At 42.8% G+C, this 57,671-nt stretch carries 45 protein-coding genes and 1 tRNA gene (2 of these 46 cut by a window edge); 21 read left to right on the top strand and 25 right to left on the bottom strand.

What is annotated here, in order from left to right:
- From thiI to MmiHf6_RS02100, 5 genes are all read right to left on the bottom strand, one after another.
- Positions 1–43, bottom strand: the 5' end (the start) of a protein-coding gene (thiI, locus tag MmiHf6_RS02080; RefSeq protein ID WP_316558058.1) for a tRNA uracil 4-sulfurtransferase ThiI. It extends 1,172 nt beyond the left edge of the window; the window shows 43 of its 1,215 coding nt (coding positions 1–43); the start codon lies at positions 41–43; its stop codon lies off the left edge, out of view.
- A 128-nt stretch (positions 44–171) separates the two neighbouring features.
- Positions 172–244 (bottom strand) — tRNA-Gln (locus MmiHf6_RS02085).
- Between the two features lie 204 nt (positions 245–448).
- Entirely contained in the window at positions 449–853 is a 405-nt protein-coding gene (locus MmiHf6_RS02090) for a helix-turn-helix domain-containing protein (protein WP_316558059.1), read from the bottom strand.
- A 361-nt stretch (positions 854–1,214) separates the two neighbouring features.
- Positions 1,215–1,526: a DUF2551 domain-containing protein gene (locus MmiHf6_RS02095; protein WP_316558060.1), complete on the bottom strand. Its 312-nt coding sequence runs from the start codon at positions 1,524–1,526 to the stop codon at positions 1,215–1,217.
- A gap of 336 nt (positions 1,527–1,862) precedes the next feature.
- On the bottom strand, positions 1,863–15,911 hold the full coding sequence (locus tag MmiHf6_RS02100) for an InlB B-repeat-containing protein (RefSeq protein WP_316558061.1): 14,049 nt from the start codon (positions 15,909–15,911) through the stop codon (positions 1,863–1,865).
- 455 nt (positions 15,912–16,366) lie between these two features.
- On the opposite strand from MmiHf6_RS02100, the gene ileS reads away from it, so the two are divergent.
- The 3 genes from ileS to MmiHf6_RS02115 all read left to right on the top strand — a co-directional run bounded on the left by ileS (position 16,367) and on the right by MmiHf6_RS02115 (position 20,683).
- Positions 16,367–19,549 (top strand): isoleucine--tRNA ligase, encoded by a 3,183-nt coding sequence (gene ileS, locus MmiHf6_RS02105; RefSeq protein ID WP_316558062.1) that lies wholly within the window; start codon positions 16,367–16,369, stop codon positions 19,547–19,549.
- Between the two features lie 337 nt (positions 19,550–19,886).
- Entirely contained in the window at positions 19,887–20,171 is a 285-nt protein-coding gene (locus tag MmiHf6_RS02110) for a hypothetical protein (protein ID WP_316558063.1), read from the top strand.
- 374 nt (positions 20,172–20,545) lie between these two features.
- Positions 20,546–20,683 carry a hypothetical protein gene (locus MmiHf6_RS02115; RefSeq protein WP_316558064.1) on the top strand — a complete coding sequence of 46 codons (138 nt, stop codon included), beginning with the start codon at positions 20,546–20,548 and terminating at the stop codon, positions 20,681–20,683.
- A gap of 21 nt (positions 20,684–20,704) precedes the next feature.
- On the opposite strand, the gene MmiHf6_RS02120 is transcribed toward MmiHf6_RS02115, so the two are convergent.
- Complete coding sequence (locus MmiHf6_RS02120; protein WP_316558065.1) at positions 20,705–21,178, bottom strand: hypothetical protein; 474 nt, start codon at positions 21,176–21,178, stop codon at positions 20,705–20,707.
- Positions 21,179–21,425: 247 nt separating this feature from the next.
- Between MmiHf6_RS02120 and MmiHf6_RS02125 the strand changes: the two genes are divergently transcribed.
- Positions 21,426–21,644, top strand: a complete 219-nt coding sequence (locus tag MmiHf6_RS02125) for a hypothetical protein (protein WP_316558066.1) — start codon at positions 21,426–21,428, stop codon at positions 21,642–21,644.
- Between the two features lie 133 nt (positions 21,645–21,777).
- Here MmiHf6_RS02125 and MmiHf6_RS02130 read toward each other — a convergent pair whose 3' ends face one another.
- The 3 genes from MmiHf6_RS02130 to MmiHf6_RS02140 all read right to left on the bottom strand — a co-directional run bounded on the left by MmiHf6_RS02130 (position 21,778) and on the right by MmiHf6_RS02140 (position 24,212).
- Entirely contained in the window at positions 21,778–22,137 is a 360-nt protein-coding gene (locus MmiHf6_RS02130; RefSeq protein ID WP_316558067.1) for a DUF2073 domain-containing protein, read from the bottom strand.
- A 6-nt stretch (positions 22,138–22,143) separates the two neighbouring features.
- On the bottom strand, positions 22,144–22,776 hold the full coding sequence (locus MmiHf6_RS02135; protein WP_316558068.1) for an Era-like GTP-binding protein: 633 nt from the start codon (positions 22,774–22,776) through the stop codon (positions 22,144–22,146).
- Positions 22,777–23,195: 419 nt separating this feature from the next.
- Positions 23,196–24,212 (bottom strand): phosphate uptake regulator PhoU, encoded by a 1,017-nt coding sequence (locus MmiHf6_RS02140; RefSeq protein WP_316558069.1) that lies wholly within the window; start codon positions 24,210–24,212, stop codon positions 23,196–23,198.
- A gap of 465 nt (positions 24,213–24,677) precedes the next feature.
- Here MmiHf6_RS02140 and MmiHf6_RS02145 point away from each other — a divergent pair, with 465 nt between their 5' ends.
- On the top strand, positions 24,678–25,700 hold the full coding sequence (locus MmiHf6_RS02145) for a shikimate kinase (RefSeq protein ID WP_316558070.1): 1,023 nt from the start codon (positions 24,678–24,680) through the stop codon (positions 25,698–25,700).
- Positions 25,701–25,757: 57 nt separating this feature from the next.
- Here the strand turns inward: MmiHf6_RS02145 and MmiHf6_RS02150 are convergent, their stop codons facing one another.
- The 6 genes from MmiHf6_RS02150 to MmiHf6_RS02175 all read right to left on the bottom strand — a co-directional run bounded on the left by MmiHf6_RS02150 (position 25,758) and on the right by MmiHf6_RS02175 (position 30,398).
- Positions 25,758–25,949 carry a hypothetical protein gene (locus MmiHf6_RS02150; protein ID WP_316558071.1) on the bottom strand — a complete coding sequence of 64 codons (192 nt, stop codon included), beginning with the start codon at positions 25,947–25,949 and terminating at the stop codon, positions 25,758–25,760.
- Positions 25,891–26,025, bottom strand: a complete 135-nt coding sequence (locus MmiHf6_RS02155; RefSeq protein WP_316558072.1) for a hypothetical protein — start codon at positions 26,023–26,025, stop codon at positions 25,891–25,893. Before MmiHf6_RS02155 ends, MmiHf6_RS02150 begins: the two co-directional genes overlap by 59 nt.
- Positions 26,026–26,499: 474 nt before the next feature.
- The gene (locus MmiHf6_RS02160) at positions 26,500–27,492 is read right to left on the bottom strand and encodes a M48 family metallopeptidase (protein WP_316558073.1); all 993 of its coding nucleotides are present in this window, start codon (positions 27,490–27,492) and stop codon (positions 26,500–26,502) included.
- A gap of 23 nt (positions 27,493–27,515) precedes the next feature.
- Positions 27,516–27,818 (bottom strand): phosphoribosyl-ATP diphosphatase, encoded by a 303-nt coding sequence (locus MmiHf6_RS02165; protein WP_420891310.1) that lies wholly within the window; start codon positions 27,816–27,818, stop codon positions 27,516–27,518.
- Between the two features lie 95 nt (positions 27,819–27,913).
- Positions 27,914–29,176 (bottom strand): 3-isopropylmalate dehydratase large subunit, encoded by a 1,263-nt coding sequence (locus MmiHf6_RS02170; protein ID WP_316558637.1) that lies wholly within the window; start codon positions 29,174–29,176, stop codon positions 27,914–27,916.
- Positions 29,177–29,513: 337 nt separating this feature from the next.
- Complete coding sequence (locus MmiHf6_RS02175) at positions 29,514–30,398, bottom strand: YkgJ family cysteine cluster protein (protein WP_316558074.1); 885 nt, start codon at positions 30,396–30,398, stop codon at positions 29,514–29,516.
- 299 nt (positions 30,399–30,697) lie between these two features.
- Between MmiHf6_RS02175 and MmiHf6_RS02180 the strand changes: the two genes are divergently transcribed.
- The 3 genes from MmiHf6_RS02180 to MmiHf6_RS02190 all read left to right on the top strand — a co-directional run bounded on the left by MmiHf6_RS02180 (position 30,698) and on the right by MmiHf6_RS02190 (position 32,945).
- Positions 30,698–31,201, top strand: coding sequence for a TrpY family transcription regulator (locus tag MmiHf6_RS02180; protein WP_316558075.1), 504 nt, complete (start codon positions 30,698–30,700; stop codon positions 31,199–31,201).
- A gap of 370 nt (positions 31,202–31,571) precedes the next feature.
- Entirely contained in the window at positions 31,572–31,964 is a 393-nt protein-coding gene (locus MmiHf6_RS02185) for a 5-(carboxyamino)imidazole ribonucleotide mutase (RefSeq protein WP_316558076.1), read from the top strand.
- A gap of 54 nt (positions 31,965–32,018) precedes the next feature.
- On the top strand, positions 32,019–32,945 hold the full coding sequence (locus tag MmiHf6_RS02190) for a 4Fe-4S dicluster domain-containing protein (RefSeq protein ID WP_316558077.1): 927 nt from the start codon (positions 32,019–32,021) through the stop codon (positions 32,943–32,945).
- Between the two features lie 38 nt (positions 32,946–32,983).
- On the opposite strand, the gene MmiHf6_RS02195 is transcribed toward MmiHf6_RS02190, so the two are convergent.
- Entirely contained in the window at positions 32,984–33,274 is a 291-nt protein-coding gene (locus MmiHf6_RS02195; protein ID WP_316558078.1) for a chorismate mutase, read from the bottom strand.
- Positions 33,275–33,871: 597 nt separating this feature from the next.
- On the opposite strand from MmiHf6_RS02195, the gene MmiHf6_RS02200 reads away from it, so the two are divergent.
- From MmiHf6_RS02200 to MmiHf6_RS02230, 7 genes are all read left to right on the top strand, one after another.
- Entirely contained in the window at positions 33,872–34,012 is a 141-nt protein-coding gene (locus MmiHf6_RS02200) for a hypothetical protein (RefSeq protein WP_316558079.1), read from the top strand.
- A gap of 325 nt (positions 34,013–34,337) precedes the next feature.
- Positions 34,338–35,825 (top strand): cobyric acid synthase, encoded by a 1,488-nt coding sequence (locus MmiHf6_RS02205; protein WP_316558080.1) that lies wholly within the window; start codon positions 34,338–34,340, stop codon positions 35,823–35,825.
- A gap of 433 nt (positions 35,826–36,258) precedes the next feature.
- Positions 36,259–37,062, top strand: coding sequence for a helix-turn-helix transcriptional regulator (locus MmiHf6_RS02210; protein ID WP_316558081.1), 804 nt, complete (start codon positions 36,259–36,261; stop codon positions 37,060–37,062).
- A gap of 414 nt (positions 37,063–37,476) precedes the next feature.
- A complete protein-coding gene (locus MmiHf6_RS02215) occupies positions 37,477–37,704 on the top strand; it encodes a hypothetical protein (protein WP_316558082.1) in 228 nt (75 codons plus the stop codon).
- 391 nt (positions 37,705–38,095) lie between these two features.
- Positions 38,096–40,354 carry a cation:proton antiporter domain-containing protein gene (locus MmiHf6_RS02220; RefSeq protein WP_316558083.1) on the top strand — a complete coding sequence of 753 codons (2,259 nt, stop codon included), beginning with the start codon at positions 38,096–38,098 and terminating at the stop codon, positions 40,352–40,354.
- A 447-nt stretch (positions 40,355–40,801) separates the two neighbouring features.
- The gene (locus MmiHf6_RS02225) at positions 40,802–40,927 is read left to right on the top strand and encodes a hypothetical protein (RefSeq protein WP_316558084.1); all 126 of its coding nucleotides are present in this window, start codon (positions 40,802–40,804) and stop codon (positions 40,925–40,927) included.
- 69 nt (positions 40,928–40,996) lie between these two features.
- Positions 40,997–41,167, top strand: a complete 171-nt coding sequence (locus MmiHf6_RS02230; protein ID WP_316558085.1) for a hypothetical protein — start codon at positions 40,997–40,999, stop codon at positions 41,165–41,167.
- A 274-nt stretch (positions 41,168–41,441) separates the two neighbouring features.
- Here the strand turns inward: MmiHf6_RS02230 and MmiHf6_RS02235 are convergent, their stop codons facing one another.
- Both MmiHf6_RS02235 and MmiHf6_RS02240 read right to left on the bottom strand, forming a co-directional pair.
- Positions 41,442–43,439, bottom strand: a complete 1,998-nt coding sequence (locus tag MmiHf6_RS02235) for an ABC transporter ATP-binding protein (RefSeq protein ID WP_316558086.1) — start codon at positions 43,437–43,439, stop codon at positions 41,442–41,444.
- Entirely contained in the window at positions 43,436–45,496 is a 2,061-nt protein-coding gene (locus tag MmiHf6_RS02240; protein ID WP_316558087.1) for an ABC transporter ATP-binding protein, read from the bottom strand. The genes MmiHf6_RS02235 and MmiHf6_RS02240 overlap by 4 nt, the downstream gene beginning before the upstream one ends.
- Positions 45,497–45,840: 344 nt before the next feature.
- On the opposite strand from MmiHf6_RS02240, the gene MmiHf6_RS02245 reads away from it, so the two are divergent.
- The gene (locus MmiHf6_RS02245) at positions 45,841–46,572 is read left to right on the top strand and encodes a 6-hydroxymethylpterin diphosphokinase MptE-like protein (protein WP_316558088.1); all 732 of its coding nucleotides are present in this window, start codon (positions 45,841–45,843) and stop codon (positions 46,570–46,572) included.
- A 127-nt stretch (positions 46,573–46,699) separates the two neighbouring features.
- On the opposite strand, the gene MmiHf6_RS02250 is transcribed toward MmiHf6_RS02245, so the two are convergent.
- Entirely contained in the window at positions 46,700–46,975 is a 276-nt protein-coding gene (locus MmiHf6_RS02250) for a hypothetical protein (protein ID WP_316558089.1), read from the bottom strand.
- 255 nt (positions 46,976–47,230) lie between these two features.
- Between MmiHf6_RS02250 and MmiHf6_RS02255 the strand changes: the two genes are divergently transcribed.
- Positions 47,231–48,445 (top strand): DUF373 family protein, encoded by a 1,215-nt coding sequence (locus tag MmiHf6_RS02255; protein WP_316558090.1) that lies wholly within the window; start codon positions 47,231–47,233, stop codon positions 48,443–48,445.
- 97 nt (positions 48,446–48,542) lie between these two features.
- Here the strand turns inward: MmiHf6_RS02255 and MmiHf6_RS02260 are convergent, their stop codons facing one another.
- Together MmiHf6_RS02260 and MmiHf6_RS02265 are read right to left on the bottom strand one after the other, a co-directional pair.
- Positions 48,543–48,884 (bottom strand): hypothetical protein, encoded by a 342-nt coding sequence (locus tag MmiHf6_RS02260; RefSeq protein ID WP_316558091.1) that lies wholly within the window; start codon positions 48,882–48,884, stop codon positions 48,543–48,545.
- 113 nt (positions 48,885–48,997) lie between these two features.
- On the bottom strand, positions 48,998–49,297 hold the full coding sequence (locus MmiHf6_RS02265) for a hypothetical protein (protein WP_316558092.1): 300 nt from the start codon (positions 49,295–49,297) through the stop codon (positions 48,998–49,000).
- A gap of 471 nt (positions 49,298–49,768) precedes the next feature.
- Between MmiHf6_RS02265 and MmiHf6_RS02270 the strand changes: the two genes are divergently transcribed.
- From MmiHf6_RS02270 to MmiHf6_RS02285, 4 genes are all read left to right on the top strand, one after another.
- Positions 49,769–50,803, top strand: a complete 1,035-nt coding sequence (locus MmiHf6_RS02270) for a cation diffusion facilitator family transporter (protein WP_316558093.1) — start codon at positions 49,769–49,771, stop codon at positions 50,801–50,803.
- A gap of 500 nt (positions 50,804–51,303) precedes the next feature.
- On the top strand, positions 51,304–51,642 hold the full coding sequence (locus MmiHf6_RS02275; RefSeq protein WP_316558094.1) for a hypothetical protein: 339 nt from the start codon (positions 51,304–51,306) through the stop codon (positions 51,640–51,642).
- Between the two features lie 272 nt (positions 51,643–51,914).
- Positions 51,915–53,177 carry a 3-isopropylmalate dehydratase large subunit gene (locus MmiHf6_RS02280; RefSeq protein WP_316558095.1) on the top strand — a complete coding sequence of 421 codons (1,263 nt, stop codon included), beginning with the start codon at positions 51,915–51,917 and terminating at the stop codon, positions 53,175–53,177.
- Positions 53,178–53,687 (top strand): 3-isopropylmalate dehydratase small subunit, encoded by a 510-nt coding sequence (locus MmiHf6_RS02285; RefSeq protein ID WP_316558096.1) that lies wholly within the window; start codon positions 53,178–53,180, stop codon positions 53,685–53,687.
- Between the two features lie 128 nt (positions 53,688–53,815).
- Here the strand turns inward: MmiHf6_RS02285 and MmiHf6_RS02290 are convergent, their stop codons facing one another.
- The 4 genes from MmiHf6_RS02290 to MmiHf6_RS02305 form a co-directional block, all read right to left on the bottom strand.
- On the bottom strand, positions 53,816–53,959 hold the full coding sequence (locus MmiHf6_RS02290) for a hypothetical protein (protein WP_316558097.1): 144 nt from the start codon (positions 53,957–53,959) through the stop codon (positions 53,816–53,818).
- 50 nt (positions 53,960–54,009) lie between these two features.
- Complete coding sequence (locus tag MmiHf6_RS02295) at positions 54,010–54,252, bottom strand: hypothetical protein (protein ID WP_316558098.1); 243 nt, start codon at positions 54,250–54,252, stop codon at positions 54,010–54,012.
- A gap of 358 nt (positions 54,253–54,610) precedes the next feature.
- Positions 54,611–56,929, bottom strand: coding sequence for a DNA topoisomerase I (locus MmiHf6_RS02300; protein ID WP_316558099.1), 2,319 nt, complete (start codon positions 56,927–56,929; stop codon positions 54,611–54,613).
- A 510-nt stretch (positions 56,930–57,439) separates the two neighbouring features.
- Positions 57,440–57,671 carry the 3' portion of a response regulator gene (locus tag MmiHf6_RS02305; protein ID WP_316558100.1) on the bottom strand. The gene runs 125 nt beyond the window's last position, so only the last 232 of its 357 coding nucleotides appear in the window; the start codon falls outside the window, past its right edge; its stop codon occupies positions 57,440–57,442.

Consider the following 57,671-nt stretch of genomic DNA (forward strand, 5'->3'; position numbering starts at 1 on the left):
TAACGATTGTTGTTGCTTTGGAATCTGCCTGCTGATCTGTCATAAACATTCTCCACGTATCGTTTATTGATAAATGTAATTAACGGATTTTTGAATTATGATTTTAAAGTATAATAAAGTATAAAATATTATAAAGTATTATAAAATAAATGTAAAAAACAAAAAATGAAGTAGCCCGGCACGGATTCGAACCGAGGTTACAGGATCCAGAGTCCCGTATGATTGACCACTACACTACCGGGCTTCGTTGTTTTCAGAATTAAACAAACCCTACTAATGTAAAATCCTATAAATAGTTTTCCGACCGATTGTTATTTTTAAAGAATCTTTAAAGAATTTGAATGAATATAAAATAAAAATAAAATAAAAATAAAATAAAAATAAAATAAAAATGAAATAAAAATGAAATAAAAATGAAAAGAGAAGACTCAAAAATTATTTTGAATCATCAATCCATCGACTCTTCGCTGTTTTCCAAAATTGCCGTCCACCACCAGCGGGCCATGTCCATTAAATCTTTTGAAAATTGTCCCGACAAATGATATTTTTTATTTTTGACAGTAATTAAGCCGGCGCCGGTCAATTTGTTTCTCATGGAATAAAAAGACGCGCGGCTGACTCCTAAATATTCGATGATCATTTTCCAATCTTCCGTTCGAAGCGGATTTCCTTCTTTTTGCCGGGATTCAACCAAATTTAAAAATTTTTGGCCGCGAATCGCGGTCGCATCTTCCTGAAACAGGCGGCGCATCAAACTGTAATACGGATCGCGTGAACTGCTGATCCTCGCGCTTGATTCTGAACGAATCACGATTGTTGTTGCTGTTTTAGGTGCATTTTTGACAATAGACATAACAGCTTATTGTCTTCCTTTGTTTTTATTTCTTTTTAATTAAAAATGAAATTAATCATAAATTGTCAAATAATTGATAAATTAATTTAAAATAGTTAAACAAATACAAATTAACCATTTTTATCAAATTACAAATAATCAGATAAATGATTGATATTAAAATATCAATAAAAATCAATACAAAAATAAACAATACATAAAACAAACAGAAAATAAACAAAACAAAAAATAAACAAAATCGAATTTAAGGGAATAGAATTTTAGTAAAATCAAAATGAGATCACATCACGTCATCGTAAAGAAAAGAAACTTAAAATAAATGACGGAAAAGCGCTCCGAATCAAAAGTGGCGTTCTTGATTTCAGATCGCATTGACTGATTTTAAACAATTTTTAATCAAATAGACATATTCGTCTTTTACAGTGTAAACTGTTGGTGTTTTATATGATTCCTTGCGGGATTTTAAAATGCCGACCTTTGACTGAATATATCCGATCATTGAGGCAACTTCGTTGCGCGTGACCTGATATTCTTCAGATAATAAGTCATGCATTTGACTGACTGTGAATTCTTTGACTTTTACAAAAAGCCCTAAGAATTTTTTTCGATAACCTGTAGTGTCTGCCGCCACGAACTGTTCAAGGCGGGACATGATGCTTTCTTTCAAAGACATAGTTGATACCTCTGAAAATGTTAAAACAATTTGAATCGGAAGTTTATAGAAATTGACAGAAATTCATCGTTTTTTTAAATTCCGTCATAAATATTTCTATAATAGGCTTCAATAGACTGCATCATATAAAAAGTTATCATAAAAACATTCGACAGAATCTTATTCTTCATTTTTGAAAGGGGATGCTTCTGTTTTTAATTTTTTTATATTATATTATTCGTAATTTTTCCGAATAATGTCAAAATTTCATTTAAAAATTTTCAAAGTTGAATCTTTAAATCTTATTGAATAATAACACTGTTCTATAAAAATAAAACAAAAAGAATAAAACAAAAATCAGTTTCCTGACTTTTGTTCTTCATCAATTTCTTCATCTTTTTCTTTTCTTTGTTTCCATGTAAACAAATAAACAGCGATTGCTGTCAGGAAAATCAAGACAACTGCAGCTTTAATCGAATCGGTGTCCGGCTCAGGCTGCGGATTTGGTCCGGGTCCGGGTGGTTCGGGTTCCGGCTCAGGCTCCGGTTCAGGTTCGGGATTCGAATCTTCCGGATCAACAACAGTTGCATTGCCTTGACCGGAACCGCCGCCGCCTGAAGTATTATCTTTCTTCCAAATCGGATCAAACGCGTAATCTTTATCCATGACCGGAATCGCTGTCACGGCGCTGCCGCCGGGCGTTCCGGTGGAATTATCCTGCCATCCGGCCCAATTGTTTCCGGCTTTGTACAAATCGCCGCCCGTCGTATCAAGCGGCACATTTGCCGTGTTCATCAGCACCTGCGTTCCGGAAGGCGCATTGCCGCCGTCAGCACCCGTATTCAAATACGTCACGCTGTAAAGGATTGCTTCACCCGTATCATTTCCGCGCCAAATCGGATAGATTGTCACATCTTCCGTTGTAAAATCAACTTCTGTGATGATGCCGCTCGGTTCCGGCGCTGAAGCTTTCAAAACACTGTCTTTTTGAGAAACGTCAGCCGTCCACCCGACGAAAGTGTAGCCGAGGCGAGTCACACTGTTATTCAATGTGCGGTCTTTCGTGTGAACCGGAATGTCGGATTCATTTGCCGGCCAGACAAGCAAATCGCCGGAAGAGACGCCCGTATCGTAATTCAAATTCAATGTCGTGCCGCTTGCCGTCCAAATCGGATCAAACGCGTAATCTTTATCCATGACCGGAATCGTTGTCACGGCGCCGCCGCCGGGCGTTCCGGTGGAATTATCCTGCCATCCCGTCCAATTGTTTCCGGCTTTGTACAAATCGCCGCCCGTCGTATCAAGCGGCACATTTACCGTGTTCATCAGCACCTGCGTTTCGGAAGGCGCATTGCCGCCGTCAGCGCCCGTATTCAAATACGTTACGTTGTAAAGGATCGCTTCGCCCGTATCATTTCCGCGCCAAATCGGATAGACTGTCACGTCCGCCGTTGTAAAATCAACTTCTGTGATGATGCCGCTCGGCTCGTTTTCTGAAGCTTTCAAAACACTGTCTTTTTGAGAAACGTCAGCCGTCCACCCGACAAAAGTGTAGCCGAGGCGAGTCACACTGTTATTCAATGTGCGGTCTTTCGTGTGAACCGGAATGCCGGATTCATTTGCCGGCCAAGAAAGCAAATCGCCGGAAGAGACGCCCGTATCGTAATTCAAATTCAATGTCGTGCCGCTTGCCGTCCAAATCGGATCAAACGCGTAATCTTTATCCATGACCGGAATCGTTGTCACGGCGCTGCCGCCGGGCGTTCCTGTGGAATTATCCTGCCATCCCGTCCAATTGTTTCCGGCTTTGTACAAATCGCCGCCCGTTGCATCAAGCGGCACATTTGCCGTGTTCATCAGCACCTGCGTTTCGGAAGGCGCATTACCGCCGTCAGCGCCCGTGTTCAAATACGTCACACTGTAAAGGATTGCACCGCCCGTATCATTTCCGCGCCAAATCGGATAGACTGTCACGTCCGCCGTTGTAAAATCAACTTCTGTGATGATGCCGCTCGGCTCGTTTTCCGAAGCCTTCAAAACACTGTCTTTTTGAGAAACGTCAGCCGTCCACCCGACAAAAGTGTAGCCGAGGCGAGTCGCACTGTTATTCAATGTGCGGCCTTTCGTGTGAACCGGAATGTCGGATTCATTTGCCGGCCAGACAAGCAAATCGCTTGGAGAAACATCCGTGTCGTAATTCAAATTCAATGTCGTGCCGCTTGCCGTCCAAATCGGATCAAACGCATAATCTTTATTCATGACCGGAATCGATGTCACGGCACTGCCGCCGGGCGTTCCGGTGGAATTATCCTGCCAACCGGCCCAATTGTTTCCGGCTTTGTACAAATCGCCGCCCGTTGCGTCAAGCGGCACATTTGCCGTGTTCATCAGCACTTGCGTTTCGGAAGGCGCATTGCCGCCGTCAGCACCCGTATTCAAATACGTCACGCTGTAAAGGATTGCTTCACCCGTATCATTTCCGCGCCAAATCGGATAGACTGTCACGTCTTCCGTTTCAAAATCAACTTCGGTGATGATGCCGCTCGGCTCGTTTTCCGAAGCCTTCAAAACACTGTCTTTTTGAGAAACGTCAGCCGTCCAACCGACAAAAGTGTAGCCGAGGCGAATCACACTGTTATTCAATGTGTGACCTTTCGTGTGAACAGGAATGTCGGATTCATTTGCCGGCCAGACAGGCAAATCGCTTGGAGAAACATCTGTGTCGTAATTCAAATTCAATGTCGTGCCGCTTGCCGTCCAAATCGGATCAAACGCATAATCTTTGTCCATGACCTGAATCGCTGTCACGGCGCTGCCGCCGGGCGTTCCGGTGGAATTATCCTGCCATCCCGTCCAATTGTTTCCGGCTTTGTACAAATCGCCGCCCGTCGTATCAAGCGGCACATTTGCCGTGTTCATCAGCACTTGCGTTTCGGAAGGCGCATTGCCGCCGTCGGCGCCCGTATTCAAATATGTTATGCTGTAAAGGATCGCTTCGCTCGTGTCATTTCCGCGCCAAATCGGATAGACTGTCACGTCCGCCGTTGTAAAATCAACTTCTGTGATGATGCCGCTCGGCTCATTTTCCGAAGCCGTCAAAACACTGTCTTTTTGAGAAACGTCAGCCGTCCACCCGACGAAAGTGTAGCCGAGGCGAGTCACACTGTTATTCAATGTGCGGTCTTTCGTGTGAACCGGAATGTCGGATTCATTTGCCGGCCAGACAAGCAAATCGCCGGAAGAGACGCCCGTATCGTAATTCAAATTCAATGTCGTGCCGCTTGCCGTCCAAATCGGATCAAACGCATAATCTTTATTCATGACCGGAATCAATGTCACGGCGTTGCCGCCGGGCGTTCCGGTGGAATTATCCTGCCATCCCGTCCAATTGTTTCCGGCTTTGTACAAATCGCCGCCCGTCGCATCAAGCGGCACATTTGCCGTGTTCATCAGCACCTGCGTTCCGGAAGGCGCATTGCCGCCGTCAGCACCCGTATTCAAATATGTTACGTTGTAAAGGATCGCTTCGCCCGTATCATTTCCGCGCCAAATCGGATAGACTGTCACATCTTCCGTTGTAAAATCAACCTCTGTGATGATGCCGCTCGGCTCGTTTTCCGAAGCCTTCAAAACACTGTCTTTTTGAGAAACGTCAGCCGTCCAACCGACAAAAGTGTAGCCGAGGCGAATCACACTGTTATTCAATGTGTGACCTTTCGTGTGAACAGGAATGTCGGATTCATTTGCCGGCCAGACAGGCAAATCGCTTGGAGAAACATCTGTGTCGTAATTCAAATTCAATGTCGTGCCGCTTGCCGTCCAAATCGGATCAAACGCATAATCTTTGTCCATGACCTGAATCGCTGTCACGGCGCTGCCGCCGGGCGTTCCGGTGGAATTATCCTGCCATCCCGTCCAATTGTTTCCGGCTTTGTACAAATCGCCGCCCGTCGTATCAAGCGGCACATTTGCCGTGTTCATCAGCACTTGCGTTTCGGAAGGCGCATTGCCGCCGTCGGCGCCCGTATTCAAATATGTTATGCTGTAAAGGATCGCTTCGCTCGTGTCATTTCCGCGCCAAATCGGATAGACTGTCACGTCCGCCGTTGTAAAATCAACTTCTGTGATGATGCCGCTCGGCTCATTTTCCGAAGCCGTCAAAACACTGTCTTTTTGAGAAACGTCAGCCGTCCACCCGACGAAAGTGTAGCCGAGGCGAGTCACACTGTTATTCAATGTGCGGTCTTTCGTGTGAACCGGAATGTCGGATTCATTTGCCGGCCAGACAAGCAAATCGCCGGAAGAGACGCCCGTATCGTAATTCAAATTCAATGTCGTGCCGCTTGCCGTCCAAATCGGATCAAACGCATAATCTTTATTCATGACCGGAATCAATGTCACGGCGTTGCCGCCGGGCGTTCCGGTGGAATTATCCTGCCATCCCGTCCAATTGTTTCCGGCTTTGTACAAATCGCCGCCCGTCGCATCAAGCGGCACATTTGCCGTGTTCATCAGCACCTGCGTTCCGGAAGGCGCATTGCCGCCGTCAGCACCCGTATTCAAATATGTTACGTTGTAAAGGATCGCTTCGCCCGTATCATTTCCGCGCCAAATCGGATAGACTGTCACATCTTCCGTTGTAAAATCAACCTCTGTGATGATGCCGCTCGGCTCGATTTCTGAAGCCGTCAAAACACTGTCTTTTTGAGAAACGTCAGCCGTCCAACCGACAAAAGTGTAGCCGAGGCGAGTCACACTGTTATTCAATGTGCGGTCTTTCGTGTGAACCGGAATGCCGGATTCATTTGCCGGCCAGACAGGCAAATCGCTTGGAGAAACATCCGTGTCGTAATTCAAATTCAATGTCGTGCCGCTTGCCGTCCAAATCGGATCAAACGCGTAATCTTTATCCATGACCGGAATTGATGTCACGGCGCCGCCGCCGGGCGTTCCTGTGGAATTATCCTGCCATCCCGTCCAATCGTTTCCGGCTTTGTACAAATCGCCGCCTGTTGCATCAAGCAGCACATTTACCGTGTTCATCAGCACCTGCGTTTCGGAAGGCGCATTGCCGCCGTCAGCGCCCATATTCAAATACGTCACGCTGTAAAGGATCGCTTCGCCCGTTTCGTTTCCGCGCCAAATCGGATAGACTGTCACGTCCGCTGTTGTAAAATCAACTTCTGTGATGATGCCGCTCGGCTCGATTTCTGAAGCCTTCAAAACACTGTCTTTTTGAGAAACGTCAGCCGTCCACCCGACAAAAGTGTAGCCGAGGCGAGTCACACTGTTATTCAATGTGCGGTCTTTCGTGTGAACCGGAATGCCGGATTCATTTGCCGGCCAAGAAAGCAAATCGCCGGAAGAGACGCCCGTATCGTAATTCAAATTCAATGTCGTGCCGCTTGCCGTCCAAATCGGATCAAACGCGTAATCTTTATCCATGACCGGAATCGTTGTCACGGCGCTGCCGCCGGGCGTTCCTGTGGAATTATCCTGCCATCCCGTCCAATTGTTTCCGGCTTTGTACAAATCGCCGCCCGTTGCATCAAGCGGCACATTTGCCGTGTTCATCAGCACCTGCGTTTCGGAAGGCGCATTACCGCCGTCAGCGCCCGTGTTCAAATACGTCACACTGTAAAGGATTGCACCGCCCGTATCATTTCCGCGCCAAATCGGATAGACTGTCACGTCCGCCGTTGTAAAATCAACTTCTGTGATGATGCCGCTCGGCTCGTTTTCCGAAGCCTTCAAAACACTGTCTTTTTGAGAAACGTCAGCCGTCCACCCGACAAAAGTGTAGCCGAGGCGAGTCGCACTGTTATTCAATGTGCGGCCTTTCGTGTGAACCGGAATGTCGGATTCATTTGCCGGCCAGACAAGCAAATCGCTTGGAGAAACATCCGTGTCGTAATTCAAATTCAATGTCGTGCCGCTTGCCGTCCAAATCGGATCAAACGCATAATCTTTATTCATGACCGGAATCGATGTCACGGCACTGCCGCCGGGCGTTCCGGTGGAATTATCCTGCCAACCGGCCCAATTGTTTCCGGCTTTGTACAAATCGCCGCCCGTTGCGTCAAGCGGCACATTTGCCGTGTTCATCAGCACTTGCGTTTCGGAAGGCGCATTGCCGCCGTCAGCACCCGTATTCAAATACGTCACGCTGTAAAGGATTGCTTCACCCGTATCATTTCCGCGCCAAATCGGATAGACTGTCACGTCTTCCGTTTCAAAATCAACTTCGGTGATGATGCCGCTCGGCTCGTTTTCCGAAGCCTTCAAAACACTGTCTTTTTGAGAAACGTCAGCCGTCCAACCGACAAAAGTGTAGCCGAGGCGAATCACACTGTTATTCAATGTGTGACCTTTCGTGTGAACAGGAATGTCGGATTCATTTGCCGGCCAGACAGGCAAATCGCTTGGAGAAACATCTGTGTCGTAATTCAAATTCAATGTCGTGCCGCTTGCCGTCCAAATCGGATCAAACGCATAATCTTTGTCCATGACCTGAATCGCTGTCACGGCGCTGCCGCCGGGCGTTCCGGTGGAATTATCCTGCCATCCCGTCCAATTGTTTCCGGCTTTGTACAAATCGCCGCCCGTCGTATCAAGCGGCACATTTGCCGTGTTCATCAGCACTTGCGTTTCGGAAGGCGCATTGCCGCCGTCGGCGCCCGTATTCAAATATGTTATGCTGTAAAGGATCGCTTCGCTCGTGTCATTTCCGCGCCAAATCGGATAGACTGTCACGTCCGCCGTTGTAAAATCAACTTCTGTGATGATGCCGCTCGGCTCATTTTCCGAAGCCGTCAAAACACTGTCTTTTTGAGAAACGTCAGCCGTCCACCCGACGAAAGTGTAGCCGAGGCGAGTCACACTGTTATTCAATGTGCGGTCTTTCGTGTGAACCGGAATGTCGGATTCATTTGCCGGCCAGACAAGCAAATCGCCGGAAGAGACGCCCGTATCGTAATTCAAATTCAATGTCGTGCCGCTTGCCGTCCAAATCGGATCAAACGCATAATCTTTATTCATGACCGGAATCAATGTCACGGCGTTGCCGCCGGGCGTTCCGGTGGAATTATCCTGCCATCCCGTCCAATTGTTTCCGGCTTTGTACAAATCGCCGCCCGTCGCATCAAGCGGCACATTTGCCGTGTTCATCAGCACCTGCGTTCCGGAAGGCGCATTGCCGCCGTCAGCACCCGTATTCAAATATGTTACGTTGTAAAGGATCGCTTCGCCCGTATCATTTCCGCGCCAAATCGGATAGACTGTCACATCTTCCGTTGTAAAATCAACCTCTGTGATGATGCCGCTCGGCTCGTTTTCCGAAGCCTTCAAAACACTGTCTTTTTGAGAAACGTCAGCCGTCCAACCGACAAAAGTGTAGCCGAGGCGAATCACACTGTTATTCAATGTGTGACCTTTCGTGTGAACAGGAATGTCGGATTCATTTGCCGGCCAGACAGGCAAATCGCTTGGAGAAACATCTGTGTCGTAATTCAAATTCAATGTCGTGCCGCTTGCCGTCCAAATCGGATCAAACGCATAATCTTTGTCCATGACCTGAATCGCTGTCACGGCGCTGCCGCCGGGCGTTCCGGTGGAATTATCCTGCCATCCCGTCCAATTGTTTCCGGCTTTGTACAAATCGCCGCCCGTCGTATCAAGCGGCACATTTGCCGTGTTCATCAGCACTTGCGTTTCGGAAGGCGCATTGCCGCCGTCGGCGCCCGTATTCAAATATGTTATGCTGTAAAGGATCGCTTCGCTCGTGTCATTTCCGCGCCAAATCGGATAGACTGTCACGTCCGCCGTTGTAAAATCAACTTCGGTGATGATGCCGCTCGGCTCATTTTCCGAAGCCGTCAAAACACTGTCTTTTTGAGAAACGTCAGCCGTCCAACCGACGAAAGTGTAGCCGAGGCGAGTCACACTGTTATTCAATGTGCGGCCTTTCGTGTGAACCGGAATGCCGGATTCATTTGCCGGCCAGACAGGCAAATCGCTTGGAGAAACATCTGTGTCGTAATTCAAATTCAATGTCGTGCCGCTTGCCGTCCAAATCGGATCAAACGCGTAATCTTTATCCATGACCGGAATCGCTGTCACGGCGCTGCCGCCGGGCGTTCCGGTGGAATTATCCTGCCATCCCGTCCAATTGTTCCCGGCTTTGTACAAATCGCCGCCCGTCGTATCAAGCGGCACATTTACCGTGTTCATCAGCACCTGCGTTTCGGAAGGCGCATTGCCGCCGTCAGCGCCCGTATTCAAATACGTCACGCTGTAAAGGATCGCTTCGCCCGTATCATTTCCGCGCCAAATCGGATAGACTGTCACGTCCGCCGTTGTAAAATCAACTTCTGTGATGATGCTGCTCGGCTCGTTTTCTGAAGCTTTCAAAACACTGTCTTTTTGAGAAACGTCAGCCGTCCACCCGACAAAAGTGTAGCCGAGGCGAGTCACACTGTTATTCAATGTGCGGTCTTTCGTGTGAACCTGAATGCCGGATTCATTTGCCGGCCAGACAGGCAAATCGCTTGGAGAAACATCTGTGTCGTAATTCAAATTCAATGTCGTGCCGCTTGCCGTCCAAATCGGATCAAACGCATAATCTTTATCCATGACCGGAATCGCTGTCACGGCGCTGCCGGCGGGCGTTCCGGTGGAATTATCCTGCCATCCGGCCCAATTGTTTCCGGCTTTGTACAAATCGCCGCCCATCGCATCAAGCGGCACATTTACCGTGTTCATCAGCACCTGCGTTCCGGAAGGCGCATTGCCGCCGTCAGCACCCGTATTCAAATACGTCACGCTGTAAAGGATCGCTTCGCCCGTATCATTTCCGCGCCAAATCGGATAGACTGTCACATCTTCCGTTGTAAAATCAACTTCGGTGATGATGCCGCTCGGCTCGTTTTCTGAAGCCTTCAAAACATTGTCTTTTTGAGAAACGTCAGCCGTCCAACCGACGAAAGTGTAGCCGAGACGAGTCACGCTGTTATTCAATGTGCGGCCTTTCGTGTGAACCGGAATGCCGGATTCATTTGCCGGCCAGACAGGCAAATCGCCGGAAGAGACGCCCGTATCGTAATTCAAATTCAATGTCGTGCCGCTTGTCGTCCAAATCGGATCAAACGCGTAATCTTTATCCATGACCGGAATCGTTGTCACGGCGCTGCCGCCGGGCGTTCCGGTGGAATTATCCTGCCATCCCGTCCAATTGTTTCCGGCTTTGTACAGATCGCCGCCCGTCGCATCAAGCGGCACATTTACCGTGTTCATCAGCACCTGCGTTTCGGAAGGCGCATTGCCGCCGTCAGCACCCGTATTCAAATACGTCACAGTGTAATTAATTGCGCCGCCCGTTTCGTTTCCGCGCCAAACGGCGTAAACCGTCACATCTTCCGTTGTAAAATCAATTTGAGAAACAACTGTTGCGGGAACGCCGTCTGCTGAACTCAGCGAATCGGTAACAGGAACCGTGCTCCAGCCGGCAAAATCGTATCCTAAACGCTTAAAGCCGGAACCGTCATTGAGCGGATAATTTTTCGTATAAATTGAAATGTCTGCTGCCTGAGCCGGCCAATTGCCTGTCAGATTATTGTCATCAGCGCCGCTTTTATCATACGTCAGTTTCAGTTTTGTACTGTTTTCGACCCAAACCGGATCCAATACATAATTGCGGTCAATCGCGGAAATAACAGTCAATACAGGTCCTGCGGTTCCGTTTTCCTTCCAGCCGTTCCAGTCAAATCCTGTTTTGTACAAATCCGTATTTCCGGAAAGTGTCACATCAGAATGCTTCAAACCTGATTGCGGTGCGGGAACCGTGCCGCCGTCGGAATCATTAAGCTGATAAGTCACAGTGTAATTAATTGCGCCGCCCGTATCATTTCCGCGCCAAACGGCGTAAACCGTCACATCTTCCGTTGTAAAATTCATTTCAGAAACAACTGTTGCGGGAACGCCGTCTGTTGAACTCAGCGGATCGGAGACGGGAACCGTGCTCCAGCCGGCAAAATCGTATCCTAAACGCTTAAAGCCGGAACCGTCATTGAGCGGATAATTTTTCGTATAAATTGAAATGTCTGCTGCCTGAGCCGGCCAATTGCCTGTCAGATTATTGTCATCAGCGCCGCTTTTATCATACGTCAGTTTCAACTTTGTACTGTTTTCGACCCAAACCGGATCCAATACGTAATTGCGGTCAATGCCGGAAATAACAGTCAATACAGGTCCTGCGGTTCCGTTTTCTTTCCAGCCGTTCCAGTCAAATCCTGTTTTGTACAAATCCGTATTTCCGGAAAGTGTCACATCAGAATGCTTCAAACCGGATTGCGGTGCGGGAACCGTGCCGCCGTCGGAATCGTTAAGCTGATAAGTCACCGTGTAATTAATTGAGCCGCCCGTTTCGTTTCCGCGCCAAACGGCGTAAACCGTCACATCTTCCGTTGTAAAATTCATTTCAGAAACAACTGTTGCGGGAACGCCGTCTGTTGAACTCAGCGGATCGGAGACGGGAACCGTGCTCCAGCCGGCAAAATCGTATCCTAAACGCTTAAAGCCGGAACCGTCATTGAGCGGATAATTTTTCGTATAAATTGAAATGTCTGCTGCCTGAGCCGGCCAATTGCCTGTCAGATTATTGTCATCAGCGCCGCTTTTATCATACGTCAGTTTCAACTTTGTACTGTTTTCGACCCAAACCGGATCCAATACGTAATTGCGGTCAATGCCGGAAATAACAGTCAATACAGGTCCTGCGGTTCCGTTTTCTTTCCAGCCGTTCCAGTCAAATCCTGTTTTGTACAAATCCGTATTTCCGGAAAGTGTCACATCAGAATGCTTCAAACCGGATTGCGGTGCGGGAACCGTGCCGCCGTCGGAATCGTTAAGCTGATAAGTCACCGTGTAATTAATTGAGCCGCCCGTTTCGTTTCCGCGCCAAACGGCGTAAACCGTCACATCTTCCGTTGTAAAATTCATTTCAGAAACAACTGTTGCGGGAACGCCGTCTGTTGAACTCAGCGGATCGGAGACGGGAACCGTGCTCCAGCCGGCAAAATCGTATCCTAAACGCTTAAAGCCGGAACCGTCATTGAGCGGATAATTTTTCGTATAAATTGAAATGTCTGCTGCCTGAGCCGGCCAATTGCCTGTCAGATTATTGTCATCAGCGCCGCTTTTATCATACGTCAGTTTCAACTTTGTACTGTTTTCGACCCAAACCGGATCCAATACGTAATTGCGGTCAATGCCGGAAATAACAGTCAATACAGGTCCTGCGGTTCCGTTTTCCTTCCAGCCGTTCCAGTCAAATCCTGTTTTGTATAAATCCGTATTTCCGGAAAGTGTCACATCAGAATGCTTCAAACCGGATTGCGGTGCGGGAACCGTGCCGCCGTCGGAATCATTGAGCTGATAAGTCACAGTATAATTAATTGCGCCGCCCGTATCATTTCCGCGCCAAACGGCGTAAACCGTCACATCTTCCGTTGTAAAATTCATTTCAGAAACAACTGTTGCGGGAACGTCGTCTGTTGAACTCAGCGAATCGGTAACAGGAACCGTGCTCCAGCCGGCAAAATCGTATCCTAAACGCTTAAAGCCGGAACCGTCATTGAGCGGATAATTTTGTGTTCCGGATGAAATGCCGGTTACCTGTTCGGGCCATGTTCCGGTCAATTCATTGTCGCCGGCATTACCCTTATCATAAATTAAATTTACATCTGTTCCTGTGTAAATCCATTTTCCGTACAGCGTCAACCCTGTATCATCAGGATTCAAAGTGTCTTTAATGATTGCAGTAATATCATAAGGAATGAGATAGGTTTCGTCACGATACCAACCGTCAAACTCATAATATTCACGAACAGGCTCAACATTATTGATCATATCATTTGAAAAACTCCAATCAATCCCTTTTTCAACAGTGTCATCTTCACGAACCGTTCCGCCGCCGATTTGATCGGACGGATCTTTCCAGTATAAAGTCACGTCATATTCTTGGACTTGCCTGCCGTTAAATTCAAAAATTCTGTTTTTATTAAAGTGAATATCACTCAAAGCAATCGCGGGCACAGCTGCTGACGGATTTTCAGATTCTGTTGAAAGTAAGACATTCAAATTCGAAACCGTTCCTGCGGTATCGACATATGAAGTGACATTGAAAGGAGAGCCTTCAGGATTTGTCAAATAATTTTGTGTTTCATTAACGACAATTTCACTTACAATATCATATTTTTCCGTATTATTTGCAGCCCATGTTTTAAGATTCAAAATATTCGTTGCTTTGAAATTACTGTATTGATTCAAAAAGCTGACAGCTTGGGCATTGCCGGACGCTGCGGAATAATTATTGTAAATAATAACATTTTCTGACCGGTCAATTGTTAAATTATATGCCGTAAGCGGGTAGCGACTGCTGTTTGAAATTCCTGCGCCGATAATATGGAAAATACTGTTTTCTTTAACAATAACTCCATTTGCGCCATTGGTTCTGAAAACAGATCCGGGGCCTTTATTTATAAAAATAACTTCAGAACCGGGGTCAACGGTAAAATTACTGCTTGTAAAAACCATCATATTTTTTGCTTCTCCCGGACCGTTGGCGCCGGTCGTATTTCCGACAACAGTTAATCGAGAGTCATTGCCTGCACTGATTTTTCCGATATAAGCCATCGGATAAGTGGATGTATAAGCATCCGAATTATTCGCAATAACATACAGTTTCGTATGATTGCCTAAAGACAGACCGGTAGTCGCATTATTAATATTGAAATATGTTCCCTCCTGCGATCCGGTTTCGGAAATCAAAATGATATTTGAAAAATCACCGATATTGAAATTCGAAACATCATTCATACTGTCCCAAAATTTATATTTATTAAAATATGTAAAGTTGGATTTTTCGCCGATGCTCAAATTATAATAAGTCTCATTTGTATCAATAAAATAAGTCCTGTTAAAACCACCGCTGTCGCTGCCGGCATGGCGTATTTCAATATTAGAATTATCTTCAATAATAAACGTATTCGCTTTGTTTACTCTGAAAATAAATCCGTCTGCGATAACTGAACTGTATTTATAAATATTGATATCGCCTGACAAATGAATGTCATAAGCGTTTGCAACAATGCCTTCCCCTGTTGATGTGCCTGACAAATTCAAATTCAAAACTTTCGGATCATCCGATGCTGAAATCGTACTCATTCCTGCATTTTGAATGGCAACGCCTGCGTAATTGACAGTACTTTGAAACGGATTTGCAATAATAATATCGGCTCCGTTGATTGTTACATTCGAATAAATATTGTTAACAAGCTGAGGTCCGACATAAAATATGTTTTCAAAATTTTGCTTATTGCTGCTGCTGACAAGACCGCTTGTCGTTCCGCCGATGATGTATGTGTTTTTCCAAGTCAGCACATTTGCAGAACTTGAAACGATTGTGCGGTTTGTAATGTATTTATACCAATCTTCTTTTGAACTGCCCGGATTCGCCGGATTTTTGGCGCCGTCAATTGTCATGGATCCGGAAATGGAAGAGGAAGCAATGTTTCGCTGATCAATGTCTGCGCCGAGCCGCATGTATGTAATGCTTGAATTGCTGACGGCCGCATTCCAGCCGGCAGGCGTATAAACAATCGCAGATGACGTATTCAGCACATTATTTTCAAAATCGTACTCATTTTGCCAATCCGGCGGCGAATAGTAAAATCTTAAAACGCCCGCAGCAGAGCCGCCCGTATTAAATGTGCCGCCGTCGGCTGCTTCACCTGTTACTCCTCCGGTTCCCGCGTAATTTGCCTGATATGTCCATGTATGAGCGGAATCACTGTTGATTTGCGTTTCGCTTGTCAGTTCTGTTGAAGTGACAGTAATTGTATCACTTGAAACAGTCAAAGGCATTGTTTTGACCAAAACGGTTTCATCGCGGAAAGCTGCCGGATTCACCGTTGTATCCAGCACTTGAATGACTTGGTATATTTCTGCGGTCCATCCGGCGGCTCTGCTTTCTCTTAACAGAACAGGCTCATTCGGATCGACAGGAATTAAATAGAATTTAACTTCCGTCGTTTCACCGAAAATGATTGTACCGCTGTCACTGTCAGAAGCTGTCTCATAAGAAGACCAAATAACATTCAGAGCGTTTTTCCCTTCGGAATATTCGATGCTGTCACTGTCTGCGATCGAATCGATTTCAATTGTTTCTCCGATTTGACCTGTTACGGTTTTTTGACCGATGAGTACTTGTTCGCCGTTTTCTTCAATGTACCAATAAACCGTTACGTCTGAAGATTCAAATTGAGCGGCTGCGATTTCAGCCGTTGCAAATGAACTTGTAAACAACAGACACGCAATTAATAATGTTAAAACTTGAATTCGTTTTTTCATAATAACAACCCATATGATAATAAAATATATCTCAATCAAATTATAAATATATATTTATTATATTTATCATCGTTTATAATTTTAATACTGTTTTTAAAAATTAGTCGATATAAGTCTCATAACAATTTCTTATTAATAAATATTACTATTAAAAATAATTATTATAGAATCTGTATAAATTAAAAAAGTATGTCATAAATTAATTGATACAGCTCATTCTCGAAATATATTTAAGAAAAGGCGGTCTTTGTTCCACACCTTTATATGTCAGTATATAAATTACTCAATTCGTTTTTATCGTTTTAAAATTCAAAAACTCAAATTAAAACTCAAATTAAAACTCAAATTAAAACTCAAATTAAAACTCAAATTAAAACTCAAATTAAAACTCAAATTAAAACTCAAATTCAAAATTTAATTACAATCATTACAATTAATTATCGAGGGACAGTGACATGCTTCAGGAAATACCGGAGAAATATGAAACCAAAGCCGTTGAAGAACAGGTCAACCGCTTTTGGAATGAAAACGACGCGTATCGTAAAACGCGTGAAGGACGCAAAAGCGGCAAAAAATTCTTTTTCGTTGACGGACCGCCGTATACGACCGGACACATTCATATGGGAACCGCCTGGAACAAAGTCATCAAAGATTCGATTTTAAGATACAGATCCATGAACGGAGACGCTGTTACCGACACGCCCGGCTGGGACATGCACGGCCTTCCGATTGAAGTGAAAGTGGAAGAAAAACTCGGATTCAAATCTAAAAAAGATATCGAAACATTCGGCGTCGGCAACTTTATTCAGGAATGCAAGTCTTTCGCGATTGAAAAGAAAGGCGATATGACAGACCAATTCAAAGCGCTGGGCATTTGGATGGACTGGGACAATCCGTACATGACGCTCAAAGACGAATATATCGAAGCTGCCTGGTGGGTGATTCAAAAAGCGCATGAAAAAGGTCTTTTGGAAGAAGGAAAACGTGTCGTGAACTGGTGTCCGCGCTGCGAGACTGCCATTGCCGACTCCGAAGTCGAATATATGGACCGCGACGATGATTCGATTTACGTTAAATTCCCCGTCAAAGGCGAGCAGGACTTCTACATTGTGATTTGGACGACAACGCCCTGGACCATTCCGTCCAATGTGGCTGCTGCCGTTCATCCCGATGCCGAATACGCAATCGTCAAAGCAACAAGAGAAGACGGCAAAGTTGAAAAGCTGCTCATCGGCAAAGAATCCGTTCCGCTCATCATGAAAAGAGGCAAATATACATCTCATGAAATTTTGGAAACAAAAAAAGGCTCGGACTTGCAAGGTTTGGAATATACCGCGCCGCTTGCCGCTGAAGTTCCGGCTCAGGCCGAGATGGCGCACGCAATTTATCCTGCGGATTACGTTTCGCTTGACAACACGGGAATTGTTCACATTGCGCCCGGACACGGTTTGGACGACTTTTATGTCGGAACAAAATTCGGTTTGCCGATTTTCTGTCCGGTCGGCCCCAACGGCGCTTACACAAAAGAAGCCGGAAAATATGCCGGCATAAACATTCGGGATGCCAATGACATTATTATTGAAGATTTGAAAAGCAAAGATCTGCTTTTGTCGCAGGGAAAAATCACGCACAGATACGGTCACTGCTGGCGCTGCAAAACGGCAATCATCTACCGCGCAACAGAACAGTGGTTTTTGGATGTCGGGCAGATCAAAGGGGAGATGCTTGACGCGATTGACAATGAAATCGAATGGACGCCGGAATGGGCCGGCTCTGCCCGCTTCAGAGACTGGGTGGCGGACGCGCGCGACTGGTGTATTTCCCGCCAGCGTTACTGGGGCATCCCGGTTCCGATTTGGACTTGTCCGGACTGTCATGAGCGCGCCGTTTTCGGCACCAAGCAGGAATTGATTTCCAAAGCGCAGTTAGCCGGCGACATTGAGCTTCACCGCCCGTATGTGGATGAAGTCGTTTTGGATTGCAGCTGCGGTGGCAAGATGGTTCGTTCAAAAGATGTGTTTGACGTGTGGTTTGACTCGGCTGTTGCTTCTTTTGCGACGCTCGGCTTCCCCGGCAGAACCGATAAATTTGAAGAGATGTGGCCGGCGGATTTTATTACGGAAGGACACGATCAAACACGCGGCTGGTTCTATTCTCAGCTCGGCGCATCGATTGCGGCTTTTGACAAGACGCCTTACAAAAGCGTTTTGATGCACGGCTTTACGATGGATAAAGACGGAAAAAAGATGTCTAAGAGTCTCGGAAATATCGTGACGCCGGATGAAGTGATTGAAAAGTACGGCGCCGATGTTTTGCGCGCGTATTCGCTTTCTTCGAGCGCGCCATGGGACGATTTGAAATTTGTTTGGGACGACGTTGCCACTGTTAACAGAACAGTCAACATTCTTTGGAATGTTTACAAATTCCCGCTGCCTTATATGATTTTAGACAATTTCAATCCGCTTGAACATCCGGCAGAATCGTTGATCGACAGCATGCGCGAAGAAGACAAATGGATTCTTTCAAGATTACAGTCAACCGTTCTTGAAGTGACGGAAGCGATGGATGAAAAAATGCTTCATAAGGCGCTTCGCGGTTTGTTTAATTTTATTTTGGAAGACCTTTCCCGCTGGTACATTCAGCTGATTCGCCCGAGAACATGGACGGAGGCGAATGACCCCGATAAATTGGCGGTTTACGCGACGCTTTATGAAACGTATGTGACGCTTGCAAAGCTCACGGCGCCGTTCATGCCGTATTTGTCGGAGACGATGTACCAGAATTTGGTGAGAAATGCGGATGAGAATGCGCCGCTTTCGGTTCATATGAATGACTGGCCGGTCGTGAAGGAAGTTTTCGTCAACGCCGAGCTTGAAGAACACATGAAAATTGTGAGAAACGTTGTTGAAGCGTCTTCCAACGCCCGCCAAAAAGCCGGACGCAAGCTGAGATGGCCGATTTCAAGAATCGTTGTCGTTCCGACGGATGACAGCATTGCGGCGGCGCTTGCGCATTTGAGAGATGTTTTGCTGGAGCAGACGAATTCGAAAGATGTGGAAGTTTTGGCTGTCGGCGAAGCGTGGAAGGATTTGGATGTTCAGATGATGCCGAACCAAAGCGTTCTCGGGCCTGCATTCAAACAGGACGCGAAAAAGGTTGCCGACGCGCTCACGGAAGCCGGCGCCAAGTCTTTGAAAGACGCTTTTGATCGTGTTGAAGAAATGGATCTTTCGCTTGCCGACGGATCTGTCGTTACCGTAACGCCTGACATGGTTATTTTTGAAGAATTGATTCCCGAAGGTATTGCCGGCAGCGAATCCGACTGCGGCATGGTTTATGTTGACGCGAAGCTGACGAAAGAATTGGAAGCGGAAGGCTATTCGAGAGAAGTGATCCGCAGAATTCAGGATATGAGAAAAGAATTGAATTTGGCCGTTGATGATCAAATCACCGCCGCCGTCCAAATTAAAGACGCTCATGTCTCCGATTTGATCAAAGAAACGACGGAAACGATTTCAACCGAAGTTCGCGCCGGAAATTTCGCATTGAATCCGGAAACCGTAACAGGCGATTTGGTGAAAGATTGGGATATCGAAGGCATTGGAATGACAATCGGTATCGCGGGAAAGAAGGCTTAAGCTTTCTTTCTGTTTTTTTCTTTTTGTTTATTCTTTTTTGTTTTTCTTTTTCTGCCCGCGGCGCTCGCGCGAAACGCTCCATTTTTCAATAAATTTTCAAACTTGTTCCTTGTTTTTGTTTTATTTTTGGATGAAACTTAAACATCCATTTCGAAAATCAGTGAACCTGAACGCCCGATAAAACCCTAATTTTAAAATGTTTTAGATTTCGATAAAAGAAGGCGTTCCATTTTGAATAATTTTGATAAAAACGATGTTTCAATTGAAACGATATGAATTAAAAGACCAAAAACCGACCCCGCAAGTTGAGTTTCCGAGCGCAGCGAGGAGACGAGACTTGGCGGATTCTTCCCATACAAAACGAAAATACAAAAACAATCAGATTTATTTCAGTTGCGTTCGGCTCCGGCAAATTGTTTTCTTGCAACTGTCTTTGACTGTTGCCGGTTCCGGCAAGCCTGCCAATCTGCGACTGTCTTTTATGATTGTCGCCGCCGCGCGCGAAACGTTCCATTTATTTAATAAATTTTCAAACTTGTTCCTTGTTTTTGTTTTATTTTTGATGAAACCTAAACATCCAATTTTCAAAATCGGTAAACCTGAACGTCCCGTAAAACCCTAATCATAAATTTTTAGATTTTCGATAAAAGAAGACGTTCCATTTTGAATAATTTTGATAAAAAACGATGTTTCAATTGATTTTAGATTGGATATAATTTCGAAAACCGCCCCTCCAACGACGAGTTCCCGAAGCGTAGCGGAGGGAAGGAGGAGATGGAGATTCTTTCCCGTACGAAACGAAAAATAAAACAACAATCCTAATTTTTCAGTTGCATTCGGCGCTGAATAGGCCGACTCGTCTGCAACTGTCTTTTACTGTCAACTCCGAACAGGTCTGCAAGTCTGCAACTGTCTTTTAAGATTGCTGCTGCCAATCAGGTTTGCGTTTCTGCGTGCATCAGCTCATTTTATAATAATCCGTTCGCATTCGCGAACGTGCCGCTGCTACCAGCCGTTTGCACCGTCGTTGCTGCCGCCAACCGTCATCGCCCCACACTCGCAACAGTCAGCCCCTCGCGCGAGCCGCTCCGCTTTTCAAAAAAATATTCAAAATCCGACATTGTTTTTTATTAACTCGAAATCTGAATCGAGCGCTCAAATTTCTTTATTCTTAATTTCTTTAATTTCCCAGTCGTCCACTTTTTTCAATTCGTTGAACAGCTGAATAATGTTATGATCCTTTCCGCTCCAATAAAAATCTCTTTTAAGTGTTTTTTCTCTTTTGAGTTCTTCAAAAAAGGCAACTGTCAAACTGTAAACCGCTTTTTCGGAAGAAAAAGGAACATTAAAAGTCACGCGGTATTTACCGTTGTGGCGCCCGTAAGAAACAAGCGTATAACCCATACGCTGATAATTTTGAATGTCATCAAAATCACATAAAATTTCAGTTTCGTGCGTTGCCGAATTATCGACAGCCGAAATCGTTTTTAAAATCAAGCCGATTGTATAATCGGGAACTTCGCGGCGGCAATGAAGCGCGATTTTGCCGTAAGTACAAATCAAATCAATATCAGAATTGCCCATCTCAAAAGAAATAAGTGTCTGCGGGTCAATACCCGACAGTTTCACCTTAACCCTTTCAGCTGACTGCAATTCTCGATTCAACACAATAAACACCAAAAACAAAGATAATAGAAATACAATGAATTTAACTTAATAATATAAGAACATTGATATTTTAGAATAATCTCTTTGCCGAAATTATTTTAGTTAGTTAGGTTACAGCCAATATATATAAAAATTACTCACACCACTTCCGAATTTTTTTAATTTTGAATGCGGCGGACAGAATATTTCTGTTTCCGACAGGAGGGAGGTGTTTGTTTCCGACAGGAGGGAGGTGTTTGTTTCCGACAGGAGGGAGGTGTTTGTTTCCAATGGGAGGGAGGTGTTTGTTTCCAATGGGAGGGAGGTGTTTGTTTCCAATGGGAGGGAGGTGTTTATAAAAAATCGCTTCGCGATTTTTTGCTGCTGTTACCATTTTTTTGTCCGGCAGCCGCCGCGCGCGAGCCGCACCATTTTCAAAAATTTTTGAAAAACGATGTGTTAAATTGAAAATAAGAGTAAAAACAACGAATACAGAAATACAGAATATGAAAAATAAAAACAACAAAAAAAAGTAATAAGAAATAAGAAAGTAATAAGAAATAAAAAAGAAAAGAGCCGTGTCATTTGGTTGACACGAGCGTACTGATGAGTGAATTATCTTTTCTGAGTGTTTTTAACTGATTTGCCGGACCGATGACGGTCAATTTCTGCTGGCCCGAATCTTTCTTCAAAAGCTTGCCGAAGAATGATGAATTGCCTTCATCGCGCGGGTAACTTTCAATTTCAAGACCGTAGAAATCTTCCTGGATTTCAGTCATTGTCATTTCAATCAGTTTTGCTTCTTCCATCGGGTCAAGACCTTTCTCTAAGACCATAATTTTTCCCTTGCGGACTTCGTCAATAATGTAGCGCACTTTTTCAGTGGAGCCCATTCTGGAGAGTTTTGCGTCGGAAACCAAGTCAAGTTGAATATCGCTCATTTGAAATCACCCGAACTGTTTTGCAATCGCTTCATAGAAAGTATCCATGTTTGTGCCGTCCAATGCGGAAATTCCGATGAACGGGTGCTGCGGGAATGCTTCTTTGATCGCTTCAGGATCAGATTCCGGAAGATCGATTTTGTTGGCGACGATCAAAAGCGGCAATTTGCGTGCTTCCATGTTGCCGATCACCGTAACGTTCACCTGAGTGTACGGATTTTCAGTCGCATCCATCACTAAAATGACGCCGTCCAAATCATCCAGCCATTTAACGGATTCGATGACGCCTTCCGTTGCTTCTTTCGAGCGCTGCTTGGATTCCTTTTCACCCATTCCTTCCTTCATGAAGTCGTGGAAGTCGATTTTTGTTGCCAAACCGGGCGTGTCAACAACATCCAAACAAATCTTATTGCCCTTGGATTCGATTTCCAGCTTGTGGTGGCGCTGCGCTTTTCTGGTTTCGTGCGCAATGTGGGAAACGGAGCCGACAGGTTCGGAATCATCATCTTTCCAGTCTTTAACGATACGATTTGCAAGTGTTGTTTTGCCTGCGTTCGGCGGTCCGTAAATGCCGATACATGCATTTTTCTTCTTAAACAATTTGCCGAAAAAATTTTTGAATTGAGAAATAACACCCATATTTTTCCTCCAAAGGAAAATTAAAATTTTGAATAATACGTGGTAATTTGAATTAATTTTTGAACAAATTAAATCAATTGAAATATAATTTTCAATAAAACATTACCGGCACCGCAAAAATATACTTTGCCGATGAAATGTAATTAAGCAAAAATGTCACAGCTAGTATTTATAATTCATGTCAGCAGGGTAAAATAAAGAAAAGGGAAATGAAAAATGAAAAATCGGAAATAAAAAATTGAAAATAAAAATTGGAAATAAAAATTGGAAATAAAAAATTAAAATTCAAAAATTAGAAATCTAAAATTCAAAAATTAAAAATAAAAATTAGAAAAGAAAAATATTTAGAAGAAAAATATTAGAAAAAGAAAAAAAATGGAAAACAAAAATAAGAAAAATAAAAAAACAAAGCGGCTGAATTACCACTTTGTATCGGGCGAGTCAATGGAAGCGTCGATTGCGATTTCACCGACATTGGCGGCATAATCGACAATTCTTCCGATACTGTCAATAACGGTACGAATACTGATCATCGTTCCGAAAGACAAATCGGTTGCTTTATCAAAATAGCTGTGATTGAAGTGCGTGATGAATGTGTTCATATCTTCCTGACTTTCAATGACCTGATTGGCTAATCTCGGATCTAAATGAATCAAAGAATCAACAGACTTTTTGAATGTGTTCATGGCAAAGTCAGCCATTTTTTTGATTTCCATAATTCTTTTCTCATCCAATTCGGGTGAAAATAAAGTCACGATTCGAGCGATTCTGTGAGAGTGATCAGCGATGCGTTCAATCGGCGCGGCCGCCATTCTATAGCTGTGATATTCTTCAATAGAGGCGTCAGTCGTATCAACGAATCCCGTTCCGCATAAAATGGAACGAAATTGTTTTGAAATCACCATATACAAGCGGTCGACCTCATTATCTCTTTCCATCACATCGGTTGCCAAGTCCAAATCACAGTTGCAGAAAGCGATAATGCTGTCGTTGAACATTGAAGTTGTAATCAAAGACATTCTCTGAACGGCTTTTTTGATTGACAATTCATTCGGGCTCAGTAAATCTTGAACCAAAACAAGATTTGAATTTTCTTCAATGATTTCGGGACCGATGAGCTTGTGACAAACCGCGCGAAGCGTCTTTTTTTGGTCAGCAGAAATTTTTGAAGAAGTAAATTCAATAATATCGTAACCGGCTAAATAAGTCGCGACAAATGCTCTTTCCAAACTGTTTCCGGTAACATTCGTGATGTCGATCGTTTTTTTGCGGAGCGGTTTTGTGTCAATGACCGGACTGATCAACAACTTACCGTTCGGCTGCGGCTGAACTCCGACGCGTGCGCCGGGTGTGATTCCTACTTTTTCCGCCCACTGCTTCGGCAAAGAAATAATGTAGGTTGAGCCGCCTGTTTGTTGTACTTTTCGAGTTTCCATTTTTATGAACACCTGTGTTCTTGATTAAAAATTTAAATAAATATTATATAAAACCATAAATCATTTGAAAAATGAGAATTATTCACTGTTCCCTTTATATTATGAATACAACTTTCTCATTTATATATATATTTCATAGGAGAGGAATTTAATACGTATTTATTATTTAATTATTGTCTTCGATATAAATTTAGATATTTGATATAGAATTTAAATCAGAATCGGCTGCAAAAAATTAAAATCATACATTAGCTATTGATATTTATTATCAGAATCGGGTATGTTGATTCATCACAAATTAATAAATCATCGTAATCGTCATAAATTCATAAATTCATCATAATCGTCATAAATTCATAAATCATCATAATCGTCATAAATTATGATTAACATTGTAAAACATAATTTAAACATTCTTAACACTTACCCTCTAAAAAATGAAAAAACAAATATCGGAAACAAAAAATGACGCTCAAAAAAGGATACGGATGCGCATTCGGCGGCGGCACGATCATTAACGCCGTTGCCGCGTGGAAAGGCTGCGCATATGCAACGCAGTTGAAAACATATGCTGAAGTCTGTTTGAATATGAATAGAGATACCGTTCCCGGTTCTGTTTCCGGTTCTGTTCACGGCTCAATTCATGAAAATCCGAGTGCGGATTCAAAATTGATTGAACTTTGCGTTCGATCTGTTTTAGATCAATTCGATTATTCTGAAACAACTGAAGCGACTGTTTTGACAAAAAGCGAAATTCCGATTGCGGGCGGTTTAAAAAGCAGCAGCGCGGCGGCAAACGCCACCATTATTGCGGCGTTAGATGCAATCGGCGAAGAGCTGGAGCCTGAAAAAATTGTCAAACTCGGCGTCGGCGCGGCAAAAGAAGCGGGCGTGACGATTACCGGCGCTTACGATGACGCCTGCGCTTCTTTTTACGGCGGCGTTGCGGCAACGGATAATAAAGCAACGGAGCTGCTTCGAAGAGATGAATTTCATTATGATGTTTTGATTTTAAATCCGGGAACGAAAGCCTTCAGTTCCGACACAAATATTTCGCGTTCGATTTTGATGAAAGATTTGGTTGAAACTGCATTTGAAATTGCTCTCTCGGGCGATTATAAAAAAGCGATGAAATTGAACGGCTTGATTTACTGCGCCGCGCTTGGTTTTGACCCCGAGCCGGCGATTTCGTGTATGGAAATCGGCAAGGATTTTGATATCACAGCAGGCTTGTCGGGAACAGGGCCGTCGTTTACGGCGCTTTTGCCGGCATCAGAATCGCTTTCGGACGCTCGGAGAAAAGAGCTTCAAAAAGTCGTTTCAGAAATTAAACAAAATTGGGCGGCTCAATTTCCAAACGGCAAGATTTACGAAACCAAAACAAGTAATGTCGGAGCACTCGAAGAAAGCCGCCGCTTTTCGGAATATATGAAAAATGAGAATATGGATTTGAAAGATTTCGTTATTGAAAAACAGAGTTTGGTTTGAAAAAATTGAAATAAAAATATGGTTTGTTTGAGAATTAAAATAAAAAGACGGATTGTTTTAAAAATAAAATAAAAACGGTGATGAGATTAAAAACTTAATAAAAATGGAGCGGGTCGCGCGGGCGGGGCGGCAACTGCTGCGGCTGCCGGCAACGGCAGCGCGAACCTGATTTTCAAGCGGCAACAGAAACCTAAAGGTAGCGGCGGCAACAGAAACCTGACTCCAAACGGCAACAGAAACTCCCTCCAACTGCAACTTGAAATTTTGTGAGGCGAAGCCGAGCAAAATTTAATGCCAACAGATTACGATAAAAAAGAGCAGACACACGCAGAAGCGCAGACCTGTTCCGACAGCAGCAATTAAAAGACAGTTGCAGACTCAGCCGGAGCCGGCAGCAGTAAAAGACAGTTGCAAGAAAACACTTTGCAGGAGCCGAAAAGCATTTTACAGTCGACGGTTTTTCATTTTTCGTTTCGTATGGTAAGAATCCGCCAAGTCTCGTTTCCTCGCTTCGCTCGGAAACTCAACTTGCGGGGTCGGCTTTTGGTCTTTTAATTCATATCGTTTCAATTGAAACATCGTCTTTATCAAATTTATTCAAAAACGGAACGTCTTCTTTTATCGAAAATCTAAAAATTTAGGATTAGGGGTTTACGGGACGTTCAAGTTCACCGATTTTAAAAATTGGATGTTTTGGTTTCATCTAAAATAAAACAAAAACGGGGAACAAATTTGAAAATCAAATGAAAAACAATCCCGTTCGCGCGCGGCGGCGGCGCTGACAACGATTGTCAACCCTTTATTTCATTCCCAAAATCCAGCCGTTTTCTTTGAGTTCCCGGCGTTTTTCTTTATATTTCGGGTCGATCATGCCGACAAGGTCCCAAAAGTTTTTGGAATGGTCTTTATGGCGAATATGACACAATTCATGAACGATAACGTAATCAATAACGGGTGTTTCAGCTTGAATCAAAACCCAATTCAATTTAATGTCGTTTTGATATGTGCAGCAGCCCCATTTGCTTTTGTAAGACGCGGCTTTCACGGATTTCGGTTTTTTGCCGATCAAATCAAGATATTTTTCGGCGAAATAATCGACGCGGGAATTGAAAAAAACATCGGCTTGTTCAATATAAAATGATTCAACCGCTTTTTTGATTCTCTTTTCTTTTTCAATTTCAGGCAAATCAATCATAATTTTGGGCAAATGGACCTGAAGCCTGCCGTCCAATAAATGAACTTGAATTTTTTGATTGTTTGTTTGATTGTTTTTTTGATTGTTTGTTTGATTATTTTTTTGATTGTTTGTTTTGTTCTTTTTATTTTCAATTTCTTTGTTTTCATTCTCTTGTTTTTCATTTCCGTTATATTCATTATTTTCATTATAAATCAATTGAAGAGAATAAGTGCGTCCCATGTAATGGAAAATGCTGCCGTTTTTGTAAGTCTGCCTGGATTTTTGCTCGGCGGCTTCTTCTTTTGCCGCTGCTTTTTTAAGCAATTCGATGACATTTTCTTCATTTTCCGACAAAACCGATTGAACCTCTTTTATTGAAAGAGATGCGGGCGCGCGGACAAACAAAATCGGCTTTTTTTCAATTTCTGAGTCGGTTGTATCAAAAAGGTCGTCCGCATCAGAATAATCGACTGCCTCAGCCTCATATCGAACCGTATAACTAAGCGTTTTCTTTCGCTTTTTTGAAAAAATAATAACCGTGTTCAGTTGAACCGAACCGGCTGAAAATATTGCCGACGCTGTTTTTTCACCGGCGGCAGGTCTGACGGGCGGCATAATTAAAAATAAAAATAATTAAATTATTTGAAACGGCGGGCAAGTTCTGCTGAAATATCATCAGGCGTGACACCGCATTCAAAAAGCATCACCAATAAATGGAAAAGAAGATCTGAAGTTTCGTAAACGATTTCTTCTTTATTGCCGTCTTTGACTGCGATAATCGTCTCGGTCGCTTCTTCGCCGACTTTTTCCAGAATTTTATTGATACCCTTCGGATCATTCAGCAAAGCGCAAACATAAGAGTCTTCCGGCTGTGTTTTGCTGCGCTCCTCAATAATTTTGTAAACCGTATTCAAAACGGATAAATCGGGAATATCAGACACGTTTTGTTTCTCCTGTTTTATCATAATTTTAAAGATTATTACCTAAATAAATAATCCAAAGAGAATTTCTAAAGAAATAATCCAAAGATTGAATTTTAAATCTCGCGCGGGTCCGTAATTTCACCCGTAATTGCCGATGCGCCGGCCGTTGCCGGTGAAGACAGATAAACGAATGAATGCGGGCTTCCCTGGCGTCCGAGGAAGTTTCTGTTAGACGTTGACAAACCGACTTCACCGTCGCCCAAGCGGCCGAACGAGCCGCCCATACACGGGCCGCAGCACGGTGATTCAACGATTGCGCCTTTTTCCATCAACGTCTCAACATAACCGGCGCGGTAAACTTTCATATATTCCGTTCTTGATGCCGGAACGACAATCAAGCGAACACCTTTTGCAATCGGGTCGTTACCCATCGCTTCCATCATGATTTTAATATCTTCAAAACGGCCGTTTGTACACGAACCGACAAAAATCTGATCAATTTTTGTACCGGCAACTTCCGTGACTGGTTTTACGTTGTCAACATTGTGCGGGCACGCGACTTGCGGCTCCAGTTCGGAAATGTCATATCCGCGGACTTCTTTAAAGTGAGCGCCGACATCGGATTTCCAATGCGAATCGAGTTTGAAGTCGGGAATACGTTCTTTGAGATATGCTTCCGTGACTTTATCGGGTTCGATCAAACCGGCTTTGCCGCCCATTTCGATTGCCATGTTTGACATCGTCATTCTTTCGGAAATCGACAGATTGTGAACGGTTTCGCCGCCAAATTCTGCTGCCATGTACCGTGCGCCTTCGACGCCGACATCGCCGATCAAATGAAGAATCAAATCTTTGGAATAAACGTGTTCGGGAAGTTTACCTTCGATGTTGAAGCGAAGCGTTTCGGGAACTTTAAACCAAAGTCTTCCCGTTGCCAAAACGGCAGCCATATCGGTTGAGCCGAGGCCCGTAGAAAACGCACCGAGCGAGCCGTAAGCGCAGGTGTGCGAGTCCGAGCCGACGATCAGGTCGCCCGGAAGAACATGTCCTTTTTCCGGCAAAACTTGGTGGCAGACGCCTTCATAAATGTCATAATTCAAAATGCCCTGCTCTTGAGCGAATTTGCGGAGATAAATGTGATTCTGCGCCGCGTTGACAGAGTCTGCGGGCGATTGATGATCAAAGATAATAACGATTTTTTCGGGATCCCAAACTTTTTTTTCCTCTTTGCCTTCCATAATTTCGTAAAACCCTTTAACGGCAAGAGGCCCCGTAATATCATGCGTCATTGCGCGGTCAATGTTTGCAACAACAAACTCACCGGCTGACACAGGTCTTCCTGCAGCTTTTGAAAAGATTTTCTCTGCGAGCGTCATCGGTTTATTTCCCATTATTTATCACCTGAAACTTGAATATATTTCGTTTTTATTTTTGTTTTTCATTATTTGATTTATTTAGTTTATTTGAATTATTTTTCATAATTTCGTAATTTACATAATTTTCATTAATATCGGGTTCTACTTTTCTTTTATTTAAATAGTTTATTAAATTAAACTAAATTGGATTCATTTATCATTTATTAATTTGAAACGGTTTTTTTGCCATTTATATTATCATAAAATTTGTCATAAAAATTATCACAAAAATTGTCACAAAAATTATCATATATAACAAAATTGAATTCATTCATCATTTATATTGAATTTCGGCAGTCTAAACTCCCGCTCCGTCATAAACAACAAACATAACGGCATTGTTTTTCAAACGCTCTTCAAAAGCCGTTTTTCCCGTTTCGCTGTTAAACACTGATTTTTCATAAACTTTTTTGATTCCGGCAGAAGTTTGAATGTAATCCGCCTGATCCGAAATCACGCGATTTTGAAGCGCTTCAGCCAATTTTTTTGCTAAACTCGCATCTGTTTTATCGGCAGAATCAAGACCCTCGCAAACACATTTTGAAACACCATTTTCATCCGCAAAAAACGGATAAGTGCGGCACAGCGCCGGCCGAACGTCATAGATCATGCATTTTTTAGAGCCGGAATCTAAAAAAATGCAGCTGCCGTCATTTTTTCTTTGAAGCATCCATCCGAAAGTATGAATCCGCCCGTATTCATCCGTTTGTTCCGACAGCGATTGAAGCATGGCGACAAAAGCCGAATTTTGAAATGAAAATGATGAATCAGCCGAATAAACGGAATCAATTGATTGAACAGAATCTGTCGAATCGCTTGAATTTTCGGATTCATTCATTTCATAAAAATCGGGCAAAAGAGGCAAAATAAAATTTTCTTTTGAAAATCCTTTGGTTTCGATTTTTCGGATTTCTTCGGGCAAAATGTAAACGGAATTATCATCTTCCGCTCTTTCGCAGCATTTGCCGCATTCAAGACATGAAAAGCCGGCGGATTCAACCGTTTTCAGCATTGATTTTTGTTTTCCTGAAAGTAACGGTTTCATTTTTTGAATTTCTTTTTCAACGCGAAGAGAAACAGAAGCATCTTCCTGAACAGAATTGATTTTTGAAATATTTGAAACAAATAAAGATAACGAAGACAAATCGGGAGTTGATTCCCGATATTCGGATGACTCGGACATTTATTTATTAATTTATGAAAGAATTGATAAGACTTTTGCCTGATTTTGGCAGATCTTTTCAAAATGAAACGTGTATTAATCCAAGAATAATCCAGAATCCAAGAATAATCCAAGAATAATCCAGAATCCAAGAATAATCCAAAAACTCAAACCAAATGTTTAAAATGAAACAACAATATATACAAGTGTACATTGGTAATTAAATTTGGTAATTAAATTTGGTAATTAAATTTGGTAATTAAATTTGGTAATTAAATTTGAATTTGGTATATTTTAAAAATTCCAAGCAGAGGAAAAATATGTGGGAACCGATTCGTCAAAAATTTGAAAAATATCCGGCACAGGAAAAAGTTGTCAAACTTCTTTTAGAACGCGGATTTCAGGTCAGCGCCGCCGGAAAAGTCGTTTCGGGAAATATTGAAATTCCTCATGTTCAAATTGGCAAAGAAATCAATGTCGACCGCCGTGTTGTTGACGCAACCGCCAAACATATCGTTGAAGACGAAACGCTTTTTGACTTTTTCAAACACGTTCGTTCAATTCCTTTTTTAGCAGAAGTCGCGCCGCATTTGAATTTGGGCGTTGTCATCATCATTCCCGAAGACGGCGCCGAAGTCGGAATTATTTCAGGCGTCACCGGCATCATTTCTGACGCAGGATACAGTATCAGGCAAGCCGTATCGGATGACCCGTTTTTTAATGAAGCGCCGAGGCTGACAATCATTACAGATCGAAAAATTCCGGGCGATTTGGTTGACAAAATCAGAACCGTCAAAGGCGTCAAAGGCGTTACGATTCATTAATTGAAATAATTTGATGCATTTTCCTTTCATTCATCATTTAATTCATCATTCAATTTCATCATTCAATTTCATTATTTAATTTCATTATTCAATTCATCATTTAATTTCATCATTTTTCTTTGATTTATTTTCATTCATCATTATTTTGATTTATCTTTATTTTTTTAGATTACAATACATTAATTAATTTTAATGACAAATTACATTGAATTAACAAAAAACATTTTTGAAACCGTTATGTTTTAATTAAAGAAGCATTAGTTAAGCACATCTGACTAAAGTTTAACTTCTCTTTGAACAAATTAAGTTTTGTAAACAAAACAAAAAATGACGATAAATAACGATTTTAACGCCAGGTGGAATAGATAAAATGGTCCAAGTTTCAATTATTATGGGTTCCGAATCGGACAGAGCAATTTCAGACAGAGCCGTTGCAGTTCTTGAAAAAACAAACTATACTTACGAAGTCGTTGTTATTTCCGCTCACAGAAATCCCGATGATTTGGATGTTTATGTGACAAATTCGGATGCCGATGTTTTCATTACAATTGCCGGCCTTTCCGCCGCTTTGCCGGGCGTTGTCGCTTCCAAAACCAAAAAGCCTGTCATCGGCGTTCCGGTCAGCGCAAAACTGGGCGGTTTGGATGCGCTTTTGTCCGTGACGCAGATGCCGCCGGGCGTTCCGGTCGCCGCAGTCGGTGTCGACAACGGCGCAAACGGCGCACATTTAGCGATTCGCATTTTAGATTTACTTCAAGCTTAAAAATAATTAAAAATTAATTAAATAAAAATCAGCCGTAAATGAAAGAAGGTGACATTGACGTCATTTTACCGATTTCTTTCAGAGAAACAAGCAAAATCAGAAATCCCGCTGTTCGGTTTTGCTTCCGTTTCGGAATGGGAAAAAGAAACAAAATATCCCGTTCCGCCCGAATTTTTCCCGAATAACATTTATCCCGAAGTCGAAACGGCAATCGTTATCGGCGTTCCCGTTATTTTGCCAATCATCGAAACAACGCCGTCTGTTTATTATAATGAACATTATCATACGCTCAACGCGTATTTAGATTCACAGGCGCTTCAAATTTCTTATTTTCTAAATCAAAAATCCATGCCGACAGTTCCGATTCCAAGAGACGGATACGCGGGGATCAATGCATTAAAAAAGAATCCTGCCGCCGCTTTTTCTCACAAACACGCGGCTTATCATGCCGGTCTCGGATCTTTCGGCCGCAACAACGTCATTCTCACGAAGGAATACGGACCGCGCGTTCGCTTTACAACAATTTTAACAGCGGCATCAACAGAAGAACTCGGCGTTCCCGAATCGGTCCAAGCGTCTGAACTTAAAGCATTTGAACTTAAAGCGTCTGAAACGAAAAAACAAAATCTTTGCATTGACTGCATGGCTTGCGCTCGTATGTGCCCCGCCGGCGCAATAACTGACGACAAAAGTAAACCGTACCCGATCTCAAGAATTGATAAAACGAAATGTACAAATCACAGCGGCGAACTTGGATTAGAAGGAATTTCGCCCTGCGGCGTTTGTATTAAAGTTTGTCCGATCGGCGAAGATCGTATTCTTTTCAACCGAAAAAATATCAGTATTTACAATGAAAAATCAAAAAACGAAAAGAGCAAAAACGAAAATAATGAAAATAAAAACAATAAAAATGAAAACGATGAAAATAAAGAAAAATTAATGAACGCGTGGGATCACGTTCGTTCTTACGGCACAAAATAAAAAGGCAAAAAAATGAAAAATAAAATTAAAAAATAAAATCAATAATCGGATTTGCCGCTGTATTCATTTTGCTTATCAATGCTCATTTGAATGAGAATTTCAAAGATTTGATGAACGGAATCCACGTCGAGTCCCTTTTCGACGGCGAGGCTTGAAGCGCGGTCCAACACTTTTTGAATCTGCTCTTCATCAACAATCGGTTTTCCCATCTCTTTTTTGGAGGAGAGGATTTCACCGGCCAAATTTGTTCTGACCTCAATTAATTCGACGATTTCACGATCAACTAATCTCATTTTTTCACGCGTTGTTTCTAACATACCTGTCGGCATTGTATCTCCGTCCCTTCTTTGAAAATGAATTTAAATGAAATTTAATTAATTAAATCATTTCAGCAATAAAACTTGAAATCCATTCAATATAAATGTTCAGATATTTCGATGCGCCGAATGAAAGATTAATTTTGAAAAACGCAGCCGCGGCAAAAAATGCGCCGCTGCACGCGAATCGGTCCGTTTTTGTTTGATTTTGTTTGATTTTCAAACATTTCCCCCGTTTTTATTTTGTTTTCAGCATTGAAACCCAAACATCCAATTTTCAAAATCGGTAAACCTGAACGCTCGATAAAATCCTAAAAAAGATTAGACTTCATTGAAAGATTAGCGTTCCGTTTTTGAATAATTTTGATAAAGACGATGTTTCAATTGATTTAGATTGAGTTAATTTTCAAAAACCGCCTCCTCCAACGACGCGTTTCCGAAGCGCAAGCGGAGGAAAGAAGGAGTTGGAGATTCTTACCATGAAAAATAAAAACACAAAAATGCTCTGATTTCCAGTTGTGTGTCGGCTCCGGCTAAGCCTGCCAATCTGCAACTGTCAAAATTTGTCTCGGCTTCGCTCACAAAATTTCAAGTTGCAGGGGGAGGGCGGTGTTTGTTTGCAGTTGGAGTCAGGTTTCTGTTGCCGGTTGGAGTCAGGTTTCTGTTCCCGCTTGCCAATCAGGTTTGCATTGCAGCTGCAGCTGCCGCTGCCGGCAGCCGCCGCGCGCGAGCTGCCCCGTTTTTATTTAACATTTAATCCGCTCACCAATTTTTATTTAATATTTAACATGCTCACCCATTTTCATATAACACTTAAACTGACCACCGATTTTTATTTTAAAACTAATTTGACACACAAATTTTTATTCAAAATTTAACCCGGCGCACAAGTTTTTCATACTTTTTAATTATTATCAGTTATAAATCCACGTTTTTTTAAAAACAAATCCGAAATAGATTATAACAAGTTTAATTTACTTCCTGACCGAACCAAATCCTTTATAAATCATGTTTTTATAAAGAAATACGGAGTTATAATCTTATAAAGCTGAGTTGATTTGGGAAAGTGGAAATTATGGATGCGAAAAGTTTACTGATTCTCGGAACTTCTTCGGACGCAGGAAAAAGTTCTATTGTAACGGCAATTTGTAAAATAATGTCTCGGGATTACAAAACCGCGCCGTTTAAAGCGCAAAATATGAGCCTGAATTCATGGGTCAATCCCGAGGGAAAAGAAATCAGCTATGCACAAGTTATTCAAGCATGGGCAGCGGGTGCCGAGCCGATTCCCGAAATGAATCCCGTCGTTTTAAAACCCAAAGGCGACAGCTTCTCTCAAGTCATCGTTTTAGGCGAACATTACGCCGACAGAAGCGCCGGCAACTATTATGAATCCATTGACGAAATGTCGGAAATTCTCAGCCGTTCACTTTCGAAATTAAGCGAAGATTACGAAATCATAATTATGGAAGGCGCAGGCGGCGCCGCCGAAATCAATCTTTATGACCGCGACATCGTCAATGTCGGAACCGCTCGAATTACGAACGCGCCGATCATTATTGTCGGCGACATCGAGCGCGGCGGCGTTTTTGCAAGCCTTTACGGAACATATATGCTTTTGCCCGAAGACATTCAAAAGAATATCAAAGGCTTCATCATCAACAAATTCCGCGGCGACCCGAAGATTTTAGGCTCCGGATTAAAACAGCTTGAAGAAATGACAGGCGTTCCCGTTCTCGGAATCATGCCTTACTTCCGCTTAAGAATTCCGGCCGAAGATTCCATGTCCTTCCGTGAAAAAGAAGGCGCGGGAACAGTTCCGGATGAAAAGAAAAACAGCAACAATTCTGTTGAAATCGCCGTGATCCAATTCCCGAAAATCTCTCACTTTAACGATTATGAAATTTTAGAAACGCAGGCGTGCGTCAAATATATTGATATTTACGACAAACTCGGCACGCCCGATTTGATTATTCTTCCCGGCTCAGGAACGCCTTTAAAAGATTTGGAAGCGCTTCGTGAAAGCGGCATGGCCGATCAAATTTTAAGCGCCGCCGGAAAAACGCCGATTATCGGAATCGGTGAAGGTTATCAGATGCTCGGAAAAACTTTGACAGACCCCGACGGCAAAACCGTTAACGGATTCGGATTATTGGATGTTGAAACCGTTTATGAAAAAGAAGAAGGCTACAGCGAAAAACCGGTCCGCGTTTCTTTAAAAGTCAAAGAATGCCGCGGTCTGAGCCCGTATTTGAAAGCGATTGAAGGCGAAACCGTTGAAGGATTTAACGCTTACAGCGGCAAAGTTTCAACCAAAGCGCCTGTTTTTGAAAATGACGGCGCGTGCAGCGCTGACGGAACCGTTGTCGGTACGTCAATGCACGGCTTTTTTGACAACAAAAACCTGCGCGTCGCTTTGATGAAATATTTGGCCGAGAAAAAAGGCGTTCCGTATGTTGAAGAAGACGGTTTTACCATACAAGACGGCTTTGAAGAATTGGCGCAGGTGTTTGAAGAAAATATTGATATGGAAGCCATTTACAAAATAATGGGATTAAAGTAAACGAATTAAATAAGTGAAACTGAGATAAAAGAAATAAACTCAATAAAATAGAGAGAAGCAAATTTGACAAAACTTGCGAAAATTTACTTCTCCCGACTTATTTTTTCGTTTTTGACATTTATTTTTTTGACATTTGTTTTTTGACATTTGTTTTTTGATATTTGTTTTTATGATATTTGTTTGTTAGAATCTTTTATTGAACTTTGATTTTTATTTTTCATTCAATTTTGATTTATTTTTTGAAAAATATTCTGCTTTAAAAAATAACTCTGCGGGCACATTCGTTTTCATGATATAATTTATTATAAAAATACGAAACCTTTATATTACAAAAGATGGAGTGTATATTTACTATATAATTTATATGTCGACTGAACAATTTTTGTCAAGTTTGTCAATATTTGTTTGATTTGTTTGGCATGTGTTATAATAAATGGGTGTCACGAAAATGAAAGGTAGAGGACTTTTAAGCCTGATTACATATTCTGAGAAAAGAAAAGATTTACTTTTTTTAATTGATGAAAAACCGCGTACGCTTTTTGAAATCAAAGAATTCTTCAATGTTAAAACGCCGGAAATCTATCCGCGTATTAAAGAGCTTCTTGAAGCTGATTTGATTCAAAAGACAAATAATGAATATTATTTAACGCCGATCGGCAAAGTTATTTTGAAATATTACACGCCGCTCGTGGAAATTTTAAACGTTTTTGAAGAAACCAGCGACTTCTGGACCGACCACGACACAAACGCGATTCCGCACCACCTTCTTGAACGTTTCAACGAATTGGAAAACAGTATTTTGTTCCAGGACCCGTCCAAGAACGTTTTTGAGCAGAACAAAATCATCGTTGAAAAATTAGATGCCGCTCAGAAAGTTTCAGGAATTATTTCCGTGTTCATGCCGTCCAGTCTTGAAATGATCCAAGAAATGGTCAAAAACAAGACTCCGTCCAGAATCATCATGACGCAGGATGTTTATGACAAATTCAGATTAGACTATAAAGAATTGCTTCAGCAGTTCCTTGCGTTAAAAGACAACGAACTTTACTTAATCGACAGCGTCAACTTGTTTATCATCACAACAGAAGGCTTCCTTTACTTCTCTTTGTTCTACAAGAACGGCCTTTACGACGCGCAAAAATACCTTGTCGCCACCGACAACCGCTCCTTGAACTGGGGTAACGACTGCTTCAAGTATTTCGTCGAACACGCAAAGAAAGTTGACAAATTGGAATAATTCGGCCGTCGCTGAATTTTTCATTTCTTTTTTTATTTTTGCTTTTGTTTTAATTTTGAACCGAAAAGCTGCCGCTTCGCGCGAACCGTGCCATTTTTATTTAGATTTTCAAACTTGTCCCGCATTTTTATTTTATTTTGTTTTCAGCAAAACCTAAACATCCTATTTTCAAAAACGGTGAACCTGAACGCCCGATAAAACCCTAAACTTAAAAAACAGATTTCATTAAAAAATTGGCGTTCCGTTTTTGATAATTTTAGTTAAAGAAGATGTTTCATTGATTTTAGATTGAAGAAAAATTCAAAAACCGCCCCTCCAACGACGAGTTCCCGAAGCGTAAGCGGAGGGAAGGAGGAGATGGAGATTCTTACCATACGAAAATAAAAACCAAATACAGCCAGACATTTCAGCTATGTGTCGGCTCCGGCTGAGCCTGCCAATCTGCAACTGTCTTTTGCGGTTGCCGCTTGCAATCAGGTTTGTGTTTCCGCTGCTATCTTCAGGTTTGTGTTTCCGCTGCTACCTTCAGGTTTGCGTTTGCCGATCAGACTTTCGTTACGGCAGCAGCTGCCGCTGCCGGCCGCCGCGCGAGCCGCCTCATTTTTCAGTCATTTGATCGAAAACCGCTCCATCGTTTCATAATTATTTTGACAAGAACAAAGACTAAAAAACAGAAAAAATAAAAAAACAGAAAAATTGAAAAACAGAAAAATCGAAAAATTAAAAAATGAAACAAAAAATTGAACATTCAATAAAAATATTTAAAACCCGAAACAGAAAATCGTTCAGAATTTAAACAGCATCTAAAACCCGAACGGAAAGTAAAACTCGGATCTATTGTAAACTTTCAAGCAAAAACAATATAAAATATGCTTTACAATAAAGAATATTTATTTTAAGTTTTGAACAATTTGGCGTAAGTTGTCTTAACTTTCATATTTTTATTTTTTCGTTTATTTGAAAAATTTAACTTTAACTGACTTTATTATAATTGATTTATTTCAAAAGATTTAGGGAAATTACAGTCATGTCGATGGAACTGTCACCGCTGATTACGGATTTAGCACTGATATTAATTGCAGCAGGAGTTATCACGCTCATCTTTAAGCGCTTCAAACAACCGCTTGTTTTGGGCTACATCGTTGCCGGGCTGCTGATCAGCGGATATTTGGCGGCATACTTGCCGGACAGTATCGGGCAATATATACCGTCCATATCCGATTCGGAAAACATATCCGTTTGGGCAGACATCGGCGTTATATTCCTGCTCTTCGGTCTCGGTTTGGAATTCAGTTTTAAAAAACTCATGAAAGTCGGCGGAACAGCTTCCATCACCGCCGTCACCGAAGTCATTTCCATGCTTGTCGTCGGTTTTGCAATCGGCTATTTAATGGGCTGGAACACAATGGACAGCTTATTCTTAGGCTCAATGCTTGCGCTTTCCTCAACAACGATCATCATCAAAGCCTTTGAAGACTTAAAACTTCGAGGACAGAAATTCACAAACGTCGTTTTCGGCGTTTTGATTGTCGAAGATTTGATCGCGATTTTAATGATGGTTCTGCTTCCGGCAGTCGTTTTGGCACACGCGTCACTCGGAGTCGAACTTCTTGAAAGCATCGCCAAAATGGTTTTCTTCTTGGTTTTGTGGTTCATCGCCGGCATTTTCATCCTGCCGACCGTTTTCAAATACATACGCAAATACATGAACGACGAAATGCTTCTCATTATCGGCATCGGTCTATGTCTCGGAATGGTTGTTTTGTCCGTCAAAACAGGATTTTCCTCAGCGCTTGGCGCTTTCATCATGGGCTCGATTCTCGCAGAAACCATCGACGGCGAAAAAATCGAACATGTCACAAAACCGATCAAAGATTTATTCGGCGCCGTTTTCTTCGTATCGGTCGGCATGATGCTTGATCCTCAAGTTTTGTTTGACTACGCCGGCCCGATTGTGATCATCACGATTGCAACCATTCTCGGAAAAGCATTCTTTTCCAGTTTCGGCGTTTTGATTTCCGGCCAGAATTTGAAAGTTTCCATGCAGTCAGGATTTTCATTGGCTCAAATCGGTGAATTCGCGTTCATCATTGCCGCGCTCGGTTTGAGTTTAGGCGTGACAAGCGATTTCCTTTACCCGGTCGTCATTGCGGTTTCCGTCATCACAACATTCACGTCGCCGTATATGATCAAATATTCCGGAAACGCTTACGAAGCCTTTAATAAAATTTTGCCGGCGCGCCTGCGCGACTTCTTGAACAATTACGGATCGGGAAGCAAGACTTTGAACAAAGACAATACATGGAAAAAAGTTCTCAAATCCAATATTTTTGTAATTCTCATCTACGGCGTCATTTTGGTCGCGATTGCGATTTTATCGGTGACATATATTTCGCCGTTTTTCCAGGAAAATATCGGCGGCTGGCAAGGATCTCTGATTTCTGTCGGCGTGACGGTTTTGATCATGGCGCCGTTTTTAAGCGCGCTTTTAATGAGCAAGCTCAAGACCAAAAACTTCCAAACGCTTTGGAATGACCCGAATTTCAAAAAAGGTTATTTGATTTCTTTAATGCTCGTTCGTTTCCTGATTGCCGCGCTCATTGTCGCGTATGTGATTTTCATGGAATACACGTCTAAAGCCGGTTTGATTGCGATTCTCGTCATTTTCGTGATCGCGTTTACGCTTTGGTCAAAAACGCTTCAAAAGCAGTACACGATGTTTGAAGAGCGTTTCCTGAAAAACTTAAACGAGCGCAGCGAAAGCAAGCTTAAAAAAGAAGCGGATGTTTCTGATTTGGAAAATATTCACATGGATACGTTTGACATTGACCCCGATTCTCCGATCGTCGGAAAAACATTGGCTGAATTAGAATTCCGCCAAAAATACGGCGTCAATATCGTTTCCATCATCAGAGGCGACCAGCGCTACAATATTCCCGGCGGCAACATGCGTCTTTCCGCGTGGGATAAAGTTGTCGTTCTCGGAACGGATGAGCAGATGAGCGCGTTCCAAACCGAAATTGAAGACCATTCAATCACGCCTCCTGAAAAAGAAGAGGATGAAGTCGTTCTTCAGCAGTTTGTGGTGGAAGAAAATTCACCGCTTCTCGGGCAGCAGCTTTGCAACTGCACCATTCGCGACAAATCGGAGTGTTTGGTCATCGGTGTCGAGCGCGACGATGATGTCATCATGAACCCTGACGGCAGATTTACGTTCAAAGAAGGCGACGTCGTGTCGGTCGTCGGCGAAACAGAGAAAGTGAGAGCGCTTTGCTGCGTGATTTCGGAATGAAGGAGATAGAAAATTTAGAATCTTCAAAGTCTTCTCATTCTTTTTTCATTTTTTTCAAGATTTTATTTTTCAAAATCATTTTTGTCTGCGCCGCCGCGCGCGAGTTGCTCCGTTTTTCATTTGATTTTCAAACCCGAACCTTGTTTTTGTTTCATTTTTAACATTGAAACCTAAACATCCAATTTTCAAAATCGGTGAACCTGAACGCCCGATAAAACCCCAATCTTAAATTTTTGAATTTTCGATAAAAGAAGGCGTTCCGTTTTTGAATATTTTAGTTAAAGAAGATGTTTCAATTAATTTTTAGATTTGATTAAAGTTCGAAAACCGCCCCCGCAAGTTGAAATTCCCGCAGCGTAGCGAAGGGAATTGAGACTTGGCGGATTCTTCCCATACGAAACGAAAAATGCAAAAACGGCTGATTTTTAGCTGCTGTTCGGCTCCTGCTTGTTCCGTCTTGCACCTGTCTTTAAATGCTGCCGGCTCCGGCTGAGCCTGTCAGTCTGCAACTGTCTTTTTATGGTTGCTGCTTCCAATCAGGTTTACGTTTCCGCGTGCATCTGCTCATTTTAATGGTAATCCGTTGGCATTAAATTTTGCTCGGCTTCGCCTCACAAAATTTCAAGTTGCAGGGGGAGGGCGGTGTTTGTTTGCAGTTGGAGTCAGGTTTCTATTTTTGCGCTGCCTACAGGTTTCTGTTTCCGCTTGCCGGTCAGGTTTGCGCTGCAGCCGACTGCCAAGCAGCCGCCGCTGCCGGCCGCCGCCGCGCGCGAGCCGCACCGCTTTAAAAACAAAATGAAATCTGCAATTTGATTTTTGAAAAAATAAAATGAAACGTATCAAATTATTTAGGGAAACAAAATGAAAAATGCCGACCGATTTCAAAAAAAATTGAAAAATAAATCAAAAAACAAACAAATCTCCAAAAAAATAATCAAATCGAAATAATTAAACCAAAAAGATTAAAAATATTCAAATTAATTAAAAAATTAAAATTTTCGAATAATTTATAATTTTTCATAAACATGAAATGACAAATTAATTCAAAAATTTTCAAAATTTAATTTTCAATTATTTTCATTATTTTTCAATTATTTTTATTATTTTTATTATTTTCATTCATTTGATTTTTTTCAGACATTTTCTTTTCAACCTGTTCAAAAGTTTCATCCAAATTATCGCTGCTGAACTGGCTGTTGTAAAGCATTGCATAAAATCCGTCTTTTGCCATCAATTCATCATGATTGCCCTGCTCGATAATTTCACCTTTGTTAATCACCAAAATCAAATCGGCGTTTCTGACGGTTGACAAACGATGCGCAATCACAAAGCTCGTCCGCCCTTTCATAAGCGTCGCCATCGCGTCCCTGATGTGAACCTCGGTCAGCGTGTCAACGTTGCTTGTCGCCTCGTCCAAGAGCAGAATAACAGGATTGGAAAGAAAAGCCCTTGCAATCGTCAGCATCTGTTTCTGACCTTCGGAAATGTTTGACGCCTCTTCATTAATAATCGTATCATAGCCTTGCGGCAATTTCCGAATGAAAGAATCCGCATACGCCGCTTTTGCCGCGCTGATGATTTCTTCTTCCGTTGCATCTTCGCGACCGTAAGCGATATTTTCGCGAACCGTTCCGTAAAACAGCCACGGCGTTTGAAGAACCATGCCGAACAAACTTCTCAAATCATGGCGCTTCATCTTTGTAATATCAATATCGTCAATTAAAATCTGACCGCCGTCGATTTCATAAAATCTCATCAAAAGATTCAAAATCGTTGTCTTTCCGGCACCCGTCGGACCGACGATTGCAACTGATTCGCCCGGATAAATATTCAAACTCAAATCATGAATGACAGGATTTCCCGACTCGTAACCAAAAGTTACGTGATCGAAAACAACAGCGCCTTTCGGACTCACGACAGACACAGCATCGGGCGCGTCGGACAATTCCTCTTCTTCGTCCAAAACTTCAAAGACGTGTTCGGCCGCCGCCAAAGTTGACTGAATCGTCGTAATCACCGTTGAAATTTGCGTGATCGGCTGTGTAAACTGCTTGGAATACAAAATGAAAGACTGGACATTTCCGATATTCATCGAACCGGCAAGCACAAACAGACAGCCGACAATACAAACAATCACATAACCGATATTCTGAACGGTAAAAAGAACCGGCATCGCAATTCCCGAAATAAACTGCGCTTTCCAGCCCGTGTCATATAAATTCTCGTTGATGCCGTCAAACGTTTCCGACGCCTTTTCTTCATGGCCGAACGCCTTGATGATTTTGTGGCCCGTGTACATTTCTTCAACATGACCGTTCAAATCCGCCGTAATCACCTGCTGCTTCTTAAAATAAGGCTGGGATTTGTCAACGATTATTTTCGTCAAAACCGCAGAGACCGGCAAAATCATGAAACAAATAAACGTCAGCAGCGGATTCAAATAAAGCATGATGAGAATGATGCCGATCAACGTCACCGCCGATGTCAGAAGCTGAACAATGCCCTGTTGAAGCGTGTTGCTGATCGTGTCAACGTCACTCAAAATGCGGCTCATGATCTCGCCGTGCGTGTGCGTATCATAATATTTCAGGCGCAAGCGGGACAATTTCGAACCGACTTCGACACGCAAATCAGAAACGACTTTCTGAGTCACGCCCGCCATAATATATTGCTGCCCGTAAGCAAACACGGAGCTGCCGACATAAAGGCCGAGCAGCAAAAGCAGCAAAGTCGTGACCGCCGAATAATCGATTGTCAATCTTTCGCTGACAACGATGCCTTCAAACAAAACGTTAACGATTTCACCAATCACAAGCGGCGCTAAAACCGTAAAAGCCGTGCTCAAAATCGCCAAAACAAAGACAACGGCAATTCCCAAACGATGCGGTTTCAAATAATTCAAAAGCCGTTTCAAAGTGATTTTAAAACTCTTCGGCTTTTCGAATGTCCCGAGAAAACCCGGACCGGGGCCGTGACCGCCGGAATTTTTTCTCTGCCGTCCCGTAAACGATCGATTTTGATCGGATTTAGAAATTGAAGAGGATGAAGAGGAGGATGAAGAGGGAGAGGAAGATGAGTGACTCATTCCGTCACCTCCGCATCTGTATTGTCATTATCCGCGCTGCCATCACCGTCGCTGCCATTACCGTCGCTGTCTGTGCTGCTGCCGTCTGTGCTGCTGCCGTCTGTGCTGCTGCCGTTCGTACTGCTACCGTCCGTGTTGTCGCCGTCCGTGTTGTCGCCTTCACCTGCGCTGCTGCCGCCGTCCGCGCCGTTCTCAGTCATGCTGCCGCTTTGAGACTCAACAATTTCTTTGTACACGCTGCATGTTTCCATCAATTCGGTATCCGAACCGATGCCGACAATTTCGCCGTTATCTAAAACAATAATTTTGGAAACATTTCGAATCGTTGCCACGCGCTGTGCGACGATCAGAACCGCCGCGTCTTTGATTTCTGTTTTAAGCGCGTATCTGAGATCGGCGTCGGTTTTGTAATCCAGCGCCGAAAAATTATCGTCAAAAATGTAAATTTCGGGGCGCCTGACGATAGCGCGCGCGATTGTCAGTCTTTGTTTTTGACCGCCGGAAATATTTGTGCCGCCTTGAGAAATATAAGATTGGATGCCTTCTTCCATGTTTTCAACAAATTCGGCGGCTTGCGCGATCTCAAGCGCTTTCCAAATTTCTGCATCTGTTGCATCTTCTTTGCCGTAGCGGATATTTTCAGCAACTGTTCCCGAAAACAACACGGCTGTTTGCGGAACGAAACCGATTTTTTGGCGCAGATCGGACTGCTTCACGTCTCGGACATCCGTGCCGTCAACATAAACAATGCCGTCGGCAACGTCATAAAAACGCGGCACCAAACTGATCAAGGAAGTTTTTCCGGAGCCGGTGCCGCCGATTAATGCCGCGGTTTCGCCGTGATGAATTGAAAATGAAATATCTTTTAAAATCATTTTATCGGAATCGGAATACCTGAAAGAAACATTTTTGAATTCGACTGCGGGAATATCGGAAATAATATTTTCATTTGCATTTTCGTTTGCATTTTCGTTTGCATTTTCATTTGCATTTTCATTTGTATTTTCGTTTGCATTTTCGCTTATATTTTCGTTTATATTTTTATTTTCATTTTTATTCTGATTCTTATTTTCAAACAGCACCGTGTTTTCGGAATCCTGAATCAATTCATTCGTGTTCAAAACTTCTAAAATACGATCGGCCGAAACTTTCGCGCGCGGGATGACGACGAAAATGAATGAAATCATGACAACCGACATCATAATCATTGTCACGTACTGAATAAACGCCATCATGTCGCCGACGGTCAATCCGGCGGTTTCGATTCTGAAACTTCCGAACCATAAAAGCGCGATGGTTGCCAGGTTCATTAAGAAAAGCATTCCCGGGAAAAGAATGGCGACGATTCTGTTGACTTTGAGCGACACGACCGTTAAATCATCGTTTGCCGCTTCATATTGTTTGGCGGCGGCTTCTTCTTTGTTGAACGCGCGGATGACGCGAACGCCGGTCAATCTTTCTCGAAGGATTCGGCTGACTTTGTCCAGCTGATTCTGCATTTCCTGAACGCTTGGAATGATTTTGCGGGAAACGAAATATACAAAAATGGCGAGCAGTGGAACAACTGCGAGAACAACTAATGATAAAGTCACATCTTTATTGAGCATCAGCAAAATGCTGCCGAGAAACGTTAAAGGCGCGACGACGACGACGCGAAGCATCATCATGATGACGTTTTGAAGCTGGGAAACGTCGTTTGTTGTTCGAGTGACGAGCGTTGATGTTCCGAAGCGGTCGAACTCTTCGAGGGAAAAATAATCGACTTTGTCAAACAAGTCTTTGCGAAGCAGTTTTGCGAAGCCGGCGGAGGCTTTGGAGGTGAAATAGTTTGCCGCAATTGAAAAAATCATGCTGAAAACGGTAATGATGAGCATGTAAACGCCCATCGTGTAAATGTAATCGATATCGCCTTCAATGATTCCGACGTCAACCATTCTTGCCATTAAATCGGGAAGCAGGAGCTGCGTCAGACATTGAAGAAAGATTAAAAAGACTGCCGCTGCTACGGCAAAGCGGTAAGGAAGAAGGTATTTCGCCAGTTTTTTCATTTTTTGCATTTGTATAATCCGTCCGTCAGATAATCCCGTTTTGATTTCGTTTTACCGTTCTGTTTTTTGTAAAGTATTAAAGTATTGAATCGTAAAATCGGTAAAATCATTAAGAAAACAAATAATTAAGGTAAAGTTAAAATGAAAAATGAATTATTAAATGTATTTATAGATTTTTTATAAATATGAAAAGTTCAAAAATTAAAAACAAATTAAAACTTAAAAAACAAACTAAAAAACAAACTAAAAAACAAACTAAAACTAAAAAACAAACTAAAACTAAAAAACAAACTAAAACTAAAAAATAAGCTAAATAAAAGCAAACCAAAAAATAAATAAAAACAGGCGAAAAAATGGATTACAATGAGTGGGAACCGTTATATCGAATTATTTTGAAGCGCTTTGGTTTTTCGGAAGCGTCTGATTTAAAAACAGCGGAGTGGCTTTCAACTGTTTACAAAGGTGTTCAAAGAAGCAATCCTGAATTCGGAAAGAAAGAAATCGCAATCGCTTCTCTGAAGGATAAAATCGCCGACAGAAACATTGTTATTTGCGGCAACGCGCCGACGCTTGAAACCGAGTTCCGCTCATTTTCACAAGAGGCAAAAGGCAATGAAATTTATATCGCAGCAGACGGCGCAGCAACCGTTTTGATTAAAAACAAAAAAGTTCCCGATGTAATCGTAACGGATTTGGACGGCAAACATCCAAATGACGCGATCAAAGAAATCGAAGCCGCCGACAAAGGCGCCTTGCTTTTGATTCACGCGCACGGCGACAATGAGGACAAGCTTGAGAAATATATGCCGGCTTTTTTGAATCGAATCAATGAAAACGCCGTCATTCCGACATGTCAATGCCGCCCGCCCGAACATTTATTTAATTTCGGCGGTTTTACGGACGGCGACCGCTGTGTTTTTTTAGCCGACGAATTCGGCGCGGCAACTGTGACGATCATCGGTTTTGACTTTGAAGATCCGAATGTGAAAACGCTCAAAAAGAAAAAATTGGAATGCGCCGAACAATTGATTCAAATCATTCGCCAAAAAAATGATCGAATCAAATTTTTCTCGGAATTGGAATAAAACATGGAATCCGTTTTTGTTTATTTTTTTGAAAAACGAATGTCGACTATTTTCATTTTTGTTTTGAAAAACGAATGGCAATTTTTTCATTTTTGTTTTGAAAACGAGTGTCGGTTTTTTTGATTTTTTAAAAAAACGAATATTTGTTTTTTCGCGGTTTATTAAAATTGGTGCGGCTCGCGCGGCGGGCGGCAACGGGCAGCTGACTGAAGCGGCGAAGCAGCGCCGTCGAAAAATCGCGAAGCGATTTTTCAATAAACACCTCCCTTCCGCTGCAAACAAAAACCTTCCTCCCGCTGCAAACAAACACCTCCCTCCAACTGCAAACAAACACCTCCCTCCCGCTGCAAACAGAACCTGCCCGAAACTGCAAACCGGCGAAGCCTGAAAAATTGCGAAGCAATTTTTTACAAGCACCGCCCTCCCCCTGCCCGATGAAATTTTGTGAGAGGCTGACCGAAGGTCAGACGCGAGCAAAATTTGCAAACAAACACCTCCCTCCCGCTGCAAACAGAACCTGTCCTTCCCCTATCAACTTGAAAATTTAACTAATTTTTAAATAGAATGGATGCCAGTTCATTATTGTACTTTTATTGTTGTTATTATTATTATCATTCTTTTACTTTTATAATTCATTTCAATCGGGATTGAAAATAAAATGGATACGCTTGTTATTTGTATTGACAGGGACAATGACCTCGGCGAAAAAGCGAAGGTCATCACGCCGGTGGTCGGCCGCGGCGCAAACATTGCCGCTGCCGTCAGTTTGGCAACCGTTGATCCCGAAGATTCGGATACAAATACGATTTTCGGCGGCATCCGTATTTTGGACGAACTCAGAAGCCTCGGCGTTGACGCCGATATCGTTTCTTTTGCAGGGGATAAAAAAGTCGGCACGATTTCGGATAAAAAAATTGCCGACCAATTGGATGAATTTTTAGCGGCGCAGGATGTCAAAAGCGCTGTTTTCGTATCCGACGGCGCTGAAGACGAATCACTCATTCCGCTTGTCCAGTCCCGCGTCAAAGTGGATTCGGTTCAAAGAATCGTTGTCATGCAGAGCGAAAACTTGGAAAGTACGTACTACATGATTAAAAACTTCTTAAAAGACCCGAAACTGCTTCAGACATTTTTTGTACCCATCGGTCTCGCGCTTATTATTTACGCTTTGGCGATGGCGACAAATAATCCGCAGTGGGCCATTATCGGAACGCTTTTGATTGTCGGCATTTACATGATCCTTCGAGCGTATTCGCTCAACGACAAATTTATTCTTCATTGGACAGAATTGAAGCAATCATTTAATTCGCATCAGCTGTCATTTGTTACAACGCTTGCCGCATTTCTTTTATTCGTCATCGGAACGATCAGCGGTGTTGTCAGTGTTTGGAATTTAACGGGCATTGAAGTCAGTTATTACGGACTTTTAATAGTGCTGTCGATGTTCATTAAAAAAACAGTTCTTTGGTACTCCGGCTGCGCTTTTGTTTATCTTCTCGGAAAAATATTCGACAAGATTTACGGCAAACAGGAATATCAAAACCATATCGTGGAAATGCTTTTCGTGCTTTCGGGAACGCTTTTGTTCTGGAGCGCAAGCAGTTACGCTTTGTCGATCATCGCGCCCGAAACCGGATATACGTTTGATATTGCTTATTTCATTTACAGCATCGTTTTAGCTGTAATTATCGGTCTTGCCGGCGTTTATTTCTCGGTTCAGGAAAAAAATGATGAGAAAGAAGAAGAAAAGCCGCCCAAAACTGAGGAAAAAAAGCCCGAGAGAACGATTGTTGTCAATGATGAAGACGGCGATGAAAAACGTAATTCAAAGCCTGTCAAAATCAGAATCGGGATTCGAAATGACAAAGATTAAAGAATCATAAATTTGATTTCTTTAATTTGTTTTCTATTTTTTTTGTTTTTATTTTTTGTTTAATTTTATTTGTGTTTATAGTTGGTCGCTTCTTTTTTCATTTTTTAAAATTTTTTGACCGGGTTTTTTGTAATCTTTTTAAAAATTGTGCGGATCGCGAGCGGCGGCGGGCTGCTGCTGCTTGGAGAGACATTGCAGCGCAAACCTGACCGGCAAGCGGAAACAGAAACCTGACCGGTCGCGGCAACATTAAAAGACAGTTACAGACTTGCAGGCTCAGCCGGAACGAACAGCCGTCAGTAAAAGACAGTTGCAGATTGACAGCATTAGCAGGAGCCGAACACCGATGAAAAAGCTGACTGTTTCTCATTTTTCGTTTTGTATGGGAAAGAATCTCCAACTCCTCCTTCCCTCCGCTTGCGCTTCTGGAATTCGTCATTGGAGGGGCGGTTTTCGAACTTTAATTCAATCTAAAATTGGTTGAAACATCATTTTTCATCAAAATTTTCAAAAACGGAACGCCTTCTTTTAATGAAATCTAAAAATTAAAGATTATGGTTTTATCGGGCGTTCGGGTTCACCGATTTTGAAAATTGGATGTTTAGATTTCCGATGAAAATAAAATAAAAACGAACGACAAGTTTTGAAAAAGTAAAATAAAAAATGGAGCAGCTCGCGCGCGGCGGCTTGTCCCGTCGGTAACTGCAGAAGCAGGCAGCAGCAAACAGAAACCTGACCGGCCGCGGCAACCGTAAAAGACAGTTGCAGACTTGCAGGCTCAGCCGGAGCCGAACACCGATGAAAAAGCTGACTGTTTCTCATTTTTCGTTTTGTATGGGAAAGAATCTCCAACTCCTCCTTCCCTCCGCTTGCGCTTCGGGAACTCGTCGTTGGAGGGGCGGTTTTCGAACTTTAATTTCATATAAAAATAATGATTGAAACATCGTCTTTCATCAATTTTCTTCAAAACGGAACGCCTTCTTTTTTCCAAATCTAAAACATTTTTTGAGGGTTTTATCGGGCGTTCAGGTTTATTGATTTTGAAAATGGATGTTTTGGTTTCAATGCTGAAAACAAAAAAGTGGGTGGCGGATTTGAAAACCTAATTAAAATGGAGTCGTTCGCGCGCGGTGCCGGCTTTCCTGACAGAACAGAAAATCAATTTATCGTTTCTTTTCGCCGAACATAAAATCATTCGTTTTATTCAAAACGGTTAACGGGAGCTAAAATTGTTTTGTTTGTTTTTTAAATACTATTATAACGTTTTATTTATTAAGGCATACAAGTGCCGTTTATGGAAAAACAGGCGTGAGGTTTATTATTTTGGCAAAAGAAGAAAATAATGCTGTAAATAATGCTGCAAATAATGCTGCAAATAATACGGTTGTTACAGTCGGTTTAAAAGATCTTCAAACTCCGTTTCAGCATTCGGAATATAAGTCAAAAGAAGGTATTCGGGTCACCGTTATCGGAATGATTGTAAACATCGTTTTGACGATCATTAAAATCGCTGCCGGAATTATCGGCAACAGTGCCGCTTTGATTGCCGACGGTGTTCATTCGCTTTCCGATTTGCTGAGTGATTTTGTTGTCATTTTCAGCATCCGCATTTCCGCAAAACCTGAAGACGAATCTCACAATTACGGTCACAAAAAAATCGAGAATCTGGCTTCCGTTATCGTCGGATTTATGCTTCTTTTTGCAGGCATTTTGATTTTGTATGAGGGTGTCACGACAATTTATGATTTTACGCAAGGCATCCCGATTGAAAAGCCGGCGATGCTTGCTTTTTATGTGGCGCTTTTGTCAATTATCAGCAAAGAACTGCTTTATCAGTACACGCACCGCGTCGCCAAAAAGCTTGAAAGCGATATGATTGAAGTCAACGCCTGGCATCACAGAACAGACGCGTTTTCCTCCATCGGCGTTGCTGCCGGTATCGGCGTTGCGATCCTGCTCGGTGACCAATGGGCAATCATTGACCCGATCATGGCGGTTCTCTTGGCGGTTTACATTCTTTATATCGCGGCAAAAATCATTTACAACAGCACCAACGATTTGATGGAAGCCTCACTCAGCCCGGAAGTGAACGATGAAATCAAGGCAATTATCAACGATTGCGACGGTGTTTTGAATGTTCACTCACTCAAAACGAGAAAACTCGGCAGTTCCAAGGCAATCGATGTTCATATCATGGTGGAGCCGGATTTGACCGTCAACGAAGCGTCAACGATTCAAAAAGACGTCGAAAACTGTTTGAAAGAAAGATTCGGTCCGGACACGTATGTGATTATTAAAATTGAGCCGTATTTGGAACGAAAAGCGGAGCGTGAAAAGCATATTATGGAAGGGCTTTAATTTCCTTCCTCAATTTTTTAATTCATTTTTCATTTCCTTTTCATTTCTTTTTTATTTTTTTCATTTTTTTCTGCGCCGCCGCGCGCGAATTGCTTCATTTTTCGTTTAATTTTAAAATTTGTCCTGCATTTTTGTTTGTTTTTGACATCGGAACCTAAACATCCAATTTTCGAAATCAGTGAACCCGAACGCCCGATAAAACCCTAAATTTAAAAAAGATTTCATTAAAAATTGGCGTTCCGTTTTTGATTAAATTGATAAAAGATGATGTTTCAATTGAAAAAAATATAAAATAAAAGACAACGTACCGCCCCCTCCAACGACGCGTTTCCGAAGCACAAGCGGAGGAAAGAAGGAATTGGAGATTCTACCAATACGAAAATAAAAACTAAAAGCAATCCGATTTTTCAACTGCGTTCGGCTCCGGCAAAGTGTTTTCTTTCGACTGTCTTTTACTGTGACCTGCCAAGCTGAGCCTGGCAATCTGCAACTGTCTTATTATGATTGCCGCTGTCAATCTGGTTTGTGTTGCCAATCTGGTTTGTGTCGCCGCCTGCATCTGCTCTTTTTTTATCGAAATCCGTTCGCATTCGCGAACGTGCCGCTGCTGCCTACAGGTTTCTGTTTGCTGCTACCTACAGGTTTCTGTTTGTTGCTACCTACAGGTTTCTGTTTGCTGCTGCCTACAGGTTTCTGTTTGCTGCTGTCTACAGGTTTACGTTGCCGGCAGCAGCTGCCGCCGCCGCGCGCGAGCCGCTTCATTTTTTATTTTATTTTTCAAATTTCGTCTATTGTTTTCATCATCTTTTTCAGAATTCATCTTTCGTTTTTCATCTTAATTTTCAGAATTCATCTGCTCATTTTTCATTTCGGTTTTCGAAATCGAATCCTGTCTTCTTTTATTTTTATTTTCAAATCGATTTCAAATCGATTTCATTTTATTCATTAAAAAACATGAGAAATACGATTCAACATCGCCCTTTCCAATACTATTTTATATTTAAAGTCAATTGACTTATCCAAAACAGAATATATGTCTTTACGGGAGTGTTTTCTGCTTACCGTTTTTCTTTTATCTGTGTTTTTATTATTTTTTGAAATGTGATTGATTATGGCACAAAAACCGCAAACATTAGCTGAAAAAATTATCAGCGGCCGTGCCGGCAAGGACGTGTACGCCGGCGACATCACACTCGTGGATGTTGATGTAACCGCTGTTCAGGACGGAACAGGACCGCTCGCTGTTCAGCAGCTTGAAAAGATGAATTTAGTCCAAGCCGCAAACCCTGATCGAACCGTTTTATTCATTGACCACGCAGCGCCGAGCCCGCAAAAAGATTTGTCAAACGCGCACGCGATTCTCAGAACTTTTTCCAAGAAAACAGGCGCTCATCTTTCCGAAGCCGGCGAAGGCGTCTGCCACCAGCGTTTGGTCGAAACTTATGTGAATCCGGGAGACGTACTCATCGGCGCCGATTCCCACACCTGTACATCCGGCGCGCTCGGCGCGTTTTCAACCGGAATGGGATCAACCGACGTTGCCGTCGGAATCGCGCTCGGCAAGACTTGGTTCCGCGTTCCCGAAACATTTCTTGTGAATGTGACCGGCGAATTCCAAAAAGGCGTTTACGCAAAAGATTTGATCCTTCATTTAATCGGTCTCATCGGTGCCGACGGCGCAACTTACAAAGCACTTGAATTCCGCGGCGAAACCGTTGAAAAAATGACGATGTCTCAGAGATTTACGCTTGCAAATATGGCTGTCGAAGCCGGCGCAAAAGCAGGTCTTTTTGAAACCGACGCGACAACCAAAGCGTATCTTGAAGAACGCGGCCGCGGCGATAAATTCAAAGAAATCAAAGCCGATGCCGGCGCCGAATACGAGCGTGTCATCGACATCGACGTTTCCAAACTCGAGCCGACGATTTCAAAACCGCACACGGTCGACAACACGGCAACCGTTTCTGAAGTTGCGGGAACCAAGATCGAGCAGGTCTTTATCGGAACTTGTACAAACGGCAGAATCGACGACCTTGAAATTGCCGCCAAGATTTTGGAAGGCAAAGTCAGACACCCTGACACGCGCCTGATCATTGTTCCGGCATCCAAGGAAATTTATTTACAAGCCGTTCAAAGAGGTTTTATTGAAACATTTATTCGCGCAGGCGCAATCATTATGGCGCCCGGCTGCGGTCCTTGTGTCGGCGTCCACGAAGGCGCTCTCGCTGACGGCGAAGCTTGTCTTGCAACGCAGAACAGAAATTTCCAAGGCAGAATGGGCAACACGGAAGGCTTCATTTATCTCGGATCTCCGGCTGTCGCCGCCGCAACGGCAATTGCAGGCGTTATCGCAGACCCGCGCGAGGTGATTTAAATGGCGGAAACAATTTACAACGGCAAAGCTTTCAAATTCGGTGACGACATCAGTACCGACCACATCGCTCCCGGTCGTTTGTTCCATTTGAGAACAAATCTTCCGGAACTTGCCAAACACGTTTTGGAAGACGCGGACCCCGAATTCGCTCAAAAAGTTCAGAAAGGCGATTTCGTTGTCGCCGGAAACAATTTCGGTCTCGGGTCGTCTCGCGAACACGCGCCGACAATCATAAAAATGGCAGGCGTGAGCGCTGTTTTGGCAAAATCATTCGCTCGCATTTTTTACAGAAACGCGATCAACGTCGGTTTACCGGTTCTCATTTGCGACACCGATTTAATTGACGAAGGCGACCAATTGGAAGTCGATTTGGCAGGCGGCACGATCAAAGACGTGACAAAAGGCATTGAATTGACTTTTTCACCGCTTCCCGACGCGATGATCACGATTCTCAATGACGGCGGCTTAGTCGCTCATATTGAGAAGAATAAAGGTTTTAAATTTGATTAATTGTTTAAATTTGATTAAATTGAATTGAGAAGTTTTCACTTCTCTTCTTTTTCTTTTTTATTTTTCAAAAACGGACATCCGTCTTATTTTATTGAAAACTGCGATTCAATTTTTGATTATTGCTTTTTTTAAAATTGGTGCGGCTCGCGCGCGGCGGCGGGCAGCTGCTGCGGCTGCCGGCAGCGGCGGCAAATGCAAACCTGACTCCAAGCGGAAACAGAAACCTGATTGGCAGCAGAAACAGAAACCTGACTCCAATCGGAAACAAACACCGCCCTCCCCCTGCAACCTGAAATTTTGTGAGGCGAAGCCGAGCAAAATTTTATGCCAACGGATTACTAAAAAAAGAGCAGATGCAAGCGGAAATGCAAACCTGATCGGTAAGCAGCAACATTAAAAGACAGTTGCAGACTTGCAGGCTCAGCCGGTGCCGGCAGCAATAAAAGACAGTTGCAAATCGGCAGCTCTGGCAGGAGCCGAACGTAGTTGAAAAAGCTGACTGTTTTGTATTTTTTGATTCGTTTGGGAAAAATCCGCCAAGTCTCGTTTCCTCGCTGCGTTTCAAGTCCGGTTCGCCGCTTCGCGCCGCCCGGAACTCAACTTGCGGGAGCGGTATTTTATCTTTTAATTCCAATTTAAAGATTAAATGAAACATCGTTTTTTATCAAAATTTTCAAAAACGGAACCCCTTCTTTTTTCCAAATCTAAAAAATTTATTTAGGATTTTATCGGGCGTTCAGGTTTACCGATTTTGAAAATTGGATGTTTAGGTTTCAATTTAAAAAATGAAACAAAATGAGGGAACAGATTTTAAAAATCAAAGAAAAATGAAGCAGATCGCGCGCGGCGAAGCGGCAATAATAAAGAGAAATAAAAAGAGAAATTAAAGAAATACAAAAAAATCAAAAAAGAAAGAAGCCGACTTAAAGAACTTCTTTCCATTTCTCAATATTCTTCATACTGATGCCTGTTTCTTTTGACAATTTTCCGGAATCGGCAGATTTGAAATCGGAAAGCGTCATAATTCCGGCGTCATTGAGTTTTTGAAGCGAAGCCGTTCCGAGTCCTTTGATGTCTGAAAGTTCCGCGGGATTTGCCGCTTTTGCCTCGCGCTCGGCTTTTGCCGCCGCCTTTTCTTTTTTAATACGCTTGGTGCGCTCGGCAGACGTTTCGGCGACAATGCCGTTTTTCGCGTCTTCCTCAAGCTTCTTCTGCCATTCAATGAAATTGCACTGCGGACAGCCGAGTTCCCACGGGCGCTTACCTTCAGTAATGATTTTGATTTTATACATCTGATGCTCGTCACACATTTTATCGGTCACAACAACCTGTCCCGTTCTCGGAACCGGAAGCGAAAAGCTGCATTCGGGATAGCCGTTGCAGCCGATAAATCGGGCACCTTTTTTGGACTTTCGAATACTCAAATCAGAACCGCAGGACTGGCATTTACCGACGATTTTATCTTCACGGAGACCGGACTGAAGCGATTTGCCGATTTCTTCATGATTCTTTTCAAGCTCGTCAAAAATACTGTTCAGCATCTCTCGAGATTCTTTCAAAACATCCGATTCCGAAATAGCGCCTTCCGAAATTTTATCCATATCCGCTTCCAGCTGCTTGGTCATATCCGGCTTCACAATGGTCGGCGCATATTCCTCAAGCGTATCAATAACGGAGTAAGCCATATTCGTCGGCTGAAGCGGGTTTCCGTGAACATAATAACGGGAAACCAATTTGTTGATAATATCAGCGCGCGTCGCTTTTGTTCCGATTCCCATGTCATCCATGACACGAATCAAACGGCCCTGACCGTAGCGGCTCGGCGGCTGCGTTTCTTTATCAAATAATTCTTTGCTCGTGATTTTCAAAAGATCGCCTTCTTCCAAATGCGGCAAAACACGATCTTCCGGCTTGTTGTAAGGATAATACCAGCGCCAGCCTTCTTCCACCAAGCGGGAGCCGTTGCTTTTGAAATCTTCGCTGTTGATGTCGATTTCAACTTTCATCGTGTCCCATTCGGCTTCGCCCGCAAACGTTGCAAAGAAGCGGCGGACGACAAGCTCGTAAATCTTCCATTCGTCTTCTTTCATATCAGATCGCTTCGCCGGCGCGACAGGATGAATCGGCGGGTGAGCCGGATCTTCTTTCTTGCCCTGCGTCGGCTTTAAACCGTCTTTGTCAGCGATTTTAAGAAGCGCTTTTGCGTATTGGTCAAATTCAGTGCCGACAAACATTTCAATCAATGAGCGCAGTTCCAGACTTTCCGGATAAATTGTGCTGTCCGTTCTCGGGTAAGACAAAAAACCGGCTTCATAAAGCGTTTGATACATGCGCTTGGCGTTGTTGACGGAAATGCCGACAGCGTTTGCCGCGACATAAAATTCAGTCGTGTTGAACGGGATCGGCGGCTTTTCTTTGCGCTTTTTCGCTTCAATCGCTTTGATTTTCGCGTCATTGCCGACAATCACATTGGAATAAACGCGATCGGCAATTTCTTTTTCAAAAATACGATTGGTATGATATTCCGCGATAAACGATTCTTTCGACTTCGTTTCAAGCGCGGCTTCAATTTCCCAATACTGAACAGGAATAAAAGCTTCTCTTTCTTTTTCACGCTCAACGATAAGCGCAAGCGTCGGCGACTGAACGCGTCCGACGGACAAGAAAAGTTTGCCGAGGCGGCCGGCGCAAAGAGAAATGTAGCGCGTGAGGGCTGCGCCCCAAACGAGGTCGATGACTTCGCGCGCGTGCCCCGCGTCTGCCAAATCGAAATTCACGGTCGTCAAATTGTCAAACGCATGCGTGATGTCCTTGGGCGTAATCGCGCTGTAAAGCGCGCGATCGAACTTGACGTCCGGATTGACGGATTGGACCAGCGTGAGCGCTTCTACGCCGATTAATTCCCCTTCACGGTCATAGTCAGTTGCAATGGTGACATGATCCGCTTTTTTGCCGATCACTTTCAGTGCCGTGACGATTTTTTTGTTTGTTGAAATCGGTATGATTTCAGCGTCGATTAAATCTCTGGCCGAATTTTTCTGCCAGTTGTTGTACTCGTTCGGGAAATCAATTCCGACGACGTGTCCGCTGAGACCCATGACAACTGTGGGTTCATCTTTGTAGTTGAACTCATACGTCTCAATGCCCAGCTTGGGGTAACGGACTTTTTTAACTTTATTCTCCGAAAGGATTGCCGCGATACGCTTGGCGGCCGTATCCTTTTCCGTAATAATCAGATACATTGAAAACTCCGATGTTATGAAATAATGATGTTTTTCCTGCATTCGAAAATGCGTGAATTCAGATACATAATAATGTTTTATTTGAATGGAAGATTAAATGGAGAACTGTGTTATTTATATTTTTTTGAAACAACGATTATTCAGAGAGAACATAAAAACAGGATGAGAAAAAACAATAAAAAGAAAAAAGAGATGAGGGAACACCTGTCGGCACAAAAAAAGCTGCCGAAGAAACAGAATTATGAAAAAGAATGCAGAGATGATTGAATATATAAAATGCCGAAAGACTAAAAATAAAAGAATGCCGAAAGACTAAAAATAAAAGAATGCCGAAAGACCAAAAATAAAAGAATGCTGAGAAAGACCAAAAATAAAAGAATACTGAAAGTTCAAAAATAAAAGAATACCGAAAGATCAAAAATAAAAGAATGCTGAGAAAGACCAAAATATAAAAAATGTTGAAAATCAATAAAAACGAAAGAAATTCGAAAAATAAAAACGGGTAAAGAATTACCCGATGTGTTTTTTAATTATTTCAACCAAATCGGCGCTCTTGACGGGCTTTCCGATAACTTCTTTGACACCTGCTTTCAGGATGTCGTCGCCTTTTGTTGAAGAGAATGAAGTCAATGCAACAATAACGGCTTCAGGATCGTATTTCAAGATTTTTTCCGTTGCCTGAATACCGTCCGTGTTCGGCATAACAATATCCATAATCACAATATTAGGGCTGAACTTTTTA

The sequence above is a fragment of the Methanimicrococcus hongohii genome, from assembly GCF_032594095.1.
GTDB lineage: Archaea > Halobacteriota > Methanosarcinia > Methanosarcinales > Methanosarcinaceae > Methanimicrococcus > Methanimicrococcus hongohii.

What these genes read in the sequence shown, in the direction of transcription:
- MmiHf6_RS02300 (WP_316558099.1), bottom strand. Translation starts at nt 56,929, where the DNA reads ATGTATCTGATTATTACGGAAAAGGATACGGCCGCCAAGCGTATCGCG.
- MmiHf6_RS02185 (WP_316558076.1), top strand. Translation starts at nt 31,572, where the DNA reads ATGGTCCAAGTTTCAATTATTATGGGTTCCGAATCGGACAGAGCAATT.
- MmiHf6_RS02135 (WP_316558068.1), bottom strand. Translation starts at nt 22,776, where the DNA reads ATGGGTGTTATTTCTCAATTCAAAAATTTTTTCGGCAAATTGTTTAAG.
- MmiHf6_RS02175 (WP_316558074.1), bottom strand. Translation starts at nt 30,398, where the DNA reads ATGTCCGAGTCATCCGAATATCGGGAATCAACTCCCGATTTGTCTTCG.
- MmiHf6_RS02160 (WP_316558073.1), bottom strand. Translation starts at nt 27,492, where the DNA reads ATGCCGCCCGTCAGACCTGCCGCCGGTGAAAAAACAGCGTCGGCAATA.
- MmiHf6_RS02280 (WP_316558095.1), top strand. Translation starts at nt 51,915, where the DNA reads ATGGCACAAAAACCGCAAACATTAGCTGAAAAAATTATCAGCGGCCGT.
- MmiHf6_RS02235 (WP_316558086.1), bottom strand. Translation starts at nt 43,439, where the DNA reads ATGAGTCACTCATCTTCCTCTCCCTCTTCATCCTCCTCTTCATCCTCT.
- MmiHf6_RS02220 (WP_316558083.1), top strand. Translation starts at nt 38,096, where the DNA reads ATGGAACTGTCACCGCTGATTACGGATTTAGCACTGATATTAATTGCA.
- MmiHf6_RS02245 (WP_316558088.1), top strand. Translation starts at nt 45,841, where the DNA reads ATGGATTACAATGAGTGGGAACCGTTATATCGAATTATTTTGAAGCGC.
- MmiHf6_RS02095 (WP_316558060.1), bottom strand. Translation starts at nt 1,526, where the DNA reads ATGTCTTTGAAAGAAAGCATCATGTCCCGCCTTGAACAGTTCGTGGCG.
- MmiHf6_RS02140 (WP_316558069.1), bottom strand. Translation starts at nt 24,212, where the DNA reads ATGGAAACTCGAAAAGTACAACAAACAGGCGGCTCAACCTACATTATT.
- MmiHf6_RS02240 (WP_316558087.1), bottom strand. Translation starts at nt 45,496, where the DNA reads ATGCAAAAAATGAAAAAACTGGCGAAATACCTTCTTCCTTACCGCTTT.
- MmiHf6_RS02090 (WP_316558059.1), bottom strand. Translation starts at nt 853, where the DNA reads ATGTCTATTGTCAAAAATGCACCTAAAACAGCAACAACAATCGTGATT.
- MmiHf6_RS02205 (WP_316558080.1), top strand. Translation starts at nt 34,338, where the DNA reads ATGGATGCGAAAAGTTTACTGATTCTCGGAACTTCTTCGGACGCAGGA.
- MmiHf6_RS02260 (WP_316558091.1), bottom strand. Translation starts at nt 48,884, where the DNA reads ATGACGAATTCCAGAAGCGCAAGCGGAGGGAAGGAGGAGTTGGAGATT.
- MmiHf6_RS02180 (WP_316558075.1), top strand. Translation starts at nt 30,698, where the DNA reads ATGTGGGAACCGATTCGTCAAAAATTTGAAAAATATCCGGCACAGGAA.
- MmiHf6_RS02170 (WP_316558637.1), bottom strand. Translation starts at nt 29,176, where the DNA reads ATGACGCTCGCAGAGAAAATCTTTTCAAAAGCTGCAGGAAGACCTGTG.
- MmiHf6_RS02130 (WP_316558067.1), bottom strand. Translation starts at nt 22,137, where the DNA reads ATGAGCGATATTCAACTTGACTTGGTTTCCGACGCAAAACTCTCCAGA.
- MmiHf6_RS02285 (WP_316558096.1), top strand. Translation starts at nt 53,178, where the DNA reads ATGGCGGAAACAATTTACAACGGCAAAGCTTTCAAATTCGGTGACGAC.
- MmiHf6_RS02195 (WP_316558078.1), bottom strand. Translation starts at nt 33,274, where the DNA reads ATGCCGACAGGTATGTTAGAAACAACGCGTGAAAAAATGAGATTAGTT.
- ileS (WP_316558062.1), top strand. Translation starts at nt 16,367, where the DNA reads ATGCTTCAGGAAATACCGGAGAAATATGAAACCAAAGCCGTTGAAGAA.
- MmiHf6_RS02210 (WP_316558081.1), top strand. Translation starts at nt 36,259, where the DNA reads ATGGGTGTCACGAAAATGAAAGGTAGAGGACTTTTAAGCCTGATTACA.
- MmiHf6_RS02255 (WP_316558090.1), top strand. Translation starts at nt 47,231, where the DNA reads ATGGATACGCTTGTTATTTGTATTGACAGGGACAATGACCTCGGCGAA.
- MmiHf6_RS02100 (WP_316558061.1), bottom strand. Translation starts at nt 15,911, where the DNA reads ATGAAAAAACGAATTCAAGTTTTAACATTATTAATTGCGTGTCTGTTG.
- MmiHf6_RS02145 (WP_316558070.1), top strand. Translation starts at nt 24,678, where the DNA reads ATGACGCTCAAAAAAGGATACGGATGCGCATTCGGCGGCGGCACGATC.
- MmiHf6_RS02275 (WP_316558094.1), top strand. Translation starts at nt 51,304, where the DNA reads ATGATTGCCGCTGTCAATCTGGTTTGTGTTGCCAATCTGGTTTGTGTC.